Here is a 57,671-nt window from a genome sequence, read left to right as displayed (position 1 = left end):
CTGAGTTCAAATCAGGCTGGGTAGAGAAAGTAGACTTATCTAAACGCCCGTTCAAAGTTCAAGTGGATGGGATCGGAGAACTATTAGCTGAGACCGTTATTATTTCTACAGGCGCTTCGGCGAAGTATATAGGAATTCCAGGTGAGCAAGAGAACATCGGACGCGGTGTCAGCACATGTGCAACATGTGATGGATTCTTCTTCCGTGGGAAGAAGATCATCGTAGTTGGAGGCGGCGATTCTGCAATGGAAGAAGCTAACTTCTTGACTCGTTTCGGTTCTAGCGTAACGCTGGTACATCGTCGCGAAGAGATGCGTGCTTCGAAGATTATGCAAGATCGTGCTCGTGATAACGAGAAGGTGTTGTGGGCATTGAACCGTACGCCACTGGAAGTGGTTACTGAAGGTATGGGTCTTAAAGGGCTGAAGGTACTTAACAATGAGACAAATCAGGAAGAATTGATTGAAGCGGACGGTGTGTTCGTAGCGATTGGACATACACCGAACACGCAATTCCTGGATAATCAGATTACTACGGATGACATAGGTTATATTATTGTTAAGCCAGGCACGACAGAGACGAACATACCGGGTGTATTTGCATGTGGTGACGTACAGGATGTTCGTTATCGTCAAGCCATTTCCGCAGCGGGTACAGGCTGTATGGCAGCGATGGATGCCGAGAAATTCATAGAAGGTAATATGGTTCATGACTGGAGTCAGTCTCTAGGTAAATAAATAGCATATTCGACATAAAGAACCTGACGGAGCGATTCCCCGTCGGGTTCTTTGTGTTTCATTGGTAAGCTCTTCACTCATGAAGGGGGACAGATGAGGGAGAAATAGCTATAGCTGCATAAGGTGCACTTATTTAGAGGGAAAAGTGGTCTGAAAGGAGAATAGTTGCAAAAGGGACAGCTAAAAGTGGGGATATGATGAAAAGTGAAGGTTTCTAAGTAACTAGATGTATCCTGTACAACTAAACTTAACACTAACGAAGATGTGTCGGATCTAAGTGCACTTTGTGCAATTATTATGTGATCGAAGGAGGGTGAAGGTGCTTATGAGTTTGTATATAAACAGATAGAGCCCCCCTGGAACTGATCAAGCTAAAATGGTTGAAAAATTGGACTATATCAGGGGTGAACTACTCAACGGAAAAATTTTACTTGGGAATATCCCGAAAATTAAATAATTGAAAGGGTGTTATACAACATGAAAGTCTACAAACTGCAAAATAATCACTCGAAATGTATGGTGCTTATGACCTCTGATGATGACGAGGGTCACCCAATATCCTCCAGATTCGATGGAGAGTCGAAAATTAAACATTGGACACCCTTCAAGCTGAAAACTATATACAAAAAGACGTACAGGGACTTTCCGATTCTCATAAGTGGGAAGCCGGTTATATCTGAACGGGTCAAACAAGTGATTGCGCCATTCATTGAAAATGAAGTGGAGTTTCTGCCGCTACTTCATGATGAATTGGAGTTGAGTATGGTCAACGTAATAAATGTACTGGAGTGCGTGGATTGGAAACGATCCGATATAAGGAATTATGAAGACGGTTCATTTGCTGGATTTAATAAACTCGTATTTGATTTCAATAAAATACCTGACAACACATATATATTTAAATACAAGGAACGAGCAGGGACGGAAGTTTATGTGACCGAATTGTTTAAAGAACTGATCGAACGCAACAAACTGAAAGGATTAGATCTCACCGAAGTGTATGACTCGGAGGATACAGAAGAGAAGGAGCAGGAACAACAGCGAACTTATGAAGCTGCATTAGCATCCATTGAGCGCAACAAAGGACCGGAAATATCCTATGAGGAAGCCAGAGATCAGGTGAATCTTGGTAAAGCATTTGCAAGCGATAAATGGAAGATGCAACTTGACTTGCAAGGACGGTTCATCCTTGGGCAGCTCACGCTGGATCTGACAATCCAATGGATGTTGCCGACATATATTCCCCCAATTCTGCTAGGGTGTCTATGGCATGAAGTCGAGTAGTTGGAAATTTAATCTATATGATCATGGAGAGGTATATGGATTTCGATGGCGCACTAGATCTATAATCATACATACATAAATGGAAGGTTGTAACCTCTGTTACAACCTACAACCAACCCTTCTCCTCCGCCAACCGAATAGCCTCGATCCGATTTCTAGCATCAAGTTTATTCAAGGATTCGGAGATGTAATTGCGTACCGTTCCATAGGAAAGATGAAGCATAGATGATATTTCATGGGCAGACTTCCCTTGGGCTGACAGCGATAGAATCTCTCGTTCGCGAGCACTAAGAGGGTTCTTGTCCCGGATAGTCCCGAATATAAGCTCCGGGGAAATTTCCCGATGACCGATCATGACACGACGAATGGACTCTGCCAGTTTATCGATAGGCCCATCTTTTAATAGATATCCTTGAACATCTGCCTTTACTGCGCGCTCGAAGTAACCGGGACGTGCAAAGGTAGTCAGAATGATAACTCTACAGGGTGAACTTAGCCTATTCAACTGTTCAGCAACATCCAAACCGGTCATCACGGGCATTTCTATGTCAAGCAGACAGATATCTGGTTGAAGAGAGACGATGAGTGATAGTGCCTCTTTCCCATCGGAAGCTTGGCCTACTACTTCGATATCGTCTTCCAAATCTAATAGTAAGGCTAATGCACCGCGGAGCATCTGTTGATCTTCGGCTAAGAGAATTCGTATCATGGGCTCCCCTCCTCTTTCTGATCCTTGATTATAATAGGAATAGTGACGGTCAAAGTAGTGCCTTTCACAGACAATACCTCTAAGGAACCCTCAATTAAAGATAGCCGCTCGGCCATCCCCTTCAGTCCGTTTCCATCATGATGATCTTCGTGTAGACCTATTCCATCATCACTAATGATGAGTGTGACGTAAGCCATCTTTTGTTCTATACGTACTGTACAGTTCGTCGCTCGGCTATGTTTTACAATATTGGTTATTGCTTCACGAAGGCACAGGCTGAGAATGTTCTGAGTTAGATCAGGTACCCCAGCAAGCTTAGCATCCCCTTCGAAATAAGAGATGATATCGGCACTGTCTAGGATGACCTGTACCTCCAGTAGTTCCTCAGCGACTGTAACTGCGCGCATATCCGACACAAGTTCGCGAACTTGTCGAAGAGCCGCCCTTGATGTTCGCTCAATCTCCTTGGCTTCAAATTGTGCATGCTGAGGATCTTTAGTAATTAGTCTTTCAACTAACTGACTCTTCAATGTAATCAAAGACAACGTATGACCCAATGTGTCATGTAGATCTCTAGCAATACGCATGCGTTCTTCACGTTTAACGAGTTCTTTAATGTGTTCATTAGCTTCATCTAGCTTCAACTCAAGTTGCTGGTGTTTATTCATCGACTTTATACCAAAAGGAGACATGAGCATAATGATAATAAACGGGAGAAAAAATAAGTATTGCCCGGGTTGGATTTCACCTGTATTGAAGATCAACGGAAGTGCTTCGATGATCGTCAAAGAAATTAAAGATATTTTAAACTTTACCGAATGGGTGTAATATCCAATAAAACTAGCGGTGAAGAAACCCATGAACAAGTTGTAAGGGTTATAGAAGTTGCTGAGTATAAAGATGATAACCATCTGTAAGGCAAGCCAATATGAAAAGGAACCATGCTCTGAAGCGAAGTAGAGTTGTCGATAGGAGAGTGCAAACACTCCAATCATCAAATAGCCCAATATCATTTTCAACCCATGCTCCTGTGCGGTATTGATGATAGGTAAGAAGATATAAACTAGCCAAACATAAGGATAGAAACCTAGATTTTTTGGGAAAACGTGGAATCTTACGTGCATAGTAAAATCTACACCACTTCCTGTTTTTTACGGATATATGTCGATAGTACCATAAAGAATATGAGGTATCCTAGCAGAATGAGTATATTTTCTAACGAAGGATGATGTCCACGTATGATCTCCCAAGCACCGTTTCCAAAGCTATAGGAAGGAAGCAAGTGACTAATGGATTGTAATATTGTAGGGAAAGAATCAATAGGGAACCACATCCCTCCCAAGACAGCCAATATCATATAAATGGCATTACTAACACCGCTTGCAGTGTCAACTCTTTTCATGGTTCCAACTAGTGTACCGAGTGCCAGAAAGGGCGCGCAAGCGACTAATACCCAAAGGCCACTGTAAATCCATTGAGACGCAGATAAGGACACGCCGTTTATTAAATACCCAGCACCAAAGATAACGATAATAGAGAGTAAATGCATAACGGATTGCCCGAACATTTTACCAAAGAAATAGACACCTTCGGGAAGTGGGGTGATTCGCATAAACGTGGACCAACCATGAACACGTTCCTGAACAATCCGGATACCTAAAGTCATGATAGACGAACCCATTACACTAAATGTGGTCATGGACATCAAATAATGAGCTTGCCAAAGCTGGTTATCACCGGTGTTGGTGTTCACGAGCCGAGTAAAGATGAAATAAAACAAAATTGGCATGATTAAAGACCATCCTACATAATAGGGATTACGCAGGATTCTTCTCATTTCAGCCTTACACTGCATGATGATCATGTGCATGATTAATTAGCCTCCCCTTTAATATCAAATTCAGGTTGTAACGTTAACTGTTCGAAGGCATCATCAAGGCGGCCCTGTTCGACACGAATATCTTTAACCGCGTACTTGTGTTCAAAGATAGATGCTAGAACGCTATCTGTGTCCTCGGTAATGGTATAGATCCTTCCCTCTTTTTCATAAACATCGCTAACATGAGGTAATTTGAGCAGCGCTTCGCGTAGATGAGGATCATCGGATTTAAAAGAAACAGAGCATGTTGTCAGCCTCGACTTGATGTCGTCAGGGTTACCGTCAGCTATGATAATTCCTTGATTAAATAAAATGACTCGATCTGCAAAGTCTTCGGCTTCTGTTAGATAATGCGTGGTGAATAAAATGGTCTTTCCTAGTGCAGTCAGTGTACGAACTTTATCCCAGAACATACGACGTGCGGTAACATCTAGACCTACAGTGGGTTCATCTAAGAAGATTAGATCAGGATTTCCAGCAAGAGCGAGAGCGAAACCAAGTTTTCGCTTTTGACCTCCAGATAACTTCGTTGCAAATCGATTTAAATCTTCCTCTTCCAGACCGGTTAATGGTGTTAATTGGCTTATATCAAGAGGGTCTGGATAATAACTACGGATTAATGTAATAAGTTCGCGGACCTTCAGACCATCCATAACACTAACCTCTTGAAGCATAGCCCCTATTCTCTTTCGTACTTCTATATCCTTAGGATTCTTACCCATCACACGTACAGATCCTTGGCTAGGTTTAATCAGTCCCAACATCATAGATAGAACCGTTGTCTTGCCTGCCCCATTAGGACCGAGAATGGCAACGATGGAACCTTTCTCAATGGAAAGGGATACATGATCCACAGCTTTCTTAGTTCCAAACAGCTTACTAACGTTGTTCAATTCCACAATAATATCCATATATATACCTCCATTGATATTCAGAATTTCTCTTCCTTTAATAATAGAAAATAAGTCAATCTCTAGTTAGTAAAAACTGTCACCTATTAAAGATGACAATTGTCATGAATATCCTACCAACAAGCGTTTCGATAGTAGCTTACTTCTCTTGACCAGATAGAGGGCATCTATTATAGTGGGTACGTAGGCTCAAAAATATTTTAGATTGATAAAGGTGGCTTGTAACATGTCTGAAAGTATCTATGTTGGTGTAGATTTAGGTGGTACGTCGATTAAAGTGGGCATTTGTAATCAAGAGGGGCAGCTTCTGCTAACACATGAAGGACCCACGGAGACTGAAAAAGGTGTTCATATCGTCGTTGACAATATTGTAAAGTATGTGCACGAAATTGTAGAGAAATCTCCATATGATTGGGATCAGCTTGTAGGTGTAGGAGCAGGAGTTGCTGGCTTCACGAATGTCGTTGAAGGGATTATCATCCTTGCACCCAACATAGGCTTTAGGGATGTTCCGATACGTTCGCTTCTTGAGGAGCGTCTAGGCAAGCCCGTCAAAATAGATAATGATGCAAACGTTGCTGCATTGGGAGAAGTATGGAGCGGCGCGGGACGTGGAGTAGATAATTGTATCTGTTATACACTTGGAACTGGAGTGGGCGGAGGTATTATTCTAAACGGCAAGATTTATCAAGGATTCTCAGGGTTGGCAGGAGAGATTGGACATGTGTCAGTAGTGCCTGATCTGGAAGCCATTCAATGTGGATGTGGTAAAAAGGGTTGTTTAGAAACCGTATCTTCAGCAACAGGAATTATCCGTATGGCAAACGATGCGGTAGCACGTGGAGATCGGACTACACTTGCTACTGTAGAAAACATGAATGCGAAGGAAGTATTCGATGCAGCCAAGGCAGGCGATGAAGTCGCTGTCCGTATTGTGAATCGTGCAGCCTTTTATTTGGGGAAATCGATGGCGATAGTTGCCGCTGTATTGAATCCTGAAGTGTTTATTGTAGGCGGAGGCGTTTCTTATGCAGGGGACATCCTATTCAATGAGGTGCGTGAGGTATATGCCAAGTTAACACCGGATCCCTTACAACGCGGTGTGTCCATTCTACCGGCTCTATTAGGGAATAATGCGGGAGTCGTTGGGGCTGCAGGTCTACATCTTCGGTCATAGACTTCGTCTTGTTTGAATATTACCAGTCATAAGCTTGTTAAACTCATAGACAAGGGAGGGAAAGCTGATGCTGGAGAACGACATAGCTGCACCGGCGATGGCAACCCTGATTATTATTACAGGTATGTCCGGTGCGGGAAAGACACTTGCTGTACAAAGTTTGGAGGATCTTGGTTTCTTCTGTGTAGATAATTTACCGCCGGTATTGATTCCTAAGTTTGCAGAGCTTATTGAACAATCCAACGGGAAGATAGCCAAAGTAGCTTTAGTGATTGATTTACGTGGACGTGAATTTTTCACTGCTTTATCTGAATCGCTAGCCTATATTAAAGAGCATTTCACGATGGGATGCGAAATTCTGTTCCTAGATGCAATGGATTCTGTTCTGGTGCAGCGATATAAAGAGAGTCGGAGGCGTCATCCATTGGCTCCAGAGGGGATGCCACTGGATGGAATCCAACTAGAACGTAAGCTGTTGGAGGAGCTAAAGAATTCGGCAACACAGTTGATCGATACGAGTAATATAAAGCCAGGGCAACTGAAAGAGAAGATTATTTCCCGATTCTCTCACCTAGAACCGAATACGTTGTCTGTCAATATTACATCCTTTGGATTTAAATACGGTATTCCGATCGATGCAGATTTGGTATTCGATGTAAGGTTCTTGCCGAACCCTCATTACGTAGACCATTTACGTCCACGCACGGGGCAAGACAATGAAGTGTATGAGTATGTGATGAAGTGGGCTGAAACACAATTATTTGTTAGTAAGCTGTTGGATATGCTCCAATTCTTAATTCCGCAATATCATAAAGAAGGTAAGAGCCAAGTCGTTATCGGCATCGGATGCACAGGAGGCAAGCATCGCTCCGTTGCTATTTCTGAGTATCTGGGGAAGATGCTGGGTAACAGTGAGACGGAAACCGTCTCGGTTATCCATCGCGACTCTGACCGAGACCGTGACTGGCATTAATGGGGTGAAGTGTAATGGAAGTAGCAGGACAGACAAGTGCTCGTCCTCGAATTGTTGTGATGGGTGGAGGTACTGGATTGTCCGTCATGCTTCGAGGACTGAAAGAGAAGCCGCTTGATATTACGGCTATTGTCACGGTAGCCGACGATGGTGGAAGTTCAGGCATTCTACGAAATGAATTACAGATGCCCCCACCGGGAGATGTTCGTAACGTATTAACGGCGCTTGCTGACGTTGAACCACTACTTTCACAAATGTTAAGCTACCGCTTCGGGAGTGGTTCAGGGCTCGCCGGACATAGCTTAGGTAACTTAATATTAGCAGGTATGACGGATATTACAGGTGACTTTGTATCCGCTGTTCGGGAGTTAAGTAGAGTATTTGCTGTTCGTGGTCGGGTGTTGCCTGCTGCGGGTGTCGCTGTCACATTGCATGCTGAGATGGAAGATGGTAGCATCGTCAGCGGAGAATCCAAGATCCCCGAAGCTGGGAGAAGGATTAAGCGTGTTTTTCTTGACCCGGCTGAGGTAGAGCCGTTACCAGAAGCAGTTGAGGCGATTCAGCAAGCAGATGCTATCTTAATTGGACCAGGCAGTTTGTACACTAGTATTCTCCCTAATTTACTCGTTCCTAAGCTTGCGGAAGCTGTTTGCGCTTCAAAAGCGATTAAGATTTTTATTTGCAATGTCATGACACAGCCTGGGGAGACCGACAATTATAGCGTAAGTGATCATCTTAATGCGATCTTCGATCATGTTGGTGTACATCTTTTTGATTATGTCATTGTAAATAATGGTGAAATTCCGACCCGAGTTCAAGATAAATATGCTGAAAAGGGAGCAAAACCTGTTCATTTGGATCTGGATGAAGTGACAGGACATGGTTACAAGGTCATTGCCGACACACTTGTTCTTTTCCGGACATACCTACGGCATGATGCTGAAAAGCTTAGCCAGCATATATACCAGCTCGTACAAAATTGGACTTTACGAGAGAGGTGAGTCACTTGTCGTTTGCGGCGGAGACAAAAAAAGAATTGACTAGGGTAGAAGGACAGGCATGTTGTGAGAAGGCTGAGTTATCAGCGCTTATTCGCATGAATGGTTCCGTCCAACTGTCGAACAAAAAAGTCATTTTGGATATCTCGACAGAAAATGCCGCGATAGCAAGGCGAATTTATACCTTAATCAAAAAGTATTTTCAGGCACATACAGAGTTACTTGTGCGCAAAAAAATGAGATTGAAGAAGAATAATGTTTATATTGTACGCATACCTCTTGGTGTACAGGAAATTCTAATGGAACTTCATATTGTTTCTGAAGGTTTTCTATTTACGCAAGAGATCCATTCTGAACTTATACGTAAGAAATGTTGTAAACGAGCGTATTTGCGGGGGGCCTTTATGGCGGGTGGGTCTGTGAATAATCCCGAAGGTTCTTCCTACCATCTCGAGATTTACTCGATGTATGAAGATCATTGTAAGGCATTGGTGAAGTTAGCTAATGAATTTAAGCTCAATGCGCGCTTTATTGAACGTAAGAAGGGGTTTGTGCTCTACATCAAGGAAGGCGAGAAGATCATTGAGTTTCTTAGCCTCATTGGTGCGCATCAATCACTGTTCAAGTTCGAGGATGTTCGTATTATGAGGGACATGAGAAACTCTGTGAATCGCATCGTCAACTGTGAGACGGCGAATTTGAACAAAACGATAAGCGCGGCAGTCCGGCAAATTGATAATATTAAGCTATTACAGCGTGAGATTGGCCTGGATAATTTACCTGAGAAGCTGCGGGAAGTAGCAGAAGTGCGGTTGATCCATCCGGATATGAATCTGAAAGAAGTTGGTGAGGTGCTCAAGGGCACTGTCAGTAAATCGGGCGTTAATCATCGTCTGCGTAAGATCGATGAGATGGCGGATAAGATTCGTAATGGATGAGTTTTTATTCTAGTGTCCTTCATGTTATAATGCTATAATGAATGTATATGAAATGAGAGTAATGTGAATAGATTTATAAATAGGGGGTAAGTTTCCATGACAAAGCACCCGGTAGTTGTCCGTCTTAAGACGGGTCTCCATGCCAGACCGGCAGCATTGTTCGTCCAAGAAGCGAATAAGTACTCGTCTGAAATTTTCGTGGAAAAAGATGATAAAAAGGTGAATGCAAAAAGCATAATGGGGATTATGAGCCTTGCGATCAGTTCCGGAACAGAAGTTTACATTAGCGCAGATGGCGCTGACGCTGAGCAGGCTGTAACCGCTTTAGTTGCTTTGGTGAGCAAAGAGGAATTAGAGAACCAATAATAGTACTAATATGGGCATTTAAAAACAAATAGTAGCCGATCCTCAAGTGGATTAGCTACTATTTGTTTTTTTGTGGATTTATACTACTTTTTATATTATTCAATTTAAGATATTAACCGATATAAATGGTTAGATAGGGTATGACAATACATATTTTACATCAGGGGGAGTCAGAATGGTTATGGAATTAAAGGCACTTTTAGGGAAGTTCAATAGAAATCAAGATGAATCTTTATCTGTTAGAGATCAGGACGTGAAGAAGCGTAATGGGGTTCTGATCATGGCTGTTACGATCACAGCACTTATGGGATTATCCAATCTATCAGCATCGGATGTGATGTCCATTTCGAATTTGGGCAGTATAATGAACATTCTTACTGTGATATTAATGGTGATTTTCCATATGAAGGGGAAATATATTCAACAGATTCCATATGTAGGAACGATAGGTATGTTGTTATCCTGTGGTTTAGATATTATATATCATCCATCGCTGATTGGTTTCGCTACGGTATATTACTTAGTTATTTTGTCATTGATTACAATGAAGGAAATTATAACGTACATCACGCTGTTAGTCGGATTAGGGTTTACATGTTATTTGGCTCTGGGAAATATAGACGGGATGGAGACTTCCGATATTCGTACAGGAATCATAGGGATTTATGTGGTTGTGTCTATTGTGGTTATTTTATTGCTACGCGTTTCGGTAGCACTCAAGGCCAATACAGAGATTGCCCGAAAACAGTCGGAAGACGTGTTAAACGACCAACGTCTACAGAAGGAGCAATTGTTACAGAATGTTGTTGTAATCACACGTAGTATGATGGATATTACACAGTCTATGGAAGACAATACATCTTCATTTCAGCAAATGAATGTTGCTTTTCAGGAAATATCAAGTGGTGCTGTGACACAGGTTGACACAACCTTATCCATTAATGATTCTGTTCAACAGATGGGGGTTATGATTCAGGAGATGACCGCTTCCACAGAAACCTTACTGACTCAGACCAATGAGACGAATCAACTTTCAGAAAAGGGTAAGGAAAAGGTGGGGACATTAAGTGTTGCTATTGTTGAATTTAAAGAGGAAATTGATGCTATGGCAGCGGATATTCAAGAGCTTACGTTGCGGGTAAATGAAACCTCTCAATTTAGCCAGACGATACGTGAAATTGCCAACCAGACCAATCTACTTTCTCTAAATGCAAGTATTGAAGCGGCACGCGCAGGAGAATACGGTCGAGGATTTGCTGTCGTTGCTATGGAGATTCGTAAATTATCAGAACTTACTTCAGGATCTGCAGAGCAGATTACGGCTCAATTACGTGGATTCTCGGAGCAGACGAATGAGACACTACAAAGGATGAACTTGGTGGCAGAACGGATGGAAATGAGCAGTAATCTGACCCATGATACCGCGGATTCTTTTGAATCTATTAAACTCTCAATTGGGGGACTGCTACAAGTTTCAGAAGAATATCGAAGCATGATGCAAGAAGTGACTTATTTCTCTAGCTCGGTGGGGGATTCGACGAACCATTTGGCTTCTGTTAACGAACAGACTTCAGCAACTCTGCAAGAGCTATCAGCAACCCTACAGTCCTTACTTGAGAACAATCGAGTGAGCTTGGATAGCACGAAGGAAGTTGAGCAGAACCTCAAAGCGATCGTTGAATAGGGCATGTTCATTATTGTGAAAAATAAGACTGAAACTTCTTATGAATAGGTGCAACATTTACCAATATTGTACGTCTAAAGGGTAAATGAAGGTAAAAGCAATTGCTTAGAGAGCGAGCTTTCCTTCGTAAGACTTTGAGGTTTATGCTTACGGGGCAAGCTTACTCCGTAAAGCTTTGAGGAGGCGACGGTTATGAAGAAATGGGTAAAGAAGACGAGTTTGATTTTAGTTGCGAGTGCATTCATTTGGGGGGTATCTGGGATTAGTAATACGATAGGAGGTTCATCCGAAATCTATGCTGCTGAGGTTCAACGTAATGTGATCAATGTCGTAGGTAAAGGTGAATTATCAATTACACCGGATATCGCATATTTATCGATCGGTGTAACGTCACAAGCGGAAACAGCTCAATCTGCACAGAAGGCGAATGCGGCTAAGATGAAGAAGTTGAATGATTTACTGAAGAGTACATGGAAGATTGCTGATAAAGATATTAAGAGTACCCAATTCTACGTACAACCTAACTATACTTACACGGAAAAAGAAGGTCAGAAGGTTAAAAGCTACACTGCCAATCACACCATCGAAGTAACGTATCGCGATCTTGCTAAAGTTGGTCAATTGCTTGACGCCGCATCAACTGCAGGCGCGAATAACATTGATAATATTCGCTTCTCAATTGAGAACCGTGACCAGTTCGAAACACAAGTGATCGAGAAGGCTATGGCGAACGCTACCCTGAAAGCGGGAGCAATCGCGAAAGCGGCGAATCGTCAGTTAGGTGCGGTTCTCGTTGTAAGTCAAGGGGAAAGCGGCAATCCGATCGTATATGCTCAAAATGACATGATGATGGAGAAGCAGAGTATGAACTCAGTAGCATCAAGTGCTGTCGAAGCTGGGGAAGTCAAAGTATCTACACAGCTTAGTGTTCAATACGAGCTTAAGTAAACGTAAAATGAACGATAGTTGTGTTTGATGAAATCGCCTTTCTCCGACCATCCCATGTCGTGAGGAAGGCGATTTTGTGTTGTGTTTCTAAATATAAGAAAGTATAAGTTTCACTTGATACTCTATTTCTTATATTTCGGCAGAGACGGATACCTTAAAGCGATACGAAGTATCGCTAGCATCGGAAGCATAAACTTCTTGATAAAGGACAGCATAGCCGTTTCTGCTTGGGAGAATGAATTGTAATCATCACTAAATTGTGACAAAGCTAGACCGCTTAACGTAGTAATTTATAGAAAGTGGTTGTACCTTAGGATGAAAAACGTTATATTGAATATGCGAAAATGGTCTTTTTTCAATAATTGATGATCTGTCATATTACTAAATGAATAGTTTGAATATAAGTAAGCCATACATATGATATGGCTTATTAGAAGTGTTAGAGGATATATAGTTGACGTGATACCATTTTGAAATCGTAGAATAAAAGGGGTTGGTGTTTATTATGATTGAACTCGTTGAAATAGAGAAACAATTCGAAGGACAAGCAGTAGTACATCCATTATCTTTGGTTATAAAGGAAGGGGAATTCCTCACTTTACTTGGGCCGAGCGGATGTGGAAAGACGACTATTCTCCGCATGATTGCAGGTTTTGAACAACCCTCGAAGGGTCATATTATACTCGCTGGGAAGAATGTGACAGAAGCCCCTCCTAATCTACGGGATTTAAATTTGGTATTTCAACACTATGCTTTATTCCCACATATGACAGTCGAAGAGAACATTGCATTTGGTCTAAAGATGAAGAAGATACCGAAGGATCAACAGAAAGAGCGGGTTGCGGAAGCTGTCCATATGACACAGCTAAAGGCTCTGACTTCCCGGTACCCTCATCAGCTATCTGGAGGTCAACAACAGCGCGTAGCTATAGCCCGAGCTATAGTGAATAAACCTAAAGTGTTATTACTTGATGAACCTTTGGGCGCGCTAGATTTACAGTTACGCAAAAACCTGCAAACGGAGCTAAAGCATCTGCAACGGACACTTGGTATTACCTTTGTGTATGTTACTCATGATCAAGAGGAAGCTATGATGATGTCCGACCGTATTGTTATTATGAATAATGGGCGGGTAGAGCAGATTGGTACCCCCAAAGAGGTCTATGCCTCACCACGAACTCTTTTTGCCGCAACCTTTATCGGAGAGAATAATGTTTTCACTTCTTCCGAAGGTTTATTTGCTGTGAGACCAGAGAAATTACGCCCGCATCGTAACGTCGAAGATGCCATGAAGACAGGTATCATTCAGGATGTTCTGTATATGGGAAATGTGCATAAATTAATCGTTGAACTTGATCAAGTGGATATGCAGACAGCGATGAAGGTAACGATTGCACTTGATTTGGCGGACGAAGAGTCATGGCAAGTGGGTGAGCAGATTGGGGTGAACTGGAATGCTAAGGATGAGGTGGTGATCTAGCCATGAACAAGTCCAAATGGTTCCTTACTCCCGTATTGATATGGTTAGGTTTATTCCTAGTCGTGCCGATGATCATTGTTGTGGCCATGTCATTTATGCAACGCGATACGCTGGGTAACGTTGTTTATCAATTTAGTTGGGAAGGCTATAAGACATTCTGGGATTCTCTATATTTAGGAATCTATTGGGATACCATTGTGTTGTCGACCATGACGGCATTAATCTGTCTAATCGTTAGTTATCCGCTAGCTTATTATATAGCAAGTTCATCCCCTCGAATGCAAAATTGGGGGCTGATCCTTATTACGATTCCGTTCTGGATTAACTTCCTCATTCGGACCTATGCATGGGTGCTGCTGCTTCGAACACAGGGTGTAGTGAACAGTGTTCTAATCCATTGGGGATGGATCGATGAACCTTTGCAGATGCTCTATACAAAGGGGGCGGTTCTGCTTGGTATGGTGTATAACTTCATTCCCTTTATGGTGTTGCCACTGTACGTGGCCATCGAACAGATTGATCGGCGTTTGCTAGACGCTGCAAGTGATCTAGGAGCTAGTCGGTGGAAGGCATTCTGGCATATTACATTACCCCAGAGCAAGGCTGGGATTATGACAGGATCTGTCCTCGTATTTGTGTCAACAGCAGGGATGTTTGTCGTAACGGATATTCTGGGGGGGTCTAAATCCTCGATGATTAGTAACATTATTCAATCTCAGTTCCTCGGGGCACGTAATTGGCCTTTCGGTTCAGCCCTCTCAGTCATTTTTATCCTGACGTCGCTTGTGCTAATTGTATTGTTTAACCGAGTGATGAAAACACGCAGCGAACGAGTAAAGGAGGGGAACCGATGAAGAAGAAAGGACATCCCCTTCTAGGCATTCATTCGGCCATCATGATGATATTTATTTATGTACCCATTGTGCTCGTGATTGTGTATTCATTCAATAACACACGACTTAGTGGGGATTGGAAAGGTTTCACCTTTGATTGGTATCTCTCGCTACTGAAGGACCGTCACGTGATGGATGCTTTAATGAACAGTCTCATTGTTGCTGTTGTTTCTACTTTAGTGGCTACGTTGTTAGGGACATTTGCAGCTTTATCCATGCGGGATCTGGGCAAAAAATTGAAGGTTCCAATGAGTGGATTGTTGTATATGCCTATTATCATTCCTGATATTATTATGGGATTGTCTCTGTTAGTTCTGTTCAGTCAGTTCCAGATTCCTTTAGGGAAGTCTACGGTTATGATCGCTCATATTACATTCAGTGTGTCGTATGTATATGTCATGGTAAGTGCAAGATTTGCGGGAATGGGTAGACAGCTTGAAGAAGCTGCTCAAGATTTGGGCGCTACGTACTGGGAAACCTTTCGCTATATTACATTGCCACAGATTACACCAGGGGTTATCTCGGGTGCATTGATTGCGTTCACGCTTTCTCTCGATGATTTCATGATTAGTTTCTTTGTTGCAGGGCCAAGTTCAACGACGCTACCAATCTATATTTATGGGCAAGTGAAACGAGGCATCTCACCAGAGATTAATGCACTTTGTACGTTGCTGATTGTAGTAAGCATCATCTTGATATTGTTAGCGCAATACGTATTGAACCGAGGAAATGGACAGAAGAAGCACAAGTTGTTACCTTTTTGAAAAATAAAAATGGTTTGATGAAAGAGAGGAGATACGTAACTGTGAAAAGAACTGGATTTATGAGCCTGCTGGTGGTAGGTGTTATGGCAATATCTTTATTAAGTGGCTGTTCTTCTAAGGAAAAGTTGCATATTTATAGCTGGGCAGATAATTTCGATGAATCCGTATTAGCCGATTTCGAGAAAGAATTCAATGTGAATATCACATATGATATTTACGCAAATAACGAGGACCTATTAGCTAAAATAAATGCTGGAGGCGGGGGATATGATCTCATTCAACCCTCTGACTATATGGTTGACACGATGATCAAGAATAATCTACTTGAACCATTGGATAAGAACAACATCCCAAATTTCAATAATATTGCGGATACGTTCAGAGATCCAACATTTGATCCAGGAAATCAATATTCTATTGTCTATACTTCTGGCGTAACCGGAATTGCATATAACAAGAAATATATTAAAGAATCCATCGATAGTTGGGAAGATCTGTGGAATCCGAATTATAAGGGTAAGGTACTACTATTAGACGACAATCGTGAAGTGATCGGTATGGCGCTCAAGAAGAAAGGCTATTCCAACAGTTCTACGGATGAAACAGAGATCAAAACGGCTGTAGATGATCTGAAAGGCTTGCTCCCGAGCGTGCTGGCATTCGATACGGACACGATCAAACAGAAGATGATCCAAGAAGAAGGTTGGATTAGCACAGTTTGGTCTGGAGATGCGGCTTTTATTGTGGCCGACAATCCAGATATCGCCTATGTTGTGCCTAAGGAAGGTGCTACGATTTTCTCTGATAACTACGCTATACCACTAGGGGCTAAGAACAAAGCTTTGGCTGAGAAATTTATTAATTATATGCTAGATCCTGAAGTGAGTGCGAAGAACTATGAAACGATTGGTTATAGTGATCCGAACACGAAGGCGATGGAGTACCACTCTGAAACTTATCGTAATAACACGATGATTAATCTTTCAGAAGATGAATTGAGTCGTACGGAATGGCTGGGAGATGTAAGTGAAACCCTACAAGTCTACGATCGATATTGGACCGAGCTGAAAAGTGGGCGAGAATAATATTTCGAATGCATGTGTGAGTTGAAGAGTCAGTTCTAAACTAGAAGATTAGTTTAGAGCTGGCTCCTTTTTTGAAATATAAGAAAATATAAGTTTCGTGTGTATATGAGGTAAAACAACGCTAACGAATACACGAAATTATCCTGCCCCGTCTATCTTAGCTGATTCTATCAACCCCATAGCTTTTTCCAAATTTTATTTCACTCCTTAACCCAAATAAAGTTGCACCAGAAAATTGAATTTGTCCATTTTCTTCTTGGTTATGTTTCTTAACTATTTCATCAATCTGCATATTCATTCACCTCATCTTTCATCGTTCTGCGCTCTTCTGAAATGAGTATGAATAAAATCTCGATTTACATATATAGAGAAAATAATTATATGTGCTTAAAGCACAATAAAGCTCGGCAGTTATTTCCACTGCCGAGCCTTTATTGTTAACACTTTTTCGAGTAGATGATTTTCTTGATCGTATCGTAGGATAAATGATATCTTGGCGTAAATCGATCAATGGACATGCCTAATCTGAACTTCTCAAGCTTGAAATCGATACTATTGATGTGGTAGAAGGATTGAAATCGGTCGAGATTGACATTAGCGGTGTTGAAACTCTCTAAATACATTCAGATCTCAAGGAAGGCGGGAGCATATTCATCCCGGGAATATTCAATTATAAAGCATGGGGTAAAGCTCCACCCCCTGCACAACAAACTACGTACGCTTAATTATTATCCATGAGCCAAGAGCTTATCCAGCATTCGAACGATGATCGCAACCGACTCCGCGCGTGAAGCTGGGGCGACGGGTTCGAACTTGCCTTCGGCCTTCCCCAACACAATCCCGGCCGCAGCAAATGCGCCAATCGCATCCGCGGCCCAGTTGGACTCTACGTCTGAGAATGGAGAAGTCGGGGAAGGTACATAATTCGTCAGACGAGCAAGCATAACCACGAGTTCGGCTCGAGTGATTGATTGATTCGGACGGAACGTACCGTCTTCATAACCCGTTAGGATCCCCAAATCTTTCAGGGTACCAATCGCATCCCCCGCCCAATGTCCTTGTGCATCAGCAAAGCTTGCGCTACCCACGGAGGTCAGTCCGAACGCACGGGTCAGCATCGTTGCGAACTCCGCGCGCGTTACATTCGCACTTGGATTAAAAGTACCATTCTCGAAGCCCGACACGATGCCCATACGCGCCGAGCGTTGGATCACTGTGGCACTCAAAGACGATGGGGATACATCGGTGAAGCTTACGTCAGGAGCGGTATTCCCACGATCAACAATAGAACGAACGGCAGCGAGATCAACTTTATCGTTAAAAACGGGCTGAGTCGGCGTTGGCGTTGGCTGAATCGGTTGAGTCGGCTTTGTCGGATTTGTCGGATTTCCAGGACCTGACGGTTCTGTAGTGGAACTGCTTCCTAGATCATTCCCGCTGGTTCCATCGGTTCCGCTGCTGCCATTGCTGGACGTCACGGTTACGATGATAGTGTAGCTTTTCTTCGTGTTGCCATCCTTCGCAATGACCTGAACCGTAATCGCGTTGTCCCCAACATTCAGCGCCGTTGCTGTCGCTTGCCCGCTCGCGACGGCCGAACCGTTCACCGTCATCGTGGCTTCGGCGTCCACCGCCGTCGGCCTGACATCGAGGCTCGTCACGTCGCTGCCGACGCTTGCCGTGTAGCTCGTCGTCGCTGCATTGAATGTCGGCGATAGTGTGCCCGCACTCAGCGTCAGTCCGCTCAAATCGGCGCTAGCATATGTCGCCCTCGTTACCGTGACGGCGTAGCTTTTCTTCGTGTTGCCGTCCTTCGCGGTGACCTGAACCGTAATCGCGTTGTCCCCAACATTCAGCGCGGTTGCTGTCGCTTGTCCGCTCGCGACAACCGAACCGTTGACCGTCATCGTGGCTTCGGTGTCCGTCGTCGTCGTCGTGACGTAGACGCTCGTCACGACACTGGCGACGCTTGCTGCGTAGCTCGTTGTCGCTCCGCTGAATGCCGGCGACAATGTACCTTCACTGAGCGTCAGTCCGCTCAAATCGGCACTAGCATATGTTGCCCTCGTTACCGTGACGGTGTAGCTTTTCTTCGTGTTGCCGCCCTTCGCGGTGACCTGAACCGTAATCGCGTTGTCCCCAACATTCAGCACCGTTGCTGTCGATTGCCCACTCGCGACAGCCGAACCGTTCACCGTCATCGTGGCTTCGGCGTCCGCCGCCGTCGGCGTGATGTGGATGCTCGTCACGTCGCTGCCGACGCTTGCCGTATAGCTCGTCGTCGCCGCATTGAATGTCGGCGATAATGTACCGCTACTTAGCCTCAGTCCGCTCAAATCGGAGCTATCCCCAAATTTCATAAGACGGTCGGCTACAAACGGAATCATCCACACATTTTCCCCATCATAAACACCGCCCATGAACGCATTGCTACCTTTCGTAAAATCTCTAGGCCAATTGTTGAATCCCGTCATTCTCCCAGTCGCGGCATTGACCTTAATTAGCATGTTAGCCGAATGTGGCACCAGCCATATATTCGTGCCATCATACACGCCGCCTGCAAAGCTGCCGCTCCCTTTTGTAAATCCGCTGGGCCAGCCATTGTATCCGGTCATGTCTTCGGTTGTCGTATTGATTTTAACCAGATGTGTGGCATTATACGGTATCAGCCATATATTTGTTCCATCGAAGACGCCTCCCCGAAATGCATCTGCACTTTTTGTGAACCCGCTTGGCCAATTGTTGAGCCCACTCATTTCCCCGGTTTCCGGATCAACCTTGATTAAACGATCGGCACCATTCGGAATCAGCCATATACTCGTGCCATCGAAAACAGAACCATAAAATGGATAACTACCAAGGCTTGTCCCGCTTGGCCAACTATTGTAACTGGTCATTGCTCCAGTCGTTATATCAACCTTGATTAAACGATTGCCAGAATAGGGAGTGAGCCATATATGGGTACCGTCAAAAGCGCCTCCAATAAATTGCTCGCTGCCTCTCGATCCACCTGGCCAATTGCTATACCCCGTCATTACACCTGTAGTCGCGTTAACTTTGATGATCTGATTTGCACTATATGGAACTAGCCATATGTTAGTTCCGTCATAAACGCCTCCAGCAAATGCATTGCTCCCCTTAGTGAAGCCAGCGGGCCAATGGCTATATCCCGTCATTTCCCCGGTTTCCGGATTAACCTTGAGTATTTCGTTGGCATTGTAAGGTATCATCCATATACTCTTGCCATCATAGACACCGCCGACAAAGTCAGCCGATCCCTTTGTAAATCCGCTTGGCCAGTCTTGGTATCCCGTAAAAGTGGTTCCCACCACTTCATTCGCAGCAATAGAGCCGCTGTTTCCGATACCGTCCTGACTGGGGATATTTGCAGCCGCTGCAACAGCCGATATGCCGCCAATACCTGCGCCGAACTTCCCCGGAATTACGCCTGTTGTAAAAAGAACAATCAAAACCATAACCGCTAATTTTCTACTTATCCTTGTCATCGCTCTTCCGTCCTTCCCTATAGAGAATCATTCTTTGTACTACTATAATTCATTTAAGGTGATTAATTTGTAACCATGATTACATTTTGCAAATAATTAAATTCAAGTTGCTTACCTTGGCCCATGCATTTGCCTTCGACTTCCTCCAGATTTCGCCCCGCGGATACCCTTGCCCTTGGGTACGATTGGAGGTCGCCCGCCTGCCCGCGTTCAGGACTTTCACCCTAGAGATGAGGCCCATGCTGGGCGTACAGCAAAAATCCACAACCTCGTGCGGTTGTGGATTTGAATGGTGAAGGCGGAAGGTGATTATTGGTGATGCTATGAACTCTTTCACAAGGAAGCTGAAAGGCATTTTTCTTAACTGTTGGCGGAATATAGATGCACCTCTTGTAACTAATAATCATGTCTTGATAAAAACCAAACGATATTATATAATGTCTATAAAATAGCAAACAAAACTGAAGGGTGTTTATAATAATGGGCTATTTATCGGATCTGTTCTGGAACGCGAGTATGGAAGAAATCAAGCAAGGCTATATGTTCGAACAAGAATGTGAGGCTTATGTATGTTTAATCTGCGGTAAACGTTATGAGAAGGGCATTATCTATAAGGAAGAAGAGGTGTTCTACGAGGCGGAGAAGTATGTTCGGCGGCATATTGCGAATGATCATACGTCGATGTTAGATTTTTTATTAGGATTAGATAAGAAATGGACCGGATTAACCGATTTGCAGCGGACACTATTGAACTTCTTCCAAATGGGGCTAAGCGACCAAGAGATCGTCAATCAATTGGATGGAGGTAGCACCTCTACTATTCGCAATCATCGCTTTACTTTACGTGAGAAGATGAAGCAGGCCAAGGCATTTCTGTCCATTATGGAACTTGTCGAGGAGAAGTCTCATAGCAAAAGCCGATATATTCACATTCACGATTCACCTTCATTGCTAGATGAGCGGCATTCCATCACGGTGCAGGAGAATGAGGAAATTCTAAACACCTATTTTAAGGAGGGTCTACAGGGGCCGTTAACGGAGTTTCCGAAGAAGGAAAAACGTAAAATTGTTATTTTGCGACATCTCACTCAATTTTTTGATGTTCAAAAGTCTTATTCAGAGAAGGAAGTCAATGCCATTCTGATGGAACGTTTAGATGATTATGTGACATTGCGACGGTATTTAATTGAATACGGGTTTATGGATCGAGAACCAGATGGCAGTAAATATTGGGTGAAAAGTAAACGAAATGACTAGTGATAGAGAAAGAAGGGCATATAATGGATCATCAAAGACGTAAGGAACTGGTGGCAGAATATCAGCAACTTCCCCGTAAAATTGGTGTTTACCAAATTCGTAACTCGGTAAATAATAAGATATGGATTGGGAGCAGTTTGAATCTATATGGGGCATTTAATAAGGATGTATTCATACTGAATATGGGTAATCATGCTTGCGTGTTATTGCAGAAGGAATGGAAGACCTATGGCGAAGAGCAGTTTGAAATGGAAATATTGGAGCAATTGAAGCTTGAAGAGGGAGAATCCCTTATAGGGATGATTCCGATGAGCGTACCTGTAAATCATCCAACGAACAGAAGACATAGGGATGAGCTACGGAAGCTAGAACTGAAATGGTTAGATAAGCTGCAGCCATACGGAGATAATGGTTATCATGAACAGGTATAGTATGTGTTGATGATTCAATACTGTTACGCAGTTGTTACGTAGATGTTACCCAGCTGTTACCATAATGATTCATTTCTTCGATATACTATGGGTACAAGCTCAAAAAATGCGAAGAATATGAATCATTTGGAGGGAATTTTGAGATGAATAAGGCTATGAGATGGGGCGCCGCAGCTATAGTTGCAGGAGTTCTATTCACAAGTGCGGGTTATACAGGACAAGCGAAGGTCTTTGCGGCTGGAAATACGAAGAATACTGTGGAGCAACCAGGGGTCATTTTAGAATGGAAGGGTACTACACTCTCTCAATTTGGTCTGATAAGTAACGGAAACACCCTCATTCCTGTGACTGTACTCCGAGATCAGCTGGGACTATCATTACATTATAATCCGGGTACGAGAACATATAGCATTGGTAGTGGATATAGACAACTGAACATGGACTTAACTGAGAATGGAGTAAATACAAATATTAATAACTTCTATGTCAATGAATATGAAGTAAAGAATATCGGAGGTAAATTGTATGTTCCATTTCGATTAATAAGTGATTATTTGGGCTATCAAGGTATGTGGAATCCATCTCTCAAGTCATTGAATATAACTCCTAGAGTAGAAAATAAGCTGTCGATTACAACAAAGATGCTAGACACCCCAACGAAGGATGCATTATTTATTGTTCGTTATCCTACGATTAGTGGCCTTGCCGATGCGAAGGTAGAGAAGTCAATTAATACGGCGCTGGACAACCTTAAGAATGAATTCGTTGAAGCTTCGAAAGAACAGGCTGCTAAAAGAGATAGCTCTGTCGAGCAAGCCTATCAATTCTTTCAGAATTATATCGTGTCATACAATGAGAACGGTGTGTTAAGTCTTGTCGTAGATCAGTATAGTTATACCGGTGGAGCCCATGGTGGCACACTTCGTACAGGATTGACCTTCTCATTAGAGAACGGAAAGCTACTATCACTGGATGATCTTTTAAAAGAGAAGAGCCCTGATTATAAAGAGAGACTGGATAAGCTTGTTCTCAAAGGTCTACAAAACAATGGTGGTTATATCAGTGAATTTAAAGGGCTGGGTGCTGACGTGAATTACTATATAAAAACAGAGGGGATAGCACTCTTCTTCCAGCAATATGAATACACGGCTTATGCTGCGGGCATTCCAACGTTCGTGATTCCGTATCATAAGGTTCTACCTGAAGGAACGCGGATGTTTAAGTAAATGCGGGAGTGAGGGCTCTTTAACTATTGTGAGAATGAATAGCATAGCCATATCTGCTTGAAATATAGGAAAGTATAAGTTTTCGTTACTTTTATCTCCTATATTTTTGGACAAACGGCCCTTCTTCGCATAAGCGAAGAAGGGCCGTTTATCTTTAAATTAGAGAGCTAATGGTTTCTCCAAGACTTTGTCAATCAAGCCGTATGTGAGAGCGTCTGAAGCACTCATGAAGTAGTCACGGTCCGTATCTTTCTCGATGCGTTCCAGCGGCTGTCCACTACGTTCAGCTAAAATATGATTTAACTTATCACGTAACTTGAGAATACGACGGGCGCGAATTTCGATATCCGATGCTTGACCTTGCGCACCACCTAGAGGTTGGTGAATCATGATCTCACTATTTGGAAGTGCGTAACGCTTACCGATCGTACCGGCAGTCAATAGGAATGCACCCATAGAAGCGGCCATACCTACACAGATTGTAGATACATCTGGTTTAATGTATTGCATCGTATCGAATATCGCCATTCCGGCTGTAATCGATCCGCCAGGGCTGTTTACATATAAGGAGATATCCTTCTCCGGATCTTCGGCGGCTAGAAATAGCATTTGTGCGATAATGGAATTGGCAACCATGTCATTAACTTCAGAACCTAAGAAAATGATGCGATCCTTCAATAGTCTGGAATAGATGTCATATGCGCGTTCGCCGCGGCTACTTTGTTCAACGACCATAGGAATAAAACCCATGTGGAAAGCCTCCCTTATACTAACTAAATTAGTTGTTCATTATAAATACGATTGCCGTATTTACCACTTGATAAACATTTTAAATCATAAAGTCAGGGAAAGTCAAACTGTTGATAAAAAAAAGAGCCATGATTGGCCTTGGTCTGAGTTGGTTAAAGATATATGGAGCTTTAGGCTATTGTAATAATAATGGCGCGCCCACGAGGAATTGAACCTCGATCTCAGGCTTCGGAGGCCTACGTCATATCCATTTGACCACGGGCGCAAAAAGCAATAGCAAAAATGATTGTATAATATATGCGTTAGAATAGCAAGGATTCGTAACATTTATTATCATTAAGGGCTCTAAGAAATAGGCTCGGAGTTTGGAACTGTTCCAGATTACCGAGCTAAGTAAGCAATGGCTAGATAAGTCGTGATGTATAAGAAAATCAGGAGTAGTAAATTATACAGAATGAATACTTGCAACAGAAGTAAATATTGGTTAGAATAGTAGTGGGACTTAAAAAGTTTACCCGGGACATTTTAAGACCATGAAGAACGTAGCAGGAGTGGACAGCATGCGGAATTTAATAGAAATACAAAAGCAGCTTCTGCCTGATCTCATGGAAACTCTCAAGACAAGGTACACTATTCTTCACCGAATTTTATTATTTGATATCGTCGGTCGCAGAACGCTAGCAGCGTCACTTCATATGACGGAACGCGTGTTGCGATCCGAAACGGACCTTCTGAAATCTCAAGGCCTCATTGAGATTGAAAGTATGGGCATGAAGATTAGTGATTCGGGTAGGAGACTACTGGATTCACTTGAGCCCATCGCCAAGAACCTTTTTGGACTAACAGATTTGGAAGATAGAATCCGCCTAGCATATGGACTACGTAAAGTAGTGATTGTACCTGGTGATTGTGAGTCGTCGCCGGTGGCTAAGAAAGAACTGGGGCGTGCAGGAGCGAAGGCTCTGTTGAGCGTCATGGGTAATCAAGACATCATCGCTGTAACGGGGGGGTCAACACTCGCTGCAGTTGCTGAACAACTAACACAACCTTCATCTGTGAATTTGAAGGGGACCTGGTTCGTACCCGCTCGTGGGGGCTTAGGGGAGAGCGTGGAATTTCAAGCGAACACCATTGCTTCCACGATGGCTAAGAGAGTAGGAGCCCAGTATCGGCTGTTACATATACCAGATCTGCTTAGTGATCATGCTTATCAATCGCTGGTTCAAGATCTTACTATTCAGGAAATTGTTCAGACGATCAGACAGTCGCGAATTATAGTGCACGGTATTGGTAATGCCCTTGAAATGACACGCCGTAGAAGATTGGACCTTGCAACTATTCAGGGAATCCAAGATGAAGGCGCGATTGCAGAATCCTTTGGTTATTATTTCAACGAGCAAGGTGCTGTGGTTCACAGAATGATGACCTTGGGTCTTCGGCTGGAAGATATTATGAATACTGAAATTGTGATAGGGATTGCAGGCGGAAAGAGTAAGGCTAGTGCCATACATGCAGTTCTCCGATTTGGTCAGGAAGATATACTGGTCACGGATGAGGCGGCTGCCTTAGAGATTGAGAGGGAAATGGAAGAGCATCCTCTTATGAGTAAGAAAGACGATTAGCATCTTGCGAAATCTTATGATCTTGTTGTCATGAAAGGTTAATAGCCTTTCTTGAATAAATAAAACGAAACTTTGGGAGGAACTATTTAAATGACTATAAAAGTTGGTATTAATGGATTTGGACGTATTGGTCGCCTTGCATTTCGCCGTATTCAAGCTGTGGAAGGTATCGAAGTAGTTGCTATTAATGACTTGACAGACGCTAAAATGTTAGCTCATTTATTAAAATATGATACAACACAAGGACGTTTTGACGGAGACGTTGAAGTTCATGACGGATTCTTCAAAGTAAACGGTAAAGAAGTTAAAGTTCTTGCTAACCGTAATCCAGAAGAATTGCCTTGGGGCGAGCTTGGTGTAGACATCGTTCTAGAATGTACAGGATTCTTCGTGTCTCAAGAAGCAGCTGAGAAGCATTTGAAAGGCGGCGCTAAAAAAGTCGTTATCTCTGCTCCAGCAACAGGCGATGTGAAGACGATCGTTTACAACGTAAACCATGAAATTCTTGATGGTACTGAAACAGTTATTTCTGGTGCTTCTTGCACAACGAACTGCCTAGCACCAATGGCAAAAACGTTGCAAGATCAATTCGGAATTGTTTCAGGTTTGATGACTACAATTCATGCTTACACTGGCGACCAAAACACTTTGGATGCTCCACACGTTAAAGGTGACTTCCGTCGTGCTCGCGCAGCAGCTGAGAACATCATCCCTAACACTACCGGTGCTGCTAAAGCAATCGGTCTAGTTATTCCTGAACTTAAAGGTAAATTGGACGGTGCAGCTCAACGTGTTCCAGTTGCAACAGGTTCATTGACTGAATTGATCACTGTTCTTGAGAAAAAGGTAACTGTTGATGAAGTTAACGCAGCTATGAAAGCAGCTTCTGATGCAGAAACTTTCGGATACACAGAAGACGAAATCGTTTCTTCTGACATTAAGGGTGTTACATTTGGATCATTGTTTGACGCAACTCAAACAAAAGTATTGACTGTTGGCGACCAACAATTGGTTAAAACAGTAGCTTGGTATGACAATGAAATGTCCTACACAGCACAACTTATTCGTACATTGGAATATTTCGCTAAATTGGCTAAGTAATATTAGCTACAGCTCATAACCATTTAAAGAGCGGAAACAGGTGTTCAATGTTTCCGCTCTTTGTAAAATGTTAGAAATGTTATTCCATGGATTCCAAACTATTAAAATCTATAGGTGTGGGGGAACGCGAAAATGAATAAGAAAAGTATACGTGATGTGGAAGTAAATGGGCTACGGGTGTTTGTTCGTGTCGATTTCAATGTACCGCTCGAAGATGGTAAAATAACGGATGATACACGTATTCGTGAAACACTACCAACTATTAATTACTTGGTGGAACGTGGAGCAAAGGTTATTCTAGCAAGTCATATGGGACGTCCGAATGGCCAAGTGGTTGAATCTTTACGTTTAACACCTGCTGCTGAGCGTCTTTCAGAATTACTTGGTAAAGAGATAACGAAAGCCAATGAATCTGTTGGCGAAGCTGTTAAATCCCAAATTTCCGATATGGCTAATGGTGACGTATTGTTACTTGAGAACGTGCGGTTCTATCCTGGAGAAGAAAAGAACGATACTGAACTTGCGAAGCAATTTGCTGAACTTGCGGATCTATTCGTAAATGATGCTTTTGGCGCTGCTCATCGTGCTCATGCTTCCACAGAAGGTATTGCACATCACTTGCCAGCAGTATCTGGGCTTCTAATGGAGAAGGAACTATCTGTATTAGGCAAAGCATTCTTTTCACCGGAGCGTCCCTTTACTGCAATCGTCGGGGGATCCAAGGTAAAAGATAAAATTGACGTTATTGACAATTTGCTCAACCTTGCAGATAACGTGCTTATCGGTGGTGGACTGGCGTACACTTTCTTTAAAGCACAAGGTCATGAGATTGGTCTATCCCTGTGTGATGATTCTAAGCTTGATACTGCATTAGGATTTATTGAGAAGGCTAAAGAGCTAGGTAAAAACTTTATGCTTCCGATCGACATTGTCATTGCTGACGACTTCAGTGCGAATGCAAATGTTCGAATTGTTGATATTGATAGCATTCCTGTAGGTTGGGAAGGCGTAGACATCGGACCGAAGACACGTGCTCTTTATGCTGATGTGATCAAAAACTCTAAATTGGTTGTATGGAATGGACCTATGGGTGTATTTGAAATGGAGCCTTTCTCAGGAGGTACGCGTGAAGTGGCGCAGGCTTGTGCAGACACTAATGCTTACACGATTATCGGTGGTGGTGATTCAGCTGCTGCAGCTGAGAAATTCAATCTAGCAGACCAAATGAACCATATCTCTACCGGTGGTGGAGCTTCGCTTGAGTTCATGGAAGGTAAGAAACTTCCTGGTGTAGAGGCATTGAACGATAAATAATTCCCATTATTGATTAAGGAGTGAATAGCTATGAGAACACCTATTATCGCGGGTAACTGGAAAATGTTCAAGACCGTTCCAGAAGCTAAAGCGTTTATTGAAGAAATCAAAGGCAAGGCAGAAGTAGCAGGTGTCGAGAGTGTTATCTGCGCTCCGTTCACCAGTCTTCCAGCATTAATGGAGGCTGTTAAAGGTACTTCCATTAAGATTGGAGCACAGAACCTACATTTTGAAGATGATGGAGCTTACACTGGTGAAATTAGCGGTGTCATGTTGAAAGATCTAGGAGTGCACTATGTCATTATTGGACACTCAGAGCGTCGTGCTTATTTCGCTGAATCCGATGAAATTGTGAACAAAAAGGTATTTGCCGCTTTCAAACATGGCATTACTCCTATCGTATGTGTCGGTGAGAAATTGGAAGAACGTGAAGCTGACCAGACGAAAGCGGTATGTAAAGTTCAGACTGAAGGTGCTTTGAAAGGATTAACTGCGGAACAAGCAGCACAAGTGGTTATTGCTTATGAGCCGATTTGGGCGATAGGAACAGGGAAATCCTCAACAGCGCAAGATGCGAATGAAGTTATTGCTTATATTCGTGAACTTGTGAAAGGTTTGTATGGAGAAGATGTGGCCAATGCTGTACGTATTCAATATGGCGGTAGTGTTAAGCCTGAGAATGTCGTAGAATATATGGGTCAAAGTGACATTGACGGAGCATTAGTCGGCGGTGCAAGCTTACAACCTACTTCATACGTTCAACTTGTTGAGGGGGCGAAGTAAGATGCCAGCACCAAGACCGGTAGCCTTAATTATTATGGATGGTTTCGGACTTCGTAATACTGTAGAAGGTAATGCAGTAGCGCAAGCCAAGAAGCCAAACTATGACCGTTTGATGAGCCAATATCCCAACACCACTCTTATTGCTTGCGGTGAAGAGGTGGGATTGCCAGTAGGGCAAATGGGTAACTCCGAGGTGGGTCATCTTAATATTGGTGCAGGCCGTATCGTCTATCAAGACCTGACCCGCATTTCCAAATCCATTCGTGATGGTGACTTCTTCGAGAATTCGACATTGGTTGAAGCTGTTCGTCATGCCAAGAAGAATAACACGAAGTTGCATTTGTATGGTCTCCTCTCTGATGGTGGCGTGCATAGTCACATTGAACATGTGTTTGCCATGTTGGATCTGGCTAAAAAGGAAGGTCTAGCTGAAGTGTATATTCATGCATTTCTGGATGGACGGGATGTTTCCCCTGACTCAGGTATACAATTCATAGAACGATTGAATGCTAAGATTGAGGAAGTAGGGATCGGTACCATTGCAACGGTACAAGGACGCTACTATGCGATGGACCGTGACAAACGTTGGGAACGTGTTGAGAAGTCATATCGTGCTATCGTTTATGGAGATGGACCGAAGTACACGAACGCTCTCCAAGCGGTGAGTGAATCTTATGCGAAGTCAGTCTATGATGAATTCGTAGAACCTGCAGTCATCGTGAACGAGCAAGGAGAACCTGTATCGAGTATTGCGAACGGAGACTCTGTTGTGTTCTTGAACTTCCGACCAGATCGTGCGATTCAATTGTCCCAAGTGTTCACGAATAAGGACTTCCGTGGTTTCGACCGTGGACCAAAATTCCCTGAACATCTGCATTTTGTGTGCTTGACGATGTTTAGTGAAACGGTTGAAGGTTACGTTGCGTATGCACCAAAGAACCTGGATAATACACTAGGCGAAGTATTGGTTCAGAACAACAAGAAACAACTACGTATTGCTGAAACAGAGAAATATCCGCATGTCACATTCTTCTTCAGTGGCGGACGTGATGTCGAACTGCCAGGTGAGACTCGTATTCTCATTAATTCACCCAAAGTAGCTACTTATGATTTGCAACCAGAGATGAGTGCCTACGAAGTAGCGGATGCTTGTGTGAAAGAGATCGAAGCAGAGAATCACGATACGATTATTCTTAATTTCGCTAACCCAGACATGGTAGGGCACTCAGGTATGCTTGAGCCAACGATCAAAGCTGTGGAAGTGACAGATGAATGTATGGGTAGGGTTGTAGATGCTGTCATTGCTAAAGGCGGGGTAGCGATCATTATGGCTGACCACGGAAACGCTGATATGGTATTTGATGAGCAAGGACGCCCGTTCACTGCACATACGACGAACCCTGTTCCATTCATTGTGACGGCTTCCGATATCGTATTACGTGATGGTGGAATTCTGGCGGATGTGGCGCCAACCATTCTAGATCTGATGCATTTGTCACAACCTGCTGAGATGACTGGACAATCCATGATTGCTAGCCGTAAGTAAGTTAAGTAGGGGAATCATTCTTTTACCAAAAAATATGTACAATAAAAGGAGAAAAAAACATGACTATTATTTCAGACGTATATGCTCGCGAAGTCCTAGACTCTCGTGGTAACCCAACAGTTGAGGTTGAAGTTTATTTGGAATCCGGTGCTCTTGGCCGTGCGATCGTACCTTCTGGTGCATCTACAGGTGCCTATGAAGCAGTTGAGCTTCGCGATGGAGACAAATCCCGTTACCTTGGTAAAGGGGTATTGCAAGCAGTGAAGAACGTGAACGAAATCATTTCTCCTGAAGTGATCGGTATGGACGCGTTGGACCAATTGGGAATTGATAAATTGATGATCGCTCTTGACGGAACGCCGAACAAAGCTAAATTGGGTGCGAACGCTATTCTAGCAGTATCCATGGCTGTAGCTCGTGCTTCTGCTGAAGCTCTAGACGTGCCATTGTATGTGTACCTTGGTGGATTCAATGCGAAACAATTGCCAGTACCTATGATGAACATCGTGAACGGTGGAGAACATGCCGACAACAACGTTGACGTTCAAGAATTCATGATATTGCCAGTAGGAGCTCCTACATTTAAAGAAGCGCTTCGTACAGGTGCTGAAATCTTCCATAGCTTGAAAGCTGTTCTACAAGCAAAAGGATTGAACACAGCTGTAGGTGATGAAGGTGGATTTGCACCAAACTTCACTTCCAATGAAGAAGCATTGTCCACAATTATGGAAGCAATCGAAAAAGCTGGTTACAAACCAGGTGTTGATGTATTCCTAGGTATGGACGTAGCATCTACTGAGTTCTACAAAGATGGTAAATATGAATTGGCAGGCGAAGGTAAATCCTTCACTTCTGCAGAATTCGTTGACCTACTTGTATCATGGGCTGACAAATACCCAATTATCAGCATCGAAGATGGATGTTCTGAGGATGACTGGGAAGGTTGGAAATTGCTTAGTGAGAAATTGGGAGACAGAATCCAACTTGTTGGAGATGACTTGTTCGTAACGAACACTGAGCGTCTTGGCAGAGGGATCGAAGAAGGTATCGGTAACTCCATCTTGATCAAGGTTAACCAAATCGGTACATTGACTGAAACATTTGATGCGATTGAAATGGCTAAACGCGCTGGTTATACAGCTGTTATCTCTCACCGTTCAGGTGAATCTGAAGATAGCACAATCGCTGATATTGCTGTTGCAACAAATGCTGGTCAGATTAAGACAGGTGCTCCTTCCCGTACAGACCGTGTTGCTAAATACAATCAATTGCTTCGCATCGAAGATCAATTGGGTGAATTGGCTCAATACGCTGGGATGAAATCTTTCTACAACTTGAAGAAATAATAATACATCAAGATAAAGCCAGTTCGGGTGTACACCGAACTGGCTTTATTCATTTCATAAGACCGATCACAACCGTCTTGTCAAATATAGGTTGGATGTGCTACAATGAGAATGCTGTTTTCTGTAAATTGATATGTGAATTTAACTTGGAATACACGAGAATGTTTAACACGTTTAGGAGGTGGAATGAATGGAAATCTTTTTACAAGTGTTGCTAGCTGTTTTCTCCATTGGTTTGATTGCGGTGGTTCTTTTGCAAAAGGGGAAAAGTGCAGGTCTTTCCGGCGCCATCTCCGGCGGAGCAGAACATCTTTTTGGTAAAACCAAAGCTCGCGGTATGGACTTGGTTCTTGAGCGTCTAACCGTTGGAATGGCTATTGGATTCTTTATTTTGGCTATTGCTGTAGCTGTCGCTATTAAATAATATGAATTTCTAGGAAACCCTCGCTCTTACATACTCTATGTGGAGAGAGGGTTTTTTTGTTAATTTGTTGTTGATCAAGAAAATCCAAAGGATTTAAGGGATGTTTGAGATTGAAATCGTGTATACTAGGGTATGAGTATAGTGAGGGAAAAAGTAATAAATAAATAATACGAAGCAAAGGATACATAAGAGCTTGCAGGCATAACTTGCAAGTCATCTGAGGTGATAATGATGATAACAGAAGAAGAGATCCTTAATTTCATGCGGGAGACCGCCTATAAACCAATGACTTACCAGGAGTTAGAAGAACATTTCAGTATTGATAAAGCGCAAGACTTCAAGGAATTTGTGAAGGTGCTAACTGCTCTTGAACACGATGGTAAAGTTATTCTAACTCGTACGAATCGTTATGGCGTACCTGAGCGAATGGATCTTATACGCGGTCGTTTACAGGCGCATGCCAAGGGATTTGCATTCCTTATTCCCGATGATCGTGAACATGTAGATGTATACATTAACGCCAATGACCTCAAAGGTGCTATGAATGGTGATATCGTTCTAATTCGAGTGACATCCAAGAGTACGGCCGGAGGTAAGCTTGAAGGAGAAGTTGTACGTATAGTGAAACGGTCGGTCACGCAAGTGGTCGGTGTATTCCAGAACAATGAATCGTATGGTTTCGTACTTCCAGATGACAAACGGATTAATCGAGATATCTTCATACCGAAGAATGCATTTAATGGTGCTGTCCATGGTGAGAAAGTTGTTGTACGAATTGTGAATTATCCTGAAGGACGAGCAGCTGCTGAAGGCGAAGTGGCAGAAGTTCTAGGGCATAAGGATGATCCAGGTGTAGATATTATTTCTATTATCCGTAAGCACCAATTGCCAGAAGCGTTCTCTGATGAAGTGATGGCGGAAGCGGAGCTTGCTCCTGATGCTATAACAGAGGAAGAGATCATGCAGCAGGGTCGACGTGATCTGCGTCATAAGACGATTGTGACGATTGACGGGGAAGATGCTAAGGATTTAGATGATGCCGTGAATGTGGAAATTTTACCGAATGGTCATTATCTCCTAGGTGTACATATTGCCGATGTAGGTTATTATGTGCGCGAAGGTTCCGAACTGGATAAAGAAGCTTACGCTCGCGGCTGTAGTGTGTATTTGGTAGATCGAGTCATTCCGATGTTACCCCGCCGTCTTTCTAATGGGATATGTAGTCTTAATCCGCAGGTGGACAGGCTTACTTTGTCCTGTGAAATGGAATTTAATGAACAAATGAAAGTGGTTAATCATGATGTCTTTACGAGTGTGATCAGAACCACGGAACGTATGACTTATACAGATGTACGCAAAATCCTTGAGGATGAAGATCCTGAGTTAATGGAGCGTTACAGCAATTTGGTCGGTAATTTCCGTGATATGAAGGATCTTGCTCTGAAACTGCGGGGTAATCGGATGCGCAGGGGTGCAGTGGATTTCGATTTCGTGGAGTCTAAGATTATCGTAGATGAGAATGGCAAGGCTATAGATATTGTCAAAAGAGAACGTTCCATCGCGGAACAAATGATTGAGGAGTTCATGCTTGCCGCAAATGAGACGGTGGCTGAGCATTTCCACTGGCTGAAAGTTCCGTTCATTTACCGTATCCACGAAAATCCGGATCAGGAGAAACTACAGAATTTTCTGGCGTTTGCTGAGAACTTTGGATATCATGTCAAAGGTCGAGGGAACTCTATTCATCCACGAGCACTACAGGAGCTTCTTGTAGATATTCAAGGAACGAAGGAGCAGACCGTTATTAGTACGATGATGCTTCGTTCCATGAAGCAGGCTAAATACGATGCTGAGACGTCGGGTCATTTCGGGTTGGCGGCAGATTACTATTCCCACTTTACATCGCCTATCCGTCGGTATCCCGATCTTGCGATACACCGTGTAATTCGTGAAGTGATCGCGAACAAGGGTGTGTTGTCAGAGAAGCGACAAGAATACTTGGCATCTCGTATGCCTGATGTTGCGCAACAGTCTTCCGAGCGAGAGCGTGTTGCTGTAGAAGCGGAGAGAGACACAGATGATCTTAAGAAGGCAGAGTATATGCTGGATAAGGTTGGCGAAGAATTCGATGGAATGATCAGTAGTGTAACAAGCTTCGGTATGTTCATTGAACTGGAGAATACGGTTGAAGGCCTCATTCGCCTGAGTGCATTGACGGATGATTACTATCATTTCAACGAACAGGCCATGTCGTTAATCGGAGAGCGTACCTCGAAGATATTCCGTATCGGTGACGAATTGAAAATTCGTGTAGCCCGCGTCAATATGGATGATCATACGATTGACTTTGAACTGATTGATATGAAACCTCGCAGCGAAGGTAACCGAGGAGGACGAGGTAGTCGTCCTCCAGGTGCAGGTGGCGGGTTGAATAAAGATAAAGGTGCAGGACGCGGAGGTAAGGGCGGAAATCGTAACGGCAAAGTTGCTGGAAGCAAAGGTAAAGCAGCTGGGGGAAGTAAGGTATTTGGAGCAAACAGCGGAGGCGTTAAGGCGCCTGGTGCAAGTGGCGGAGGTAAGAAGAAATCAATGAATATTATTGAAAATGGTACGGTTGATAACAATGCATCTAAGCCTACGGCTACAGAGGGTGAAGTTAAAAGATCTGATGGTAAAGGTTCAAGAGGCAAAGGGAAGAATGGCGGATTCAAAGCCAAGGGAAACAAGGGCGTTAGCAATGCGGCCGGCGACAGGACTGTAGGCGTTGTTTCGGAAAGTGCAGTTGCTGTGAACCCGAGTGAGAGTGGTAAATCGGCTAGTCCTAGTAGCGCAGCACCGAAACGCGAGGGCAGAAGCAGTGGTAATAAGGACAAGGGTGCTGCCCGTAAGCGGGATCGTGGACCAGGGGCTCCAGCAGGACGTTATGATGCTTTGCAGTCAACACGTGGACCTGGGTTTGCCTTCGGTTCAGGCAAGGGTGGATATGGAGCGGCACCGACTAGTGAAGCTCGACAATCCGACAGCCCAACGACGGAAGGCAACGGTCGCAAAGCCTCAGGTAGAGGTGGAGTCTTTATTGGTGGAGATGCAACACCGGGTAATGGAGCCGGTAAGCGTCAAGGTCGAGAAGGCAAGGATAGTGCGAATGAAACTCCGCATGAGGAGAAGTAAGGAAATCCCTTTAGTGGTGGAAGTATAAACTCATCGAAAAGGGATAGCACAGCCGTTTCTGCTTGCTTCATCTTGATTTTGGAGGATGCAGTTGATACAATGGATTTCTGGTATATTCCTCGCTTAACGAGGAAGGAATACCAGAATCCATTTTTTATAATGATCTAAGGAGTGAGGACATGGGTAAGAATAATAGTGACGGGAAAGTCTTGGCCCAGAACAAGAAAGCTTCCCATGATTATTTCATAGAAGAAACGTATGAAGCGGGTATGGTATTAACGGGCACGGAGATTAAGTCGCTACGTCTTGGCAGATCGAACATCGGGGATGCTTTTGCAACGATTCGTAATGGCGAGATTCAGATTCACAATATGCACATTAGTGCTTTTGAACAAGGAAACCGCAGTAATCCAGTCGATCCTACGAGAACACGCAAGCTACTCATGCATAAATTACAAATTAAGAAGTTGCTTGGGCTTTCGAAGCAAGCAGGTTACACGATCGTCCCGCTGAAGATTTATATCCGTAATGGATATGCGAAGCTCCTGTTAGGTCTTGGTAGAGGGAAGAAAGAGTATGACAAGCGCGGCACAGCAGCCAAGCGCGATGCACAACGAGACATTCAACGTGCGCTGCGTGAGAAGCAGAAGATTGCTAGGTAATGATGGAATGGCTAAGCTAAGATGCTCAAATGATCAATATTGGCAATTATAACCTTGATTTCCTTGAACTAAGTATCATAGTGCAGTAGAAATGTGATATACTAAGTTATACGAGATCGTTAGATCTTGTTGAATGATTACCTTCTAGTGGTCCTTTTTCATGGAGGAAAAGGATACTGAATAGAACATCATGTCTTGACTACTCAAGATTCTATCCTAGAAGCCCTTTATATTAAGGGGGCGTTTATGGATTCGACGGGGATAGTTTGAGCATGGGTAGCGGGTAGTGGGGACGCGTCCGCTTTATCAACGCTAAAGCCTATTAAATGGCAAAACTCAAAACAACTACGCTTTCGCAGCCTAAGAAACTGTGAGCGTGCTCCTACCTAGCATCGTCCATGTGACTAGATTAGGGGCTAACCAGTAGTGGAATACGCTGTCTCATCTCCGCCTGGGGTGAGCTGAAGAAGATAATCAGGCTGACCCGAAGAGTAGTCGGTTACAGGACGACACTAGGGTGACATCAAATCTGTAACTACACCCGTAGAATCTTATGTGTCGATATTTTCGGACAGGGGTTCGACTCCCCTCGCCTCCATTTGAAAGACCCGCTGATATAGCGGGTTTTTTCTTGTTTAGAGAGTAAATTGTAGACGGATTGTAGATGAGAGAATTTTATGAGGTTGGATTTCTGTAAATGTTGTAGACGAGATGTCTACAATAAAATCGACAACAGTCGCTACACATGTAGGATGTGTGGTAGGGATATATTGGGTTGGATCGAACTTTAACTAATTTCCAATTGTTTTCTAAATGAGTTTAATAATAGTTTGCCAGACTTGATGTAGTTAGATAATAAAACTATTGTGTATTTACATTAGGTGTGATTACCAGAAAAGAGGGCGAACTCGTACGTGTTCAACTTAACCTAACGAGCCTGGACTTGATTGAAGATTTGACGCGGCGAGAACAAGAGGTGCTCGCGGCATTAGTGGAGGGGATGTCCAATAAAGAGATTGCAATTGATTTGGGGATAACCGAAGCGACAGTGAAAACACATGTATTTAATGTATATGGAAAGCTCGGTGTGAAGCGTCGAGGTCAGGCCATCGTCCGAGCCAAAGAATTGATGCTACAGGAGGATTGATAAACAAATTAGGGGAACAAAGCATCTTTTTGTCATTTTATTTGACGGAAGGATGCTTTTTTTTGATATTTTCACAGACTTCTACAACTTTCGTATGAGGGAATTTGTCTCGACTTCTATTATGCTTTCGGATAGGTCATACCTTGCTCGGGAAAATCGGATGAAAGATTAGGGAGGTATTGCTAAGCGCTGTTGTTATATTTGGAGATATTTTCGTTATTTACAGTTGGTAGAAAAGTAGGTAAGTCTGGACGATCGAAGTATGGTTTAGGGTAAAAAAATATAAAACGTTGGAGGCAACACACGATGTCAAGAGGATACAAGAAGCAAATAAATGGGTTTATCGCTATTATTTTATTACTAGGCACACTTTCAATAAATTTCGCAACAGAAGCTTATGCAGCAGCACCACCATCAAATGTGATTCGTGAGATCACACCTGACGGAGCGTTTTCAATGCGTGCGGAAGGAGAATTCAGTAATCCTGGATCAGTCACAGCAGACGTCTATGGGAATATCTATGTAGCAGATACAAATAACCATCGCATCCAAAAGTTTGATTCTAATGGCGTCTACGTTATGCAATGGGGGGAGCCTGGTAATGAGAATGGGCAGTTCATCAATCCTAATGGTATCGCAGTAGACCCAGCTGGGGATGTGTACGTAGTAGAATCATGGAACAATCGCATCCAGAAGTTTGATTCCGATGGGGGTTATATTACGCAATGGGGGGAGTGGGGTTATGGGAATGGGCAGTTCTACAATGCTAATGGTATCACGGTAGACCAAGCTGGAAATGTGTATGTACTGGATTCAGATCAGCACCGCATCCAGAAATTTACTTCTGATGGGGATTACCTTATGCAATGGGGAAATTATGGTAAGGGGGATGGTCAGTTCGACAAACCTAGTGGTATCGCAGTAGACCCAGCTGGGAATGTGTACGTGGCAGATACATCTAACAACCGCATCCAAAAGTTTGCTTCTGATGGTGATTATGTTACGCAATGGGGGGAGCCTGGTAATGGGAATGGTCAGTTCGGCAATCCTAGTGCTATCGCAGTAGACCCAGCTGGAAATGTGTACGTGGCAGATAGATCGAACGACCGCATCCAGAAGTTTGATTCCGATGGCGGGTACCTTGCGCAATGGGGGGAGTTTGGTTATGGGAATGGGCAGTTCTACAATCCTAATGGACTCGCGGTAGATCAAGCTGGGAATGTGTACGTGGCGGATTCAGTGAACGATCGCATTCTTAAATTTAACTCTGATTATACCTATGCCATGCAATGGGGGGAGAGTGGGAGTCCTTTTATTCGTAGCATTGTTGATATAGCGGTCGGCGGTGGAAACGTGTATGTGGGGGAGATGCAGAACAATCGCCTTCTTAAGTTTGATTCCGCTGGTAACTTTCGTGATAAGTGGCAGGTTGTTGGAAGTGATGAACAAGGTGCTTCGCTTAGTCGGATTGTGGCAGACGAAGCTGGCAATACGTATGTGATTGTTAGTAACGTAATCTACAGCGATAAGTACAAGGATTATTTCTACTACGGTCACGTTACGAAGTATGATCCGGATGGTAACAAACTTTGGAAATGGGAATATGCAGGAAATGATGGTGAGCAGTTCTTTGATCCTGTAGGTGTCACATTAGACGAAGCTGGTCATGTTTATGTGGCAGGCTCTGTGTATGATGCAAAGACAGATAGCACAACTCATCTAGTCGTGAAGGTTGATGCTGCCGGCACCTATCTAAAGGAATGGTTAGTTGGGGTAAATGATACAGAAAATGATAAGCTTGGTGGCATCGCAGTAGACCAAACTGGTCATAGTTACGTGACTGTAAATGAATGTGTTATGGTCGTGGTCGTTAATGAGTCGTTTTCGTATTGTTCGGATTACTCGAGTCACGTTATGAAGCTTGATGCCGCTGGTAATCACCTCCTACAATGGGACGGATCTGGAAGTGACGGCGGACAATTCGGCTATCTTCAAGGCATCACTGTAGATCAAGCCGGCCATGTGTATGTGTTTGATCGCAGCAATGAGCGCATTGTGATATTTAATCTCAATGGCGACTATATGACGCAATGGGATGGGGCAGACGGGCTGGGGAGGCCTTATGGTGTTACGTTAGATAAGAGTGGGAATATCTATATATTGGATGAGTTTAGTGGCGGTATTAAGATATACAGAGCGAATAATAACACGGATATAACGAGTTTAGCGATCTCTTCAGGCACACTCAGCCCGCCATTCTCACCGAATAACATCACACATTATACGGCTTCGGTTGCCGCTAGTGTGGATGCTGTAACAATTACACCTGTGTTGGTAGATTCAGAGGCCACAGTTAGTGTAACGGTTGAATCTGGCCTAGTCACGAGTCCAGTCCATAACAATGGGACGTCCTTTGATGTTCCCCTAAATACAGGATCGAATCTTATTACAGTGATGATTACAGCATATGATAGGACAACAACTGCTAACTACACGATCGATGTTACAAGGGAAAGTACCGCACAAGGCGGTAATGGTGATTCTTCAACAGCACCAACGCCTCCAAGCGGTAATGGCGATGCTCCAACAGCACCAACGCCTCCAAGCGGCAATGGTGGTGCTCCAACAGTACCAACGCCTCCAAGCGGCAAAGTGGCCTTAAAGGACAGTGTGACACTCTCCATCCCAGAAGGTGCTGCGGATAAGGAATTAAACATAACGATAGAAGAAGTGTTAAATACGCAGCAACTTCTCACTAATAAAGAAATTTTGGCTAGCCAGATCTATGAAATTTTGAAAGATGTTTCAGGAAATCTTAAAAAGCCAATTACATTGACCTTCAAGTTTGATAAGTCTAAAGTAAATGAAGGGCAATACGCTGCTATTTTCTACTATGATGAAGTAAATAAAACGTGGATCGAGATCGGTGGTAAGATAATCGATAATACGATTACGGTAGATGTCGATCATTTTGCAAAGTTTGCTGTATTAGTTGTAGACGAACCGACGGTCACTTACTCTGACATCGCAGGACACTGGGCAGAATCCGAAATGAAACAAGCGTCACAGCAAGGTATTGTCAAAGGTTATCTAGATGGCACGTTCAAGCCGAACGCAACCGTAAGTCGAGCTGAATTCACCGTCATGTTGATGAATGCGTTGAAGCTTACAAGTGACGGGGTAAAGCTGGGCTTCAGTGATTCGGATAAGATCGGTATATGGGCAAGACAAGCAGTCGCTCAGTCTATAGAAGTGAGTATCGTGTCTGGCTATGATGATGGCAGTTTCCGTCCAACAGCTAACATTACGCGCGCGGAACTGGCGGCGATGATCGCTAAAGCATACGGAGCGCGATCTACAACCATAGATGCGACTGACTTCGCAGATGACAATGACATCCCAGTGTGGGCTAAGTCAGCGATTACCACGATGAAGGAGTTAGGCATTATAAGTGGACGTGGCGACAACAAGTTCGCACCGAAAGAAACAGCAACAAGAGCCGAAGCGGTTACGATCATTATGAATTTGCTAGAAGCAAAATAATACAAACAGGTCGCCTACTGGGCGACCTGTTTTCATTTTAGGACGAACCTACGATATAGGAACGGAAGACATAGATAAGATGGAAAACAGAAATAGAATATTCTATAAGTACGGAATCCCACATCCACGCATTCAGCAAGGCTAGTATGCGGGAGCAAACCCAATTTAGTTGAAGTTGGTTGTAGTAATCCAAAGCCTTGTTTTATTTTTTAGAAAGTATCCGACACTCAACACATGTGGAGTGTGTAATATTTATGGTAAGAAAATGAAGTCATGAAAAGTGGGAGATTCGCCTAAAAAAGTAAAAATATAGGCAGACAAGTAACGAGGAATACCTAAATCATATTTCAGAACAATTGATTATGAAATAGCTCATGCTGAGATGTAATCGTCAAATAGAACCATAAGCATTGTGAACTATAATCCATAAGAAAAACACTTTAAAAAGTGACTCTCTTATGGATTACAGTTCATTTCAGCTAAACATACAGGGTTTTTAGCAGTGTAAGCTCACCTCCATACTTGATCAGTGAGACCACCTATTTAGGTGGTCTTTTTGTTTTTGGCAGTTCTGCCAAGCAGCTTCTTAAACTCTTAAACTCTTACACTTTTCCCGAATAAACCTAGTGGTGTCTTATCTAGAACTTTGCTTAGCACTAGAATCTAATCTATCATAATAATAGGCTAATATATTCTGTGTTAGGAGGAAACAATGGAATTTATCAAAAATCAACTAGACGGGTTTGGTATGAGTGAACAAACCATTGGATATCTTTCGAATATGATCATGGTTGTTTTTATAGCTGCGGTCTCGATACTGGCCAATTTTATAGCCAAAAAAATCGTGCTGAAGACGATTTTTCACATCATCAATAACAATAGGTACACGTGGGATAATATCATTTTGGAGAAAAAGGTATTCCGCAAGCTGTCACATCTCGTGCCGGCGGTCATCATTTATTATTCTGCGTCCATCTTTCCGACCTATCAAGCTTTGATTGAAAAAGCCGCATTAACGTATATGATTATCGTAACTATTAGGGTACTTAATGCGCTGCTCAATGCTTTTGATGCGATCTATCGTTCGTTTGAAGTCTCCAAGGTCAGACCGATTAAGGGATACATTCAGGTGGTGAAGATCATTCTGTTTATCATCGGCGGAATTATGGTTATCTCGAACCTCATCGGCCAGAATCCCTTGATTATTCTCAGTGGGCTTGGTGCCTTATCGGCCGTTCTGATGTTAGTCTTCAAGGACTCCATATTGGGCCTGGTGGCAGGCGTTCAATTATCATCGAATGATATGGTGCGTGTCGGTGACTGGATTGAAATGCCTAAATATAATGCGGATGGAGACGTCATCGACATTACATTAAACACGGTAAAGGTTATGAATTTCGATAAGACGATCACGATGATTCCGAGCTACGCCCTCATTTCAGACTCGTTCAAGAATTGGAGAGGCATGCAAGTATCTGGTGGCAGAAGGATTAAGCGAAGCGTCTATATCGAGACGAGCAGCATAAGGTTTTGTACCAAGGAAATGATTGAGGAATTTCAGAAGATTCACTACCTTACCGATTATATCACGACAAAATTAAATGAAATCAACGAGTACAACATGGAACACCAGATTAATGAGGAGAGCAATGTGAACGGTAGACAGCTTACGAATGTAGGTGTCTTTAGAGAATACATCTATCAATATCTGAGGAATCATCCAAAAATTCATAAGGATATGACCATGATTGTCAGACAGTTAGCATCGGGAGATAACGGACTGCCGCTTGAAATCTATGCTTTCAGCAATGATACGAACTGGGGCGTGTATGAATCGATTCAAGCGGACATTTTTGACCATATCTTTGCAGTTGCGCCGACATTTGGGCTTCGTACCTTCCAGAATCCAACGGGCCATGATATCGTTCAACTAAAAGAAAGCACGCAATTTTCACGAGGATATTGAAATATGTTTTCGAAGTAAATCGAAGTAAATTTTGTCTACAAAACTAGCCATACTTTAGCTAAGACTTTTGGGTGACATCAAATCTATAATTACACCCATCGCGAAGCGCATCTTATGTGTCGATATTTTCGGACAGTGGTTCGACTCCCCTCGCCTCCATTAGAAAGACCCGCTCATTGAGCAGGTCTTTTCTCATTTATGGATCGAATGTAGACATGAAATTAATGATGCTCTATTTTCCTCCTTTATTGAAGACATGATGTTTACAGCTGATAGGTACTTTATTCTGTTATGCACACTCTACACATGTGGGGGCGGGAGTGTCGCTAGTGAGTGAGTATGGATTTAATGCCACATATACCTGAATAGAATATCGTCTATTTATACCCAAGCGGATGCATCGCTTGGGTTTTTAGTTTCTTGAAAGACTCGGTTGTACCTTTGTAGGTTGTAAAACGGGAAGCTATCAAAATGGGCCTTGAAGCCGGCGTTGACATGCAGCTTTAAAATCAGGCGAGGTGGACGAGAAGGTTGTAGACACAGCGGACCTTAATCCTCCGGTAAGACAACTTGAACACGTCAAGAAAATTTATGAAATAGGAACGTCTGTTGTTCTTGTCCTCCAAAACGGAAAGGCAATCCCAAATTTTTAAGAAAATTGTTTTAGGAGTTCAGCTTATTAAGATTAATCCCCAAAATGTAATTCGGATTACAGAATATATGTTGATTCAAATGTATGCTAATAACAAAAATCTTTAAATATAATGAAGGAGTGAAATTTTGAAAACTTTTATTAAGTGTATACATTGTTTACTTGTATTTTCACTGATACTTACTATGTTTCCGCTTAGTCAAGCAACAGCATCAATTTCATTAGATATTGGTACAAATCGTATCGATATGGAAATTGGAGATGATCTAGATTCTTATATATGGACACCTCCAGTAGTAGTAGGGAATAAATTATTCATCCCTTGGCTTGATTGGAGCGAAGACGATAATATAGCTACACAATATTATTCTGTTATTCATTCTGACGGTAGGGTTGACACCGTATTATCTATACCAGTATCACCTACAACAACAGGTTATCCTCCAGACATTTATTATAAAGGGCTATCAAATGGTAATATTCTAATCTATTGGTATAGTAGTTATAGTTCGAATGGATTGACAGATACGTATTTTAAAATAATCGATCCAGCTGGTACTCAAGTGGTCGCACCAACTAAAATTAACTCTTCTCCTGGATCACTTAATCGGTTTACAGAAGTTACTGAGTTGTCGAATGGCAATCTAGCATTTGTATGGGATACCAATGAGGGGAGTTATGCTCTACGTAGATTTACGACAACAGGAGTTGCGGTAGATGCGAATCAAATTTCCATTACTGGATTGGCTGGTATATCAGGTTCACAGTACAATCACCGCATTGCAGCAAACAATTCAGGACAATTTATGATATCAATTTCATATTATAATACTAATTATCTTGGAATGATTTTCAATGACACGGGAACAACTCCTATACGAGTAGGAGGTCAGAATAGCTTTGTATATGGCGCAAATACAGAAACTCCAAATGGCAATCAGTATGTAAAAGCGCTCTCTAACAATAAATTTTTATTTGTTTATCACAAAAAGGTTGGATTAGATGTTGATACTCGAAGTATTTATTATCGTATCTATAATGCTGACGGTACACTGTACACGAATGAAATGTTGGTTGATACCCTTAATACATGGGGAGCAGTCAATGAACCTATTATTACAGATGATGGCTTTATAATAAGTTATTCTTTTAACGATAACATAGTTAATAATCAATTCCTTAGACAGTATAACAATGCAGGTATTCTACAAAATCAATCATCTCCTAATTATCCTGAATTAGAGGGTGGATCCGCAATTGGGTTTTTGTTTCAGGATATAGATGGTAATTTATCCTATATAGCAAATAAAAAAACAAGTGGTGCTGCTTCTTATGATACATGGTTACTTCGTCATTTAACTTCGGGACCTTCATCATACAACGTAACATTCGAGGACTGGGACGGAACCGAACTGAAAACAGAGACGGTGAACCATGGAAGTGGAGCAACAGCACCTACGAATCCGAGCCGAACAGGTTACACATTTACAGGCTGGGATAATGCTTTTGGGAATATTACTAGCGCCTTAACGGTGAAGGCACAGTATAGCGTGAACAGTAGTTACGCGGTAAGTTTTGATAGCCAAAGTGGCAGTGCGGTTGATGACATTAATACAACTTATGGCAGCAAGATCACAGCGCCAACACCTCCTACAAGAGCGAATTACATCTTTGATGGTTGGTATAAAGAAGCAGGTACTGTGAATCAGTGGAATTTCGCAACGGAAACTATTCTAGCAAATCATGTAACGCTATATGCGGGATGGATATTGAATAGCTATGCGGTAACATTCGAGGATTGGGATGGAACCGAGCTGAAAACAGAGACGGTGAACCATGGAAGTGGGGCAACAACACCTACGAATCCAAGCCGAGTAGGCTACACGTTCACAGGCTGGGATGTTGCTTTTGGGAATATTACTGGCGGTTTAACGGTGAAGGCACAGTATAGCGTGAACAGTAGTTACACGGTAAGTTTTGATAGTCAAGGTGGCAGTGGCGTAGGAAACATTAATGCAACATATGGCAGCAAGATCACAGCACCAACACCTCCTACAAGAGCGAACTATACCTTTGGCGGTTGGTATAAAGAATCTGGTACTGAGAATCAGTGGAATTTCGCAACAGAAACTATTCCAGCAAATCATGTAACGCTATATGCGAACTGGATACTGAGCAGCTACACGGTAACATTCGAGGACTGGGACGAAACAGAACTTAAAACTGAAATGGTGAACCATGGAAGTGGAGCAACAGCACCTACGAATCCAAGCCGAGTAGGTTACACATTTACAGGCTGGGATGTTGCTTTTGGGAATATTACTGGGGCCTTAACGGTGAAGGCGCAGTATAGCGTGAATAGCGGTTACACGGTAATTTTTGATAGTCAAAGTGGAAGTGCGGTTAATGTCATTACAGCGACTTATGGCAGTAAGATCACCGCTCCAACAGATCCAACAAGAGTGGGATACACTTTTGAGGGCTGGTTTAAAGAGACTGGTGCTGAGAATCAGTGGGTTTTCGCAACAGAAACTATCCAAGCGAATCATGTAACGCTATATGCGGGATGGATATTGAACAGCTATGCGGTAACATTCGAGGACTGGGACGAAACAGAACTTAAAACTGAAACGGTGAACCATGGAAGTGGAGCAACAGCACCTACGAATCCGAGCCGAGTAGGCTACGCATTTACAGGTTGGGATGTTACTTTTGGGAATATTACTAGCGCTTTAACCGTGAAGGCACAATATAGCGTGAACGGTAGTTACACGGTAAGTTTTGATAGTCAAGGTGGAAGTGAGGTTGATGACATTGATACAACTTATGACAGCAGGATCATTGCCCCAACACCTCCTACAAGAGCGAACTACAGCTTTGGCGGTTGGTATAAAGAAGCAGGTACTGTGAACAAGTGGGACTTTCTTACAGAATCCATGCCAGCAAACGATGTAACGCTATATGCGAAATGGATATACAGAGCTCCTAGTGGTAATGGTACGGAGTCGGATGGCAAAGTACAATATATTATGGAGTCGAATGGTACAGTACAATATAATAATAATATTAAAGTGAATGATCGCCAAGAAAAGATTGGTATTCTGAAGATTACTAAGCAAAATGGTCAGGATATTGCAACTGTAACTATCGATACACAACTATTGTTGCAAATGCTGGGCAATGAACCGAACGCTCAAATTACAGTTCCAATCGACCTCGATTTAGATAAGGTCACTTTAATATTGAATGGTCAATTGGTTAAAGATTTGGCGCGAAAAAATATTATTATTGTACTGTCAACTAGAGATGGTCAGTATAAATTGCCTACGTCTGAAATTGATATGGACATCATTGCTAAGCAATTAGGTGTTGAATCGTTGGAGACACTTGCATTGTCTATTGAAATTTCTAAGTTGACTGCTGAGGAAGAGATGCTTGTAGCAAACTCGCTGAAAACAGGTGGTTATACACCCGTTGCACCACCTGTACATTTTAGCGTGTATGTAGCTTATGGAAATCGAAAAATTGAACTTTCTAAATTCCAAGTTTATATTGAACGTTTCATTTCTTTGCCGGATGGAACAGACATCAGTAAGATTTCTACTGCTGTGGTGATAGAAAAAGACGGAAATCTCCGTCATATTCCTACGAAGATCGAACATATGAACGGCAAAAATTTTGCAGTCATTCATAGCCTATCCAACAGTATATATGCTTTGATATGGAATCCAGTAACGTTTGTAGATGTGGAGAATCATTGGTCGAAAGATGCTGTCAACAATGTGGCTTCCAGAATGATTATTAGTGGCACGGGTAATGGTTTGTTTCAACCAGATAAGTTCATCAGCAGAGCAGAATTTGCTGCTATTATTGTTCGTACACTGGGAATAGAACTTGAGCCAGGCACTGCACCATTCTCGGATATTAATCAAACTGATTGGCACTTTGACAATGTGAAGGCAGCTTATGAGTATGGAATTATTAATGGTTATTCGGATGGAAGCTTTAAACCGACGGATACAATGACAAGAGAACAAGCAATGAGTATGCTGGCTAGAGCGATGAAGATTACCGGATTGACCGTTCAAGCAGATATTCATGCTCTGGAGAAATTTACGGATTCAGGTCAAATTGCAGCATGGGCTAAAGATGATGTAGCTGCAACCTTACATGCGGGAATCGTGAATGGTGGAGATGCTAGTGCATTGAAACCAAAGTCGTTAATTACAAGAGCTGAGGTCGCTACTATGGTCGAGAGATTACTAAAAAAATCCGGTATGATCTAGTTATTTATTTCAAAGTAGTAACATTTAAAGGTCATATGTCAGTTGGCGATTTGCTAACCGATGTATGACCTACTTGTTCATTTGTTAGAATAAATGAATAGTTATGTTCTTTAGTATTAGTAGTGTTTTCCACAATAAACTTCAAATGTACTATTCAATTAATGAATCAACCCTCGTTTCATGAAAAGACTACTGATTATATTTATACCGAACGGACAGAATAAATAAAACATAACATCTAACAGGCAACTTAGCTGAAGAAGTATTAGAAAGTGATATGGAAAGTACTCCAATTATGTCTCATTGTATATTCGTGAGGAAAGAGTTCTTTTATCCAGGTTTTAAAAAAGTCATCTCTTCTTACCAAAAATTATGAGGGAAATGATTATTGATTGATTAACATTATTGGGTTATTGGGTTTTCACTCCTATCAGAGTGAAATAGATGGTATGATGTTAGGATGAAAGTATTCACGTGGTTTCAGGAACAACAAGTTAGTATGAAACCATATTATAAAATTAGGAGTGGTAATTTGAGAAGACAAAAACCAATGACATTAGAGGAACTGATGAACGATTTACAAGGACAGAAAACGAACCAAGAAGATTCCAACCATATCTCTTTAGAGAAGTTGTTTAATGATGCGTTTATGAGTAAGCATTCCAGCTGCAAGAGTTTCGATGAGTTTTTAATCAAAGGAAACTTTCAAGTGAAAACGGAAGAAGATATCAATAACATACCTGATGAACTTTTTGATCGACATATTGTTAGGGAGACGAAATTTGCTAATTGGAAATCTATGATGGAAACAGCAAATATGGAATATAACCTTAAATAACGAGCGTATCCATACTGGATACGACGATATAGATATGAAGATAACTGCCATTTTTTATAGCCGTAAGGGCTATGAATTGTGGTGGTTTTTTGTTTGTTTGAGCTACTTCTGAAATAGGCAGGGTATTGAACTGAAAGGATGGCTTTTAAATTTAAAAATCGCTTGGGTATACACCTCCACCAATAACGAACCTCATACATAGGATAAGAATATCACGGATAACAAGTTTATAGAGTTTATTTACAGTACGCAGGGGGTGAGACTATTAAGGAATTGATGGAGAAAATACAAGCTGAGATCGGCCGTTATACGACCCGAATTCAGTCTGAACAGCAGGATGATGGATCATGGAGATATGATTTTGAAACAGGGCCGATGACGGATGCCAGCATGATGATTCTCTTTAACTCCCTCTATCCGGGTAAAAAAGAGCTCCTTTTGCTGCTGGGCCGGCGCCTTGAGCGTAAACAAGCAGCGGGTGGCGAATGGAAACAATATGACGATGATGATGGCCATCTCTCCTCCACCATCGAAGCTTATACGGCGCTGCTGTTAACCGGTTATTTGGATCGGGATGCACCACCGATGAAACGGGCCGAGGATTACATTCTCCGCAGCGGCGGAGTCGAACAGGCTCATATCTCTACTAAGTTTATGTTGGCTCTGAATGGTCTATATCCGTGGCCTGTCTTTTATCCGGTGCCGCTATTTTTGATAGATCTCCCGAAATGGAATCCGCTTAGCTTTTACCGCTGGAGCTCGTACGTAAGGTCTCATTTTGCCCCGATTCTTATACTCGGACATCTCAAATTCACATTGCCGCATCCTTCTGCTATAGACATCAATCATCTCTATACAACACCGAAGTATCACAAGTTAGATCAGCAAATTCGCTGGCACAGAGGGCTCATGAAGAAACGAAACGATGACTTTTCGCGCTTGAAAGGAAAAAGATCAAACCAATCTATTCAAAAGGCTGAGCGCTTTATTTTGGAGCACATTGAAGGGGACGGGACGTTGTATAGCTACGCGAGTGCCACCTTCTTTATGATCTATGCACTACTGGCGATAGGCTATAAGCCGGACTCTCCTGTCATAGCCCATGCAATAAAGGGACTGATCTCTTTTGTGACGCAGACGGACGGTGGGGAGATGCATATTCAAAACTCGCCTTCCACCGTATGGGATACGGCACTTGCTTGCTACACGCTGCAGGAGGCAGGCTTTTCAACAGAGGATAGCGCTATCCAGCGGGCAGCAGCGTATTTACTTTCCCTTCAGCATAAAGACAAGAAGGAGCCGTCGGCTCGCACTTTGATGCATATAACTGGCGGCTGGGGGTTTTCCGAAAGCAACACGGTGAATCCAGATGTAGATGATACGCAGGCGGTACTGCGGGCGTTGACGCGATGTACGCATCATCATACGGGGTGTCATGAGGCATGGAGAAAGGGAGTCCGCTACGTATTCAGCATGCAGAATGACGATGGCGGCTGGGCTGCTTTTGAGCGGAACAGTACTTCCCTTATGACTCGTCTGTTTGTGATTGAGAATTTCGAGGATACCGCGTTTGACCCTTCAGCGGCGGACGTGACAGGTCGTACTTTGGAATTACTTGGTAATCATGTGAAGCTGACAATGCAACATCCACGGGTACAGGCGGGGGTGCACTGGCTTTTGAAGCGGCAAAAGAAGGATGGATCTTGGTTTGGCCGCTGGGGAGTATCGTATCTGTATGGGACATGGGCTGCTGTGACAGGACTAAGAGCGGTAGGGTTATCAGCGCAGCATCCCGCGATTCAAAAAGCGACAGAATGGCTACTCCGTGTTAGGCAACCGGACGGTGGTTGGGGGGAGTCATGCAAAAGTGATACGGAGAAAACTTATATTGCTGCCCCTTACTCTACGGTCGTTCATACCGCATGGGCGCTGGATATGCTGATTGCGATTCACGAAACGCCTATAAAGGAAATCAATGAATCGATCTCCCTTCTGATCGACTGGAACAGAGAGGACAACAGCAAGCGGGTAACGTATCCGACCGGAGCGGGACTTCCAGGACAATTTTATATCCAGTACCACAGTTATCCACGGATTTGGCCTTTGCTTGCACTTAGTCACTATGCACAGAAGTATAAAAGCTGCTAAAATGCCCTGTTTTCAGGGATAACGGGTATAAACCCTGTCCCTTCTGTCCGAATTGCATATATTAGATTATCCATCTTCGAGCCGAAAAGGGTAGCTATCAAGTTATGATTTCGGCCCATAGATGAGAATGGAGCTACGCGAAAGGAGATAACAATTATGGCCCAGCTTGACCCTCGCTTAATGGGAACATTCCGCTGTAAAATGATGAATCCACGACATTTTCACAAGGTATGCGGCATTTTGTGCGCCCAGAAATATGAGGACTTGAGATGCCACAGCGGCTGTTGTGGTATGATCGACCAACTCTCTAATTGTTTGGGAGTACCGGTTACGCCTGCCGAAAGAGAAAATGCGGCTCAGTGGCTGATGGAATGTGGCGTTGATCCTCGGAACCGTTGCCACCGCAGACAGATGCGGAACTTGGTTTGGGGAAGATAAAAGAAAATATTAAGGAGCAAGGTCTGTTCAGTAAAGCAGCCTTTAAGCGGGATGAGGCTATCCAAAATGCAAGTTTGTCGGCTATGCTATTCATGTTGATTGCCAAACAAAGGCTACGCGGCTACCGTAAACCTATAACTTTTCTTTTTGTATGAATAAAGCATGGGGGTCATAATAGAGTACAAAGAAGAACCGATGCTTACCGACCGTTAGTACAATAGACCGTCTACCTTCCGAGGTGCGGTCTATTCTTTTGGTTAGGATGCTTATGGACAAGCCGTACAGTCGGTATTATTGAAGGTTGATTATAGATGCTACAAGCTTATAGTTGGCTCACTTTTTGTGTAGTCGTATGGGGTAGCAATTATGATTATTATGACAAGGGTACTCTCGCAAAGAATAGATCCGCTCACGATGACTAGCTTCCATATATGTACTTAAGGTAAGTACATATATGGAAAGTTATATTTTCGCGTCTACCAATGGATTTAGTTACTAATTTCGAAAATCAAAGCAGCAATATCAGTATTGAAATGTCATAATACGGCTATGTGATCAATCCAATGATTAAAGGAAATACATAATAGGAAAACAAGGGGAATATATTATATTTGCCACTAAGAGCCTATAAGGAAGGTACTGATAATAGCTATGAGGAGAGGGATTGATGAAGAAAATATTAGTGAATTTCCTATTAGGGTTAATCTTTGTTTTCTTTTTGATTCCAGAGGTAAGTGCTTATGATCACAGTCATAATGATACATCAACTATTGAAGCTGATATTCAAACAAATCATGACCATGATGGTATGAGGGCGGAGGATTCTTCTACTCTAAACACAGTAACCTATATAGCTTCGCTTGTTATTGTTTTATGTGCCAGTATTTTTACAATTGTGAGTATTCGTAGTAATGTGTCCTCTCTCTCTAGAATGACGGGGATGATGGCTGCCATGACCGTTGCAATGATGGGAGGGCTAGTTACTGGCACTGTGTTGGGGATTATGCTTGAGAAGATGTTTATGTCGACGTTCATCGGAGTAGTCATCGGAATGATCTTGGGTTATATATCTGGTAGTATCCATAGCTTGGTGGCGGCAATGGATGGGATGATGTCCGGTATTATGGGTGGCATGATGGGGGCGATGATTGGTGTGATGGTCATAAATGATCATCCAGTTCTCACAGTGTTGTTCATGGATCTGTTGTTTGTCTTAATACTAGGAACCCTTCACAAACTTTTGAAAGAGGATGTTAAATCTTCTATGAACTAGGTGCATGAATAAAGCATGGGGGTTATACTAAGTATAAAGAAGAACCGATGCTTACCGACCGTTAGTACAATAGACCGTGTACCTTACGAGGCGCGGTCTATTTTTTGTGGTTAAAAGCCGTACAGTCGGTATTATTGAAGGGTGATTATAGATGCTAAAAGCTTATAGTTGGCTCACTTTTTGTGTAGTCGTATGGGGTAGCAATTTTGTGTTTGGCAAGATCTTAGTTCAGGACTTTTCCCCGGGTCTGTTAACATCACTGAGACTTTTATTTATTGTGTTATTTTTAGTTGGATTAACGTCTTACAAAAAGAATTTCAAGCGAGTGAATAAATCGGATGTACTATCCATTTTATTTCTAGGTGTTATTGGTGTATTTATAAATCAATGGTCCTTTTTCAAGGGTTTACAAACAGCTGATCCAACAACATCTGCAATCATTTTGGCAATGACTCCTATTTTAACAGGCTTGTTAGCAGCTCTTTTTTTGAAGGAGAAATTAACGATCCGTATGTTGATGGGGTCCATTGTTGCGATCATAGGCATTTATTTTGTCGTTGTAAAAGGAGGTTCATCCTCTTTACATTTTGACAAAGGACTTATGTGGATTGTTGTAACGATGATAACATTCGCAATGATGATTATTATGACCAGGGTACTCTCACAAAGGATAGATCCGTTCACGATTACTTTATATTCGAATCTGGTGGGCTTTATTGTATCGATCCCGTTCGCCTTTTCGCTAGATACTCCTTTACGAATAAGCTCGAATATGACGGATTGGGCTCTTCTGATCGGAACTGCCGTTGTTGTACATGGCATAGCCACACTTATTTGGAATAATAATATTCGACATGTTGATGCTTCAAAAGCATCTGTATTATCTAATTTAGAGCCTTTTGTAGCTATGATTATGGGGTTAATATTACTGTACAAACCAATTACAGGTGTAGAAATATTAGGGTCCTTATTCATTCTAGGAGGAGTTGTGCTATCTACGTATCAACGGAAAATGCGACTTAGCTGAACAGCTGACTGATACTTTAGTAAATCTTCGTTAGGAGTATCACTATTTATGGAGTGATATTTTCGGACAGGGGTTCGACTCCCCTCGCCTCTATATGTAATACCAGAAGAGACACCATACACGGTGTCTCTTCTGGTATTATTTTACGGTATTTCATATCTGGATTAGCAGATGACAAGAGGATACGAGAAGATGCCCGTGGACAAAAATTTGAAATTATTTACGATATAACTGGGAAACGTACTGAACTTGTGAATTATGACTAATTTACGCTTCATGGATTAAGGCATACATTTTTGAGCATCTCCAATGATTTAGGCGTTAGTATGTTTGATATTAGCAAAACTCGGGGATGATTCCCTATCCACCAACGCAACAAAAAATCCCCTCCAAGTTCACTCCTAGTCTAAAGTCTAGGTTCAGATCCCCCTTAAGACGGTTATGTCAGGCAGATAAGGCGGTTATAATGGGTTTATAACTTAGAGCGTGACTTATGAAGCCAAAGGAGTGTTTGAATATGAAGGCAATAGAAGTGACTGCAAAGGCGCCAACAGGTAAGGTGAATTGGGTGCTTTTTAATCCGAAAACCTATGCAACGGTCCTTTATTTATTGTTATCCCTTCCGTTAGGGATTATTTATTTTACAGTAGCGATAACGGGACTTGCACTATCAATCGGTTTAACTCCAATATTTATCGGAATACCATTGTTTTTTGGAGTAGCTAAGCTGTTGAATGGGATTGTGAATTTTGAACAAAGTATGATTAGACAAATTTTAGGTTTACCGACACCTTCCGTTTCGTATACCTACAATCAACAGTCTGAAGTCAGAGGGAATTGGTTTATGCGAATGGTAAGAGGTTTTGACGGAGGGCTATTCATACGAAATCTGCTACTCATATTACTAAGATTTGTAACAGGCATTGTATTCTTTGTTATTATGGTAACGGTGATTTCGTTAGGATTAGGATTTATTGCTCTTCCAGTCGTGCATATCATTTTGATGAATGAGATGCAGCTTGATATTTTAGAGAATACCTTGTTTAGTTATTTTCATATCGATTGGACCTATAATCAGCAATATATGCTGTACGTAGGCGTTGGCCTTGTACTTTTTTGGATAGGGCTTCGCGTCGTGAATGGGCTCATGCAAATTCAGCGCAGAATCATGTATGTGGACGAGCCATATCAGCAGCCGTCAGTGGAAGCACAAGCTCAGTCACAATATTATGAGTACCAAGAAGATCAGCCCATTCAAGGGATGATGCAGCCAGCTTATAGAGAACTTTAGAAGACCTTCTTTTACTGGCCTATTTCAAAAGAGCATAACGATTTACAAATAAATAGAGCCATGACCTCTTGAAAAGGGGATTGGCTCTGTTTATTTTTGCCCAATATGTCTATGAGCCGCGCTGAAATGGGAACAATTATAGTAAGAGCGTTGCGTTGGATGCCCATTAGTAATAGACAATGAACCTTTCTAATCAGGATGTCATATTTGTTCAGATGTAAGTTAGGATTTACTAGTCACTTAATGTTATAATATTGATTTACAATGTGAAACAGGGTGATCGAAAAATATGAATGAAATTCAAAATAGGACCCACCATAAACTAGTCATTATCGGCGCAGGTGCTGCAGGTTTAATGGCTGCTGTTACTGCGCGTGACTTTGGTATCGATACAGCCATATTGGAGGGCAACGACCGGATTGGAAAGAAGATATTAATGACAGGTGATGGCCGCTGCAACATTACGAATGAATCAACTGCGACGGGTACGGATGAAGCTGTCGCTTTATCGCGCAAGTATCACAGTAATCAGGCTGGATTTCCATTGACGGTATTGCAGCAATTTGGCATCCGTCAAACCATTGATTTTTTCTCCTTACTCGGGCTTCCGCTTACAAGATTGAAGGAGGGCTTGATGTATCCGATGTCGCTGCAGGCTGCATCGGTGCTGGATATTTTTGAGCTTGCGCTGGAGGATCGGAATGTTCCGGTATACCTCAATAACAAAGTGTTGGATGTTACCGTTTCGACGGATCATCCGCGCTTCACGATAAAATGCCAAACGGAGACAGAGGAGCAGGTTGTCTATACCAGCGAATATCTGTTTCTATGTGCGGGTGGCATTACTGGTCCGAATACGGGAGAAGATAGCCCTGGTTATACGATTGCCGAAGGTCTGGGACACACCTTAGTCGAGCCTGTGCCGGCCATTGTGCAATTGAAGCTAGAAAATCCGCATATGAAGGCACTGTCCAGCATCAAATTTCAGGGACAAGCTCATATCATCGTAAACGGTAAAGTCATCCGCAGCGAATATGGTGAAATTGCCTTCACGAACTATGGCATCTCAGGCCCGCCAATTCTCCAGCTAAGTAGGAAGGCTGCGTATCATCTCGCAAGGGGAGAATCTGTAACCGTATCGGTTGATTTGATGCCGGGCCGTACGGAGGAAGAGGTAGTTGAATTTATGGAAATGCACTGGGGAAGCTTCGGACACCGGACTGTTGTGGATTCCCTCGTCGGCATCTTCAACAAGAAGTTGGTTTCCGTCCTGCTGAAGGAGGCTGGCATCGATCAGCAACCAGACCTGCTTTGCCAGGATCTATCGTGGAAAACCAAGGGGAAATTGTATCGAATCTTGAAGCGTTGGGAATTTAAAGTGACTGATACCAATGGCTTCGCGAATGCGCAAGTGACAGCGGGCGGCATCGATACGACTGAGCTAATAGAAGGAACGCTGGAATCCAAGCTAGTACCTGGGCTTTATTTGGCTGGCGAGGTGATGGATGTGGACGGGGATTTCGGCGGCTATAACCTACAATGGGCATGGAGTTCCGGTTATGCGGCCGCGATGGCGCTTGCTAAACAAATGTAATGAATTTATAGGAAAAGGGATGCATCGATCAACATGTATGAGGATCAGAATTCTAAGCACCACGAGCTGTTAATTATCGGTGCAGGGGCTGCAGGTATGATGGCTGCTCTTACTGCACGGGACCAAGGTATTGATACCGCAATTATTGAAAGCAATGACCGGATGGGGAAGAAGATATTAACGACGGGCAATGGGCGTTGCAACATTACGAACGAATCTACTGCGACGGGTACGGATGAAGCGGTCGCTTTATCGCACAAGTATCACAGCAATCAGGCTGGATTTCCATTGCCTGTTCTACAGCAATTTGGTGTGCGCCAGACGATCGACTTTTTCTCCTCGCTCGGGCTTCCTCTTATACCCTTAGAGGATGGTCGGATGTATCCCATGTCGTTGCAAGCCGCATCCGTGCCGGGTGTTTTTCGCCTTGCTCTGGAGGATCGGAATGTTCCGATATATTTTAAGAATAAAGTGTTGGATGTTATCGTCTCGACGGAACATCCGCGTTTCACGATTAAATGTCAAATGGAGACAGAGGAGCAGGTTGTTTATACTAGCGAATACCTATTTCTATGTGCGGGTGGTCTTACTGCTCCGAAGACCGGAACGGATGGATCAGGTTATACGCTTGTCCAACGTCTGGGACACACGCTTATCGATCCTGTGCCGGGCATTGTGCAATTGAAGTTAGATTATCCTCATTTGAAGGAACTGTCCGGTATTAAATTCGAGGGACATGCCCATATTATCGTAAACAATGAAGTCATCCGCACTGAATATGGCGAAATTCTTTTTACGGACTATGGCATCTCTGGCCCGCCAATACTCCAGCTAAGCAGGAAGGCTGCGTATAATCTCGGTAGAGGAGAATCTGTGACATTATCGGTTGAATTGATGCCTGGCCGCACGGAGGAAGAGATAGTTGAGTTTCTGGAAACGCACTGGGGGATCTTCGGACACAGGACTGTTGCGGATTCCCTTATCGGAATCATAAACAAGAAGCTGATTCCTGTCCTGCTGAAAGAGGCAGGAATTGATCAACAGCTTCACCTGCTTTGTCAGGATCTATCGTGGAAAACCAAGAAAATATTTTATAGAATCATGAAGTGTTGGGAATTTAAAGTGACCGATACGAATAGCTTCACGAATGCGCAAACAACAGCCGGTGGTATCGATACGACGGAGCTGATCGAAGGAACGTTGGAATCTAAGCTAGTACCTGGGCTCTATTTGGCAGGCGAGGTGATGGATGTGGATGGAGATTGCGGTGGCTATAACCTGCAATGGGCCTGGAGCTCCGGATATGTCTCTGCGATGGCGCTTGCCGCTCGACGTACCGATACCACGTAAGGGGATAGATGGTTGCTGACTCCTGGCACGTTGCGGTGGAATACTTGCATGCATTGAACACACGGCGGTGAATTATGGTTTTGAACAGCCACGGTTCGCCTCCATTGCTAAAGACCCGCTCATTGAGCGGGTCTTTTCCTATGTAAGGACTCA

The 57,671-nt window shown here is 42.9% G+C and carries 44 protein-coding genes, 1 tRNA gene and 1 other RNA gene (1 of these 46 running past the window's edge); 38 read left to right on the top strand and 8 right to left on the bottom strand.

Annotated features, from left to right (window positions below; all coding sequences use genetic code 11):
* Positions 1 to 737: the 3' portion of a thioredoxin-disulfide reductase gene (trxB, locus tag ACP8HI_RS21695; RefSeq protein ID WP_438348218.1), read on the top strand. Its footprint begins 217 nt before the window's first position; the window shows 737 of its 954 coding nt (coding positions 218–954); its start codon lies off the left edge, out of view; its stop codon occupies positions 735 to 737.
* Between the two features lie 477 nt (positions 738 to 1,214).
* Positions 1,215 to 2,021, top strand: coding sequence for an imm11 family protein (locus tag ACP8HI_RS21690; RefSeq protein ID WP_438348217.1), 807 nt, complete (start codon positions 1,215 to 1,217; stop codon positions 2,019 to 2,021).
* 106 nt (positions 2,022 to 2,127) lie between these two features.
* Here ACP8HI_RS21690 and ACP8HI_RS21685 read toward each other — a convergent pair whose 3' ends face one another.
* The 4 genes from ACP8HI_RS21685 to ACP8HI_RS21670 are packed head-to-tail and all read right to left on the bottom strand — an operon-like array spanning position 2,128 to position 5,520.
* Entirely contained in the window at positions 2,128 to 2,730 is a 603-nt protein-coding gene (locus tag ACP8HI_RS21685) for a response regulator transcription factor (protein ID WP_438348216.1), read from the bottom strand.
* Entirely contained in the window at positions 2,727 to 3,854 is a 1,128-nt protein-coding gene (locus ACP8HI_RS21680) for a sensor histidine kinase (RefSeq protein WP_438348215.1), read from the bottom strand. Before ACP8HI_RS21680 ends, ACP8HI_RS21685 begins: the two co-directional genes overlap by 4 nt.
* 8 nt (positions 3,855 to 3,862) lie before the next feature.
* Positions 3,863 to 4,600 carry an ABC transporter permease gene (locus tag ACP8HI_RS21675; protein ID WP_438348214.1) on the bottom strand — a complete coding sequence of 246 codons (738 nt, stop codon included), beginning with the start codon at positions 4,598 to 4,600 and terminating at the stop codon, positions 3,863 to 3,865.
* A 2-nt stretch (positions 4,601 to 4,602) separates the two neighbouring features.
* The gene (locus ACP8HI_RS21670) at positions 4,603 to 5,520 is read right to left on the bottom strand and encodes an ABC transporter ATP-binding protein (RefSeq protein ID WP_438348213.1); all 918 of its coding nucleotides are present in this window, start codon (positions 5,518 to 5,520) and stop codon (positions 4,603 to 4,605) included.
* Between the two features lie 226 nt (positions 5,521 to 5,746).
* On the opposite strand from ACP8HI_RS21670, the gene ACP8HI_RS21665 reads away from it, so the two are divergent.
* The 11 genes from ACP8HI_RS21665 to ACP8HI_RS21615 all read left to right on the top strand — a co-directional run bounded on the left by ACP8HI_RS21665 (position 5,747) and on the right by ACP8HI_RS21615 (position 16,826).
* Positions 5,747 to 6,697: an ROK family glucokinase gene (locus ACP8HI_RS21665; protein ID WP_438348212.1), complete on the top strand. Its 951-nt coding sequence runs from the start codon at positions 5,747 to 5,749 to the stop codon at positions 6,695 to 6,697.
* Positions 6,698 to 6,764: 67 nt separating this feature from the next.
* Positions 6,765 to 7,670: an RNase adapter RapZ gene (rapZ, locus tag ACP8HI_RS21660; RefSeq protein ID WP_438348211.1), complete on the top strand. Its 906-nt coding sequence runs from the start codon at positions 6,765 to 6,767 to the stop codon at positions 7,668 to 7,670.
* 14 nt (positions 7,671 to 7,684) lie between these two features.
* Entirely contained in the window at positions 7,685 to 8,671 is a 987-nt protein-coding gene (locus tag ACP8HI_RS21655; protein ID WP_438348210.1) for a gluconeogenesis factor YvcK family protein, read from the top strand.
* Between the two features lie 5 nt (positions 8,672 to 8,676).
* The gene (gene whiA, locus ACP8HI_RS21650; RefSeq protein ID WP_438351941.1) at positions 8,677 to 9,606 is read left to right on the top strand and encodes a DNA-binding protein WhiA; all 930 of its coding nucleotides are present in this window, start codon (positions 8,677 to 8,679) and stop codon (positions 9,604 to 9,606) included.
* 96 nt (positions 9,607 to 9,702) lie between these two features.
* Positions 9,703 to 9,972, top strand: a complete 270-nt coding sequence (locus tag ACP8HI_RS21645) for an HPr family phosphocarrier protein (RefSeq protein ID WP_438348209.1) — start codon at positions 9,703 to 9,705, stop codon at positions 9,970 to 9,972.
* Between the two features lie 175 nt (positions 9,973 to 10,147).
* Positions 10,148 to 11,656 (top strand): methyl-accepting chemotaxis protein, encoded by a 1,509-nt coding sequence (locus ACP8HI_RS21640; RefSeq protein WP_438348208.1) that lies wholly within the window; start codon positions 10,148 to 10,150, stop codon positions 11,654 to 11,656.
* Positions 11,657 to 11,848: 192 nt separating this feature from the next.
* Positions 11,849 to 12,604, top strand: a complete 756-nt coding sequence (locus ACP8HI_RS21635; RefSeq protein WP_438348207.1) for an SIMPL domain-containing protein — start codon at positions 11,849 to 11,851, stop codon at positions 12,602 to 12,604.
* Positions 12,605 to 13,109: 505 nt separating this feature from the next.
* Positions 13,110 to 14,084 carry an ABC transporter ATP-binding protein gene (locus tag ACP8HI_RS21630; RefSeq protein ID WP_438348206.1) on the top strand — a complete coding sequence of 325 codons (975 nt, stop codon included), beginning with the start codon at positions 13,110 to 13,112 and terminating at the stop codon, positions 14,082 to 14,084.
* A gap of 2 nt (positions 14,085 to 14,086) precedes the next feature.
* A complete protein-coding gene (locus tag ACP8HI_RS21625) occupies positions 14,087 to 14,938 on the top strand; it encodes an ABC transporter permease (protein ID WP_438348205.1) in 852 nt (283 codons plus the stop codon).
* Positions 14,935 to 15,741 carry an ABC transporter permease gene (locus ACP8HI_RS21620; RefSeq protein WP_438348204.1) on the top strand — a complete coding sequence of 269 codons (807 nt, stop codon included), beginning with the start codon at positions 14,935 to 14,937 and terminating at the stop codon, positions 15,739 to 15,741. The genes ACP8HI_RS21625 and ACP8HI_RS21620 overlap by 4 nt, the downstream gene beginning before the upstream one ends.
* Positions 15,742 to 15,800: 59 nt before the next feature.
* Positions 15,801 to 16,826: a polyamine ABC transporter substrate-binding protein gene (locus ACP8HI_RS21615; RefSeq protein WP_438351940.1), complete on the top strand. Its 1,026-nt coding sequence runs from the start codon at positions 15,801 to 15,803 to the stop codon at positions 16,824 to 16,826.
* A 157-nt stretch (positions 16,827 to 16,983) separates the two neighbouring features.
* Here the strand turns inward: ACP8HI_RS21615 and ACP8HI_RS21610 are convergent, their stop codons facing one another.
* Positions 16,984 to 17,118 (bottom strand): hypothetical protein, encoded by a 135-nt coding sequence (locus ACP8HI_RS21610; RefSeq protein ID WP_438348203.1) that lies wholly within the window; start codon positions 17,116 to 17,118, stop codon positions 16,984 to 16,986.
* 436 nt (positions 17,119 to 17,554) lie between these two features.
* Positions 17,555 to 20,332 carry a cadherin-like beta sandwich domain-containing protein gene (locus ACP8HI_RS21605; protein ID WP_438348202.1) on the bottom strand — a complete coding sequence of 926 codons (2,778 nt, stop codon included), beginning with the start codon at positions 20,330 to 20,332 and terminating at the stop codon, positions 17,555 to 17,557.
* A 480-nt stretch (positions 20,333 to 20,812) separates the two neighbouring features.
* Here ACP8HI_RS21605 and ACP8HI_RS21600 point away from each other — a divergent pair, with 480 nt between their 5' ends.
* The 3 genes from ACP8HI_RS21600 to ACP8HI_RS21590 all read left to right on the top strand — a co-directional run bounded on the left by ACP8HI_RS21600 (position 20,813) and on the right by ACP8HI_RS21590 (position 23,246).
* A complete protein-coding gene (locus ACP8HI_RS21600; RefSeq protein WP_438348201.1) occupies positions 20,813 to 21,589 on the top strand; it encodes a DUF2087 domain-containing protein in 777 nt (258 codons plus the stop codon).
* A 23-nt stretch (positions 21,590 to 21,612) separates the two neighbouring features.
* Complete coding sequence (locus tag ACP8HI_RS21595; RefSeq protein ID WP_438348200.1) at positions 21,613 to 22,020, top strand: GIY-YIG nuclease family protein; 408 nt, start codon at positions 21,613 to 21,615, stop codon at positions 22,018 to 22,020.
* 143 nt (positions 22,021 to 22,163) lie between these two features.
* On the top strand, positions 22,164 to 23,246 hold the full coding sequence (locus ACP8HI_RS21590; RefSeq protein WP_438348199.1) for a PdaC/SigV domain-containing protein: 1,083 nt from the start codon (positions 22,164 to 22,166) through the stop codon (positions 23,244 to 23,246).
* Positions 23,247 to 23,405: 159 nt separating this feature from the next.
* Here the strand turns inward: ACP8HI_RS21590 and clpP are convergent, their stop codons facing one another.
* Together clpP and ACP8HI_RS21580 are read right to left on the bottom strand one after the other, a co-directional pair.
* Complete coding sequence (gene clpP / locus ACP8HI_RS21585) at positions 23,406 to 23,996, bottom strand: ATP-dependent Clp endopeptidase proteolytic subunit ClpP (RefSeq protein ID WP_438348198.1); 591 nt, start codon at positions 23,994 to 23,996, stop codon at positions 23,406 to 23,408.
* A 190-nt stretch (positions 23,997 to 24,186) separates the two neighbouring features.
* Positions 24,187 to 24,261: transfer RNA gene (locus ACP8HI_RS21580), tRNA-Arg, on the bottom strand.
* Positions 24,262 to 24,556: 295 nt separating this feature from the next.
* Here ACP8HI_RS21580 and ACP8HI_RS21575 point away from each other — a divergent pair.
* The 22 genes from ACP8HI_RS21575 to ACP8HI_RS21470 all read left to right on the top strand — a co-directional run bounded on the left by ACP8HI_RS21575 (position 24,557) and on the right by ACP8HI_RS21470 (position 57,518).
* Positions 24,557 to 25,618, top strand: a complete 1,062-nt coding sequence (locus tag ACP8HI_RS21575; protein WP_438348197.1) for a sugar-binding transcriptional regulator — start codon at positions 24,557 to 24,559, stop codon at positions 25,616 to 25,618.
* A 90-nt stretch (positions 25,619 to 25,708) separates the two neighbouring features.
* Positions 25,709 to 26,719, top strand: a complete 1,011-nt coding sequence (gene gap, locus ACP8HI_RS21570) for a type I glyceraldehyde-3-phosphate dehydrogenase (protein ID WP_438348196.1) — start codon at positions 25,709 to 25,711, stop codon at positions 26,717 to 26,719.
* A gap of 132 nt (positions 26,720 to 26,851) precedes the next feature.
* Entirely contained in the window at positions 26,852 to 28,033 is a 1,182-nt protein-coding gene (locus ACP8HI_RS21565) for a phosphoglycerate kinase (protein ID WP_438348195.1), read from the top strand.
* A 30-nt stretch (positions 28,034 to 28,063) separates the two neighbouring features.
* On the top strand, positions 28,064 to 28,816 hold the full coding sequence (gene tpiA, locus ACP8HI_RS21560; protein WP_438348194.1) for a triose-phosphate isomerase: 753 nt from the start codon (positions 28,064 to 28,066) through the stop codon (positions 28,814 to 28,816).
* A gap of 1 nt (position 28,817) precedes the next feature.
* Positions 28,818 to 30,362, top strand: coding sequence for a 2,3-bisphosphoglycerate-independent phosphoglycerate mutase (gene gpmI, locus ACP8HI_RS21555; RefSeq protein WP_438348193.1), 1,545 nt, complete (start codon positions 28,818 to 28,820; stop codon positions 30,360 to 30,362).
* A gap of 59 nt (positions 30,363 to 30,421) precedes the next feature.
* The gene (eno, locus tag ACP8HI_RS21550; protein WP_438348192.1) at positions 30,422 to 31,708 is read left to right on the top strand and encodes a phosphopyruvate hydratase; all 1,287 of its coding nucleotides are present in this window, start codon (positions 30,422 to 30,424) and stop codon (positions 31,706 to 31,708) included.
* A gap of 190 nt (positions 31,709 to 31,898) precedes the next feature.
* Positions 31,899 to 32,132, top strand: a complete 234-nt coding sequence (gene secG / locus ACP8HI_RS21545; RefSeq protein WP_438348191.1) for a preprotein translocase subunit SecG — start codon at positions 31,899 to 31,901, stop codon at positions 32,130 to 32,132.
* Between the two features lie 231 nt (positions 32,133 to 32,363).
* Complete coding sequence (rnr, locus tag ACP8HI_RS21540; protein WP_438351939.1) at positions 32,364 to 35,303, top strand: ribonuclease R; 2,940 nt, start codon at positions 32,364 to 32,366, stop codon at positions 35,301 to 35,303.
* Between the two features lie 179 nt (positions 35,304 to 35,482).
* Positions 35,483 to 35,965 carry an SsrA-binding protein SmpB gene (gene smpB / locus ACP8HI_RS21535; protein WP_438348190.1) on the top strand — a complete coding sequence of 161 codons (483 nt, stop codon included), beginning with the start codon at positions 35,483 to 35,485 and terminating at the stop codon, positions 35,963 to 35,965.
* 236 nt (positions 35,966 to 36,201) lie between these two features.
* Positions 36,202 to 36,566, top strand: a transfer-messenger RNA (tmRNA) gene (ssrA, locus tag ACP8HI_RS21530).
* Positions 36,567 to 36,848: 282 nt separating this feature from the next.
* Entirely contained in the window at positions 36,849 to 37,112 is a 264-nt protein-coding gene (locus tag ACP8HI_RS21525; RefSeq protein WP_438348189.1) for a response regulator transcription factor, read from the top strand.
* Positions 37,113 to 37,418: 306 nt separating this feature from the next.
* Entirely contained in the window at positions 37,419 to 40,655 is a 3,237-nt protein-coding gene (locus ACP8HI_RS21520; RefSeq protein WP_438348188.1) for an S-layer homology domain-containing protein, read from the top strand.
* A 712-nt stretch (positions 40,656 to 41,367) separates the two neighbouring features.
* Positions 41,368 to 42,621, top strand: a complete 1,254-nt coding sequence (locus ACP8HI_RS21515; protein WP_438348187.1) for a mechanosensitive ion channel family protein — start codon at positions 41,368 to 41,370, stop codon at positions 42,619 to 42,621.
* Positions 42,622 to 43,458: 837 nt separating this feature from the next.
* Positions 43,459 to 47,559 carry an InlB B-repeat-containing protein gene (locus ACP8HI_RS21510; protein WP_438348186.1) on the top strand — a complete coding sequence of 1,367 codons (4,101 nt, stop codon included), beginning with the start codon at positions 43,459 to 43,461 and terminating at the stop codon, positions 47,557 to 47,559.
* Positions 47,560 to 48,109: 550 nt separating this feature from the next.
* Entirely contained in the window at positions 48,110 to 48,397 is a 288-nt protein-coding gene (locus ACP8HI_RS21505) for a hypothetical protein (protein ID WP_438351938.1), read from the top strand.
* Positions 48,398 to 48,673: 276 nt separating this feature from the next.
* The gene (locus ACP8HI_RS21500; RefSeq protein WP_438348185.1) at positions 48,674 to 50,545 is read left to right on the top strand and encodes a terpene cyclase/mutase family protein; all 1,872 of its coding nucleotides are present in this window, start codon (positions 48,674 to 48,676) and stop codon (positions 50,543 to 50,545) included.
* 395 nt (positions 50,546 to 50,940) lie between these two features.
* Positions 50,941 to 51,138 carry a hypothetical protein gene (locus ACP8HI_RS21495; protein WP_438348184.1) on the top strand — a complete coding sequence of 66 codons (198 nt, stop codon included), beginning with the start codon at positions 50,941 to 50,943 and terminating at the stop codon, positions 51,136 to 51,138.
* Between the two features lie 512 nt (positions 51,139 to 51,650).
* Positions 51,651 to 52,256, top strand: a complete 606-nt coding sequence (locus ACP8HI_RS21490; RefSeq protein WP_438348183.1) for a hypothetical protein — start codon at positions 51,651 to 51,653, stop codon at positions 52,254 to 52,256.
* 151 nt (positions 52,257 to 52,407) lie between these two features.
* Entirely contained in the window at positions 52,408 to 53,283 is an 876-nt protein-coding gene (locus ACP8HI_RS21485; protein WP_438348182.1) for a DMT family transporter, read from the top strand.
* A gap of 517 nt (positions 53,284 to 53,800) precedes the next feature.
* Positions 53,801 to 54,574: a sensor domain-containing protein gene (locus ACP8HI_RS21480; protein WP_438348181.1), complete on the top strand. Its 774-nt coding sequence runs from the start codon at positions 53,801 to 53,803 to the stop codon at positions 54,572 to 54,574.
* Positions 54,575 to 54,863: 289 nt separating this feature from the next.
* Entirely contained in the window at positions 54,864 to 56,168 is a 1,305-nt protein-coding gene (locus ACP8HI_RS21475; protein ID WP_438348180.1) for an aminoacetone oxidase family FAD-binding enzyme, read from the top strand.
* Between the two features lie 33 nt (positions 56,169 to 56,201).
* Positions 56,202 to 57,518 (top strand): NAD(P)/FAD-dependent oxidoreductase, encoded by a 1,317-nt coding sequence (locus ACP8HI_RS21470; protein ID WP_438348179.1) that lies wholly within the window; start codon positions 56,202 to 56,204, stop codon positions 57,516 to 57,518.
* Positions 57,519 to 57,671 lie beyond the last annotated feature (153 nt).

It is taken from the genome of Paenibacillus sp. FA6 (genome assembly GCF_051550225.1).
Taxonomy (GTDB): domain Bacteria; phylum Bacillota; class Bacilli; order Paenibacillales; family Paenibacillaceae; genus Paenibacillus_AQ.
This window is presented reverse-complemented; position numbering and strand designations above follow the sequence as displayed.

Excerpts from the sequence above, each read along its gene's own strand:
- ACP8HI_RS21690 (WP_438348217.1), top strand. The coding sequence starts at position 1,215 with ATGAAAGTCTACAAACTGCAAAATAATCACTCGAAATGTATGGTGCTT.
- ACP8HI_RS21685 (WP_438348216.1), bottom strand. The coding sequence starts at position 2,730 with ATGATACGAATTCTCTTAGCCGAAGATCAACAGATGCTCCGCGGTGCA.
- ACP8HI_RS21680 (WP_438348215.1), bottom strand. The coding sequence starts at position 3,854 with ATGCACGTAAGATTCCACGTTTTCCCAAAAAATCTAGGTTTCTATCCT.
- ACP8HI_RS21675 (WP_438348214.1), bottom strand. The coding sequence starts at position 4,600 with ATGCACATGATCATCATGCAGTGTAAGGCTGAAATGAGAAGAATCCTG.
- ACP8HI_RS21670 (WP_438348213.1), bottom strand. The coding sequence starts at position 5,520 with ATGGATATTATTGTGGAATTGAACAACGTTAGTAAGCTGTTTGGAACT.
- ACP8HI_RS21665 (WP_438348212.1), top strand. The coding sequence starts at position 5,747 with ATGTCTGAAAGTATCTATGTTGGTGTAGATTTAGGTGGTACGTCGATT.
- rapZ (WP_438348211.1), top strand. The coding sequence starts at position 6,765 with ATGCTGGAGAACGACATAGCTGCACCGGCGATGGCAACCCTGATTATT.
- ACP8HI_RS21655 (WP_438348210.1), top strand. The coding sequence starts at position 7,685 with ATGGAAGTAGCAGGACAGACAAGTGCTCGTCCTCGAATTGTTGTGATG.
- ACP8HI_RS21645 (WP_438348209.1), top strand. The coding sequence starts at position 9,703 with ATGACAAAGCACCCGGTAGTTGTCCGTCTTAAGACGGGTCTCCATGCC.
- ACP8HI_RS21640 (WP_438348208.1), top strand. The coding sequence starts at position 10,148 with ATGGTTATGGAATTAAAGGCACTTTTAGGGAAGTTCAATAGAAATCAA.
- ACP8HI_RS21635 (WP_438348207.1), top strand. The coding sequence starts at position 11,849 with ATGAAGAAATGGGTAAAGAAGACGAGTTTGATTTTAGTTGCGAGTGCA.
- ACP8HI_RS21630 (WP_438348206.1), top strand. The coding sequence starts at position 13,110 with ATGATTGAACTCGTTGAAATAGAGAAACAATTCGAAGGACAAGCAGTA.
- ACP8HI_RS21625 (WP_438348205.1), top strand. The coding sequence starts at position 14,087 with ATGAACAAGTCCAAATGGTTCCTTACTCCCGTATTGATATGGTTAGGT.
- ACP8HI_RS21620 (WP_438348204.1), top strand. The coding sequence starts at position 14,935 with ATGAAGAAGAAAGGACATCCCCTTCTAGGCATTCATTCGGCCATCATG.
- ACP8HI_RS21615 (WP_438351940.1), top strand. The coding sequence starts at position 15,801 with ATGAGCCTGCTGGTGGTAGGTGTTATGGCAATATCTTTATTAAGTGGC.
- ACP8HI_RS21610 (WP_438348203.1), bottom strand. The coding sequence starts at position 17,118 with ATGCAGATTGATGAAATAGTTAAGAAACATAACCAAGAAGAAAATGGA.
- ACP8HI_RS21605 (WP_438348202.1), bottom strand. The coding sequence starts at position 20,332 with ATGACAAGGATAAGTAGAAAATTAGCGGTTATGGTTTTGATTGTTCTT.
- ACP8HI_RS21600 (WP_438348201.1), top strand. The coding sequence starts at position 20,813 with ATGGGCTATTTATCGGATCTGTTCTGGAACGCGAGTATGGAAGAAATC.
- ACP8HI_RS21595 (WP_438348200.1), top strand. The coding sequence starts at position 21,613 with ATGGATCATCAAAGACGTAAGGAACTGGTGGCAGAATATCAGCAACTT.
- ACP8HI_RS21590 (WP_438348199.1), top strand. The coding sequence starts at position 22,164 with ATGAATAAGGCTATGAGATGGGGCGCCGCAGCTATAGTTGCAGGAGTT.
- clpP (WP_438348198.1), bottom strand. The coding sequence starts at position 23,996 with ATGGGTTTTATTCCTATGGTCGTTGAACAAAGTAGCCGCGGCGAACGC.
- ACP8HI_RS21575 (WP_438348197.1), top strand. The coding sequence starts at position 24,557 with ATGCGGAATTTAATAGAAATACAAAAGCAGCTTCTGCCTGATCTCATG.
- gap (WP_438348196.1), top strand. The coding sequence starts at position 25,709 with ATGACTATAAAAGTTGGTATTAATGGATTTGGACGTATTGGTCGCCTT.
- ACP8HI_RS21565 (WP_438348195.1), top strand. The coding sequence starts at position 26,852 with ATGAATAAGAAAAGTATACGTGATGTGGAAGTAAATGGGCTACGGGTG.
- tpiA (WP_438348194.1), top strand. The coding sequence starts at position 28,064 with ATGAGAACACCTATTATCGCGGGTAACTGGAAAATGTTCAAGACCGTT.
- gpmI (WP_438348193.1), top strand. The coding sequence starts at position 28,818 with ATGCCAGCACCAAGACCGGTAGCCTTAATTATTATGGATGGTTTCGGA.
- eno (WP_438348192.1), top strand. The coding sequence starts at position 30,422 with ATGACTATTATTTCAGACGTATATGCTCGCGAAGTCCTAGACTCTCGT.
- secG (WP_438348191.1), top strand. The coding sequence starts at position 31,899 with ATGGAAATCTTTTTACAAGTGTTGCTAGCTGTTTTCTCCATTGGTTTG.
- rnr (WP_438351939.1), top strand. The coding sequence starts at position 32,364 with ATGATAACAGAAGAAGAGATCCTTAATTTCATGCGGGAGACCGCCTAT.
- smpB (WP_438348190.1), top strand. The coding sequence starts at position 35,483 with ATGGGTAAGAATAATAGTGACGGGAAAGTCTTGGCCCAGAACAAGAAA.
- ACP8HI_RS21520 (WP_438348188.1), top strand. The coding sequence starts at position 37,419 with ATGTCAAGAGGATACAAGAAGCAAATAAATGGGTTTATCGCTATTATT.
- ACP8HI_RS21515 (WP_438348187.1), top strand. The coding sequence starts at position 41,368 with ATGGAATTTATCAAAAATCAACTAGACGGGTTTGGTATGAGTGAACAA.
- ACP8HI_RS21510 (WP_438348186.1), top strand. The coding sequence starts at position 43,459 with ATGTTTCCGCTTAGTCAAGCAACAGCATCAATTTCATTAGATATTGGT.
- ACP8HI_RS21505 (WP_438351938.1), top strand. The coding sequence starts at position 48,110 with ATGACATTAGAGGAACTGATGAACGATTTACAAGGACAGAAAACGAAC.
- ACP8HI_RS21500 (WP_438348185.1), top strand. The coding sequence starts at position 48,674 with ATGGAGAAAATACAAGCTGAGATCGGCCGTTATACGACCCGAATTCAG.
- ACP8HI_RS21490 (WP_438348183.1), top strand. The coding sequence starts at position 51,651 with ATGAAGAAAATATTAGTGAATTTCCTATTAGGGTTAATCTTTGTTTTC.
- ACP8HI_RS21485 (WP_438348182.1), top strand. The coding sequence starts at position 52,408 with ATGCTAAAAGCTTATAGTTGGCTCACTTTTTGTGTAGTCGTATGGGGT.
- ACP8HI_RS21480 (WP_438348181.1), top strand. The coding sequence starts at position 53,801 with ATGAAGGCAATAGAAGTGACTGCAAAGGCGCCAACAGGTAAGGTGAAT.
- ACP8HI_RS21475 (WP_438348180.1), top strand. The coding sequence starts at position 54,864 with ATGAATGAAATTCAAAATAGGACCCACCATAAACTAGTCATTATCGGC.
- ACP8HI_RS21470 (WP_438348179.1), top strand. The coding sequence starts at position 56,202 with ATGTATGAGGATCAGAATTCTAAGCACCACGAGCTGTTAATTATCGGT.